39 protein-coding genes, 3 tRNA genes and 1 pseudogene are annotated in these 50,309 nt (G+C 74.4%); 29 read left to right on the forward strand and 14 right to left on the reverse strand.

What is annotated here, in order from left to right; genetic code table 11:
* The 3 genes and pseudogenes from A2U95_RS32790 to A2U95_RS20255 all read left to right on the forward strand — a co-directional run.
* Nucleotides 1-698, forward strand: a 698-nt coding sequence (locus tag A2U95_RS32790; RefSeq protein ID WP_476756104.1) for a phosphoketolase family protein, incomplete at its 5' end; no start/stop codon positions are given.
* A 149-nt stretch (nt 699-847) separates the two neighbouring features.
* A pseudogene (locus A2U95_RS20250) lies at nt 848-1,464 on the forward strand (hypothetical protein).
* A 727-nt stretch (nt 1,465-2,191) separates the two neighbouring features.
* Nucleotides 2,192-3,184, forward strand: a complete 993-nt coding sequence (locus tag A2U95_RS20255; protein WP_166024523.1) for an Acg family FMN-binding oxidoreductase — start codon at nt 2,192-2,194, stop codon at nt 3,182-3,184.
* Nucleotides 3,185-3,304: 120 nt separating this feature from the next.
* On the opposite strand, the gene adhE is transcribed toward A2U95_RS20255, so the two are convergent.
* Entirely contained in the window at nt 3,305-5,962 is a 2,658-nt protein-coding gene (gene adhE, locus A2U95_RS20260; RefSeq protein ID WP_166024525.1) for a bifunctional acetaldehyde-CoA/alcohol dehydrogenase, read from the reverse strand.
* A 306-nt stretch (nt 5,963-6,268) separates the two neighbouring features.
* Nucleotides 6,269-6,652, reverse strand: coding sequence for a hypothetical protein (locus A2U95_RS20265; RefSeq protein ID WP_166024527.1), 384 nt, complete (start codon nt 6,650-6,652; stop codon nt 6,269-6,271).
* Between the two features lie 629 nt (nt 6,653-7,281).
* Between A2U95_RS20265 and pflB the strand changes: the two genes are divergently transcribed.
* On the forward strand, nt 7,282-9,540 hold the full coding sequence (gene pflB / locus A2U95_RS20270) for a formate C-acetyltransferase (RefSeq protein WP_166024530.1): 2,259 nt from the start codon (nt 7,282-7,284) through the stop codon (nt 9,538-9,540).
* The gene (gene pflA, locus A2U95_RS20275) at nt 9,537-10,286 is read left to right on the forward strand and encodes a pyruvate formate-lyase-activating protein (RefSeq protein WP_166024532.1); all 750 of its coding nucleotides are present in this window, start codon (nt 9,537-9,539) and stop codon (nt 10,284-10,286) included. The genes pflB and pflA overlap by 4 nt, the downstream gene beginning before the upstream one ends.
* A 53-nt stretch (nt 10,287-10,339) precedes the next feature.
* Here the strand turns inward: pflA and A2U95_RS20280 are convergent, their stop codons facing one another.
* The 3 genes from A2U95_RS20280 to A2U95_RS32800 are packed head-to-tail and all read right to left on the reverse strand — an operon-like array spanning nt 10,340 to nt 13,886.
* Nucleotides 10,340-11,698: an MFS transporter gene (locus A2U95_RS20280; RefSeq protein WP_240957385.1), complete on the reverse strand. Its 1,359-nt coding sequence runs from the start codon at nt 11,696-11,698 to the stop codon at nt 10,340-10,342.
* Complete coding sequence (locus tag A2U95_RS32795) at nt 11,695-12,540, reverse strand: SDR family NAD(P)-dependent oxidoreductase (protein ID WP_166024534.1); 846 nt, start codon at nt 12,538-12,540, stop codon at nt 11,695-11,697. The genes A2U95_RS20280 and A2U95_RS32795 overlap by 4 nt, the downstream gene beginning before the upstream one ends.
* The gene (locus tag A2U95_RS32800; RefSeq protein WP_166024536.1) at nt 12,537-13,886 is read right to left on the reverse strand and encodes a flavin-containing monooxygenase; all 1,350 of its coding nucleotides are present in this window, start codon (nt 13,884-13,886) and stop codon (nt 12,537-12,539) included. Before A2U95_RS32800 ends, A2U95_RS32795 begins: the two co-directional genes overlap by 4 nt.
* 130 nt (nt 13,887-14,016) lie before the next feature.
* Here A2U95_RS32800 and A2U95_RS20295 point away from each other — a divergent pair, with 130 nt between their 5' ends.
* Nucleotides 14,017-14,679 carry a TetR/AcrR family transcriptional regulator gene (locus tag A2U95_RS20295; RefSeq protein WP_166024538.1) on the forward strand — a complete coding sequence of 221 codons (663 nt, stop codon included), beginning with the start codon at nt 14,017-14,019 and terminating at the stop codon, nt 14,677-14,679.
* A gap of 93 nt (nt 14,680-14,772) precedes the next feature.
* Here A2U95_RS20295 and A2U95_RS20300 read toward each other — a convergent pair whose 3' ends face one another.
* Nucleotides 14,773-16,605: a glycoside hydrolase family 15 protein gene (locus tag A2U95_RS20300; protein WP_166024539.1), complete on the reverse strand. Its 1,833-nt coding sequence runs from the start codon at nt 16,603-16,605 to the stop codon at nt 14,773-14,775.
* 172 nt (nt 16,606-16,777) lie between these two features.
* Nucleotides 16,778-18,061, reverse strand: a complete 1,284-nt coding sequence (locus A2U95_RS20305; protein WP_166024541.1) for an APC family permease — start codon at nt 18,059-18,061, stop codon at nt 16,778-16,780.
* Nucleotides 18,062-18,131: 70 nt separating this feature from the next.
* Between A2U95_RS20305 and A2U95_RS20310 the strand changes: the two genes are divergently transcribed.
* The 3 genes from A2U95_RS20310 (at nt 18,132) to A2U95_RS20320 (ending at nt 19,777) form a co-directional block, all read left to right on the forward strand.
* On the forward strand, nt 18,132-19,187 hold the full coding sequence (locus A2U95_RS20310) for a GlxA family transcriptional regulator (RefSeq protein ID WP_166024543.1): 1,056 nt from the start codon (nt 18,132-18,134) through the stop codon (nt 19,185-19,187).
* 195 nt (nt 19,188-19,382) lie between these two features.
* A complete protein-coding gene (locus A2U95_RS20315) occupies nt 19,383-19,577 on the forward strand; it encodes a hypothetical protein (RefSeq protein ID WP_166024545.1) in 195 nt (64 codons plus the stop codon).
* 29 nt (nt 19,578-19,606) lie between these two features.
* Complete coding sequence (locus A2U95_RS20320) at nt 19,607-19,777, forward strand: hypothetical protein (protein WP_166024546.1); 171 nt, start codon at nt 19,607-19,609, stop codon at nt 19,775-19,777.
* Between the two features lie 141 nt (nt 19,778-19,918).
* Here the strand turns inward: A2U95_RS20320 and A2U95_RS20325 are convergent, their stop codons facing one another.
* Nucleotides 19,919-20,758, reverse strand: a complete 840-nt coding sequence (locus A2U95_RS20325; RefSeq protein ID WP_166024548.1) for an SDR family NAD(P)-dependent oxidoreductase — start codon at nt 20,756-20,758, stop codon at nt 19,919-19,921.
* Between the two features lie 249 nt (nt 20,759-21,007).
* On the opposite strand from A2U95_RS20325, the gene A2U95_RS20330 reads away from it, so the two are divergent.
* The 9 genes from A2U95_RS20330 (at nt 21,008) to A2U95_RS20370 (ending at nt 28,605) form a co-directional block, all read left to right on the forward strand.
* On the forward strand, nt 21,008-22,042 hold the full coding sequence (locus A2U95_RS20330; protein WP_166024550.1) for a DNA topoisomerase IB: 1,035 nt from the start codon (nt 21,008-21,010) through the stop codon (nt 22,040-22,042).
* 631 nt (nt 22,043-22,673) lie between these two features.
* On the forward strand, nt 22,674-23,165 hold the full coding sequence (locus A2U95_RS20335) for a hypothetical protein (protein WP_166024551.1): 492 nt from the start codon (nt 22,674-22,676) through the stop codon (nt 23,163-23,165).
* Between the two features lie 101 nt (nt 23,166-23,266).
* Nucleotides 23,267-23,758: a roadblock/LC7 domain-containing protein gene (locus tag A2U95_RS20340; RefSeq protein WP_166024553.1), complete on the forward strand. Its 492-nt coding sequence runs from the start codon at nt 23,267-23,269 to the stop codon at nt 23,756-23,758.
* Nucleotides 23,755-24,132, forward strand: a complete 378-nt coding sequence (locus A2U95_RS20345; protein WP_166024555.1) for a DUF742 domain-containing protein — start codon at nt 23,755-23,757, stop codon at nt 24,130-24,132. Before A2U95_RS20340 ends, A2U95_RS20345 begins: the two co-directional genes overlap by 4 nt.
* Before the next feature lie 183 nt (nt 24,133-24,315).
* Complete coding sequence (gene tdh / locus A2U95_RS20350; RefSeq protein ID WP_166024557.1) at nt 24,316-25,344, forward strand: L-threonine 3-dehydrogenase; 1,029 nt, start codon at nt 24,316-24,318, stop codon at nt 25,342-25,344.
* A gap of 48 nt (nt 25,345-25,392) precedes the next feature.
* On the forward strand, nt 25,393-26,586 hold the full coding sequence (locus A2U95_RS20355; RefSeq protein ID WP_166024559.1) for a glycine C-acetyltransferase: 1,194 nt from the start codon (nt 25,393-25,395) through the stop codon (nt 26,584-26,586).
* A gap of 206 nt (nt 26,587-26,792) precedes the next feature.
* The gene (locus tag A2U95_RS20360) at nt 26,793-27,704 is read left to right on the forward strand and encodes a LysR family transcriptional regulator (RefSeq protein WP_166024561.1); all 912 of its coding nucleotides are present in this window, start codon (nt 26,793-26,795) and stop codon (nt 27,702-27,704) included.
* A gap of 49 nt (nt 27,705-27,753) precedes the next feature.
* Entirely contained in the window at nt 27,754-28,113 is a 360-nt protein-coding gene (locus A2U95_RS20365) for an MmcQ/YjbR family DNA-binding protein (RefSeq protein ID WP_166024563.1), read from the forward strand.
* A gap of 418 nt (nt 28,114-28,531) precedes the next feature.
* Nucleotides 28,532-28,605, forward strand: a tRNA-Pro gene (locus tag A2U95_RS20370).
* An 87-nt stretch (nt 28,606-28,692) separates the two neighbouring features.
* Here A2U95_RS20370 and A2U95_RS20375 read toward each other — a convergent pair.
* Nucleotides 28,693-28,926 carry a hypothetical protein gene (locus A2U95_RS20375; RefSeq protein WP_166020163.1) on the reverse strand — a complete coding sequence of 78 codons (234 nt, stop codon included), beginning with the start codon at nt 28,924-28,926 and terminating at the stop codon, nt 28,693-28,695.
* Between the two features lie 123 nt (nt 28,927-29,049).
* Nucleotides 29,050-29,577, reverse strand: a complete 528-nt coding sequence (locus tag A2U95_RS20380) for an NUDIX hydrolase family protein (RefSeq protein ID WP_166025423.1) — start codon at nt 29,575-29,577, stop codon at nt 29,050-29,052.
* 633 nt (nt 29,578-30,210) lie between these two features.
* Here A2U95_RS20380 and lhgO point away from each other — a divergent pair.
* Entirely contained in the window at nt 30,211-31,428 is a 1,218-nt protein-coding gene (gene lhgO, locus A2U95_RS20385; RefSeq protein ID WP_166024566.1) for an L-2-hydroxyglutarate oxidase, read from the forward strand.
* Between the two features lie 25 nt (nt 31,429-31,453).
* Here the strand turns inward: lhgO and A2U95_RS20390 are convergent, their stop codons facing one another.
* Entirely contained in the window at nt 31,454-32,449 is a 996-nt protein-coding gene (locus tag A2U95_RS20390) for an ABC transporter substrate-binding protein (protein ID WP_166024568.1), read from the reverse strand.
* Nucleotides 32,450-32,596: 147 nt separating this feature from the next.
* On the opposite strand from A2U95_RS20390, the gene A2U95_RS20395 reads away from it, so the two are divergent.
* The gene (locus A2U95_RS20395) at nt 32,597-33,370 is read left to right on the forward strand and encodes a sulfite exporter TauE/SafE family protein (RefSeq protein WP_166024570.1); all 774 of its coding nucleotides are present in this window, start codon (nt 32,597-32,599) and stop codon (nt 33,368-33,370) included.
* A gap of 68 nt (nt 33,371-33,438) precedes the next feature.
* On the forward strand, nt 33,439-33,954 hold the full coding sequence (locus A2U95_RS20400) for a DinB family protein (RefSeq protein ID WP_166024572.1): 516 nt from the start codon (nt 33,439-33,441) through the stop codon (nt 33,952-33,954).
* A 53-nt stretch (nt 33,955-34,007) separates the two neighbouring features.
* On the opposite strand, the gene A2U95_RS20405 is transcribed toward A2U95_RS20400, so the two are convergent.
* The gene (locus tag A2U95_RS20405; protein WP_166025425.1) at nt 34,008-34,541 is read right to left on the reverse strand and encodes a DUF309 domain-containing protein; all 534 of its coding nucleotides are present in this window, start codon (nt 34,539-34,541) and stop codon (nt 34,008-34,010) included.
* Between the two features lie 120 nt (nt 34,542-34,661).
* Between A2U95_RS20405 and A2U95_RS20410 the strand changes: the two genes are divergently transcribed.
* The 4 genes from A2U95_RS20410 (at nt 34,662) to A2U95_RS20425 (ending at nt 42,418) form a co-directional block, all read left to right on the forward strand.
* Nucleotides 34,662-34,735: transfer RNA gene (locus A2U95_RS20410), tRNA-Pro, on the forward strand.
* Between the two features lie 547 nt (nt 34,736-35,282).
* The gene (locus A2U95_RS20415) at nt 35,283-38,627 is read left to right on the forward strand and encodes a DUF4132 domain-containing protein (RefSeq protein WP_240957386.1); all 3,345 of its coding nucleotides are present in this window, start codon (nt 35,283-35,285) and stop codon (nt 38,625-38,627) included.
* 223 nt (nt 38,628-38,850) lie between these two features.
* Entirely contained in the window at nt 38,851-39,390 is a 540-nt protein-coding gene (locus A2U95_RS20420) for a hypothetical protein (protein ID WP_166024574.1), read from the forward strand.
* Between the two features lie 112 nt (nt 39,391-39,502).
* Nucleotides 39,503-42,418 carry a glycoside hydrolase family 48 protein gene (locus A2U95_RS20425; protein ID WP_166024576.1) on the forward strand — a complete coding sequence of 972 codons (2,916 nt, stop codon included), beginning with the start codon at nt 39,503-39,505 and terminating at the stop codon, nt 42,416-42,418.
* A gap of 67 nt (nt 42,419-42,485) precedes the next feature.
* On the opposite strand, the gene A2U95_RS20430 is transcribed toward A2U95_RS20425, so the two are convergent.
* Nucleotides 42,486-43,631, reverse strand: a complete 1,146-nt coding sequence (locus A2U95_RS20430) for an RNA polymerase sigma factor (protein ID WP_166025429.1) — start codon at nt 43,629-43,631, stop codon at nt 42,486-42,488.
* An 8-nt stretch (nt 43,632-43,639) separates the two neighbouring features.
* Nucleotides 43,640-44,047, reverse strand: a complete 408-nt coding sequence (locus tag A2U95_RS20435; RefSeq protein WP_166024578.1) for a YciI family protein — start codon at nt 44,045-44,047, stop codon at nt 43,640-43,642.
* Between the two features lie 287 nt (nt 44,048-44,334).
* Here A2U95_RS20435 and A2U95_RS20440 point away from each other — a divergent pair, with 287 nt between their 5' ends.
* From A2U95_RS20440 to A2U95_RS20455, 4 genes are all read left to right on the forward strand, one after another.
* Entirely contained in the window at nt 44,335-45,231 is an 897-nt protein-coding gene (locus A2U95_RS20440) for a universal stress protein (protein ID WP_166024580.1), read from the forward strand.
* Nucleotides 45,232-45,288: 57 nt separating this feature from the next.
* On the forward strand, nt 45,289-47,664 hold the full coding sequence (locus tag A2U95_RS20445) for a phosphoketolase family protein (protein ID WP_166024583.1): 2,376 nt from the start codon (nt 45,289-45,291) through the stop codon (nt 47,662-47,664).
* Between the two features lie 38 nt (nt 47,665-47,702).
* The gene (locus tag A2U95_RS20450; protein WP_166024585.1) at nt 47,703-50,087 is read left to right on the forward strand and encodes a glycoside hydrolase family 65 protein; all 2,385 of its coding nucleotides are present in this window, start codon (nt 47,703-47,705) and stop codon (nt 50,085-50,087) included.
* 150 nt (nt 50,088-50,237) lie between these two features.
* Nucleotides 50,238-50,309 (forward strand) — tRNA-Pro (locus tag A2U95_RS20455).

Genomic DNA, 50,309 nt, shown 5'->3' on the forward strand with positions numbered 1-50,309 from the left:
CGCCGGACGCCAACACCCTGCTGTCGGTGGCCGACCACGCGCTGCGCAGCAAGGACTACGTCAACGTCATCGTCGCGGGCAAGCAGCCCTGCTTCGACTGGCTGACGATGGAGCAGGCCAAGGTCCACTGTGCGCGCGGCGCCGGGATCTGGGAATGGGCCGGTACGGACAGCGGCGAGAGGGAGCCGGACGTGGTGCTCGCGGCCGCCGGAGATGTACCCACACAGGAGGTCTTGGCTGCCGCTCAGCTGCTGCGCACCCATCTGCCGGAACTGGCGGTGCGGGTGGTCAACGTCGTCGACATCGCCCGGCTCATGCCGAGTGAGGAACACCCTCACGGTATGACCGACTTCGAGTACGACGGCCTGTTCACCCCCGACCGGCCGGTGATCTTCGCGTACCACGGCTACCCGTGGCTGATCCACCGCCTGGCCTATCGCCGCACCGGCCACAAGCACCTGCACGTGCGTGGCTACAAGGAGATCGGGACCACGACCACGCCGTTCGACATGGTCGTCCGCAACGACCTCGACCGCTACCGCCTGGTCATGGACGTCATCGACCGTGTGCCCGGCCTCGCGGTGCGTGCTGCGGCTGTACGGCAGCGGATGGAGGATGCCCGCCTGCGCCACCACGAGTGGATCCGCATCCACGGCACCGACCTGCCTGAAGTCGCCGACTGGTCCTGGGACGGCTGACCGATGCCAACAGACTTCGGACAGGGGGTCGTTCGCGCCGCTGTCCGGGGCCTTGCAACCCCTCCGGCGGGCGCCGACGGCGCGGGATATTGAAGCCGCAACGAGCAGGACAACACCTCAGGCGCCGCTCCCTCGGAGGGATGGGCATCATGGCAGTTCATGAGCATCCGCACCGCCATCTCGGATTCCGCTTCCCGTCGCGGCGCAGGGCCAGACGGCTCCCACCTCCGCGGATGAGGCGGCCGCCGCCGCGACCGCGACCAGCGCGTACGTGTTCGCCGGGCTCCACCTGCTGGCCGGGTTCATCTTCCTGCGGGCGTTCCTGGACAAGACGTTCGGCTTCGGCTACGCCACGCAGTCCGGCGAGGGCTGGATCGACGGCGGCTCGCCGACCAAGGGCTTCCTCAGCAGTGTCGCCGTTGGGCCGATGGAGTCCACCTTCCACGAGTGGGCGGGCACCGCTTGGGCGGACTGGCTGTTCATGCTCGGCCTGGGCGGCATCGGCCTCGCCCTGATCGCGGGCGTCGGCCTGCGGCTCACCGCCGCTGCCGGCACCGCGATGATGGCGCTGATGTGGATCACGGAGTGGCCGCCGGCCAAGCACCTGTCCGACGGGTCGGCGAGCATGTCGACCAACCCGTTCGCCGACTACCGCCTCATCTACGCCGTCGTCCTGATCGCCCTCGCGGGTGCCGGTGCCACCTGGGGCCTGGGCCGGGCCTGGGCGCAGCTGCCCTTCGTCAGCCGCAACCGCTGGCTGCTCTGAGTCCCACACGCTCGTCGGACCAGGGCGCCTCCGTTCGTGGGCGGGGCGCCCCGGTCCGTTCGTGTCCGCTCCGGCCCGGTGAAACACTCGGCCCGACCGGGCCCAGCGGCCCGGCAAGCGCGTGACGGATGGCGCGCCCCGGGTACGCCGGCAGTCCCTCCTCGCGGGCACCCGCGAGCGACGAGCCCCAACAGTGGACAGTTCACCTGCACAGGTGAGGAAGAGACCGGCGGTGACAGCAACGATGGCAGCTGGACCCCGGGCGACGACCCAGGTATGCCGCGTAGCGAGGGACGGTCGGCCACGGCCTGGGCTCGGCCCTGCCCGTCGGCCTCCAGGCGGCCAGGACACCGGTGAGCCCCGCCGGACCGCGCCGAGAACGGCATCCGGCGTCCTCCGTTGTTTGGCGGGAACCCCTGGCGCTGGGGCGTCCGCCCCGCCCCGTGCCGGGCGCTCGGACGGCCGGGCACGGCACGGGAGACGGATGTGCCACGGCGTCGTCGTTCCCTCAAGGCGCCCCCGGAGCTCCTGCCGCGGGAGCGGCCTGGCATGCCGTTCGAGCGAGGACGTCCGGTCCCGCCGCAACTCCCGCCCGGGCAGTGGCAACCATCCCGTGAGCTGGGCCGATGGTCCCGCAGCGGTGCCCGGTCGCCCCTGTCGGACGAGGACCTCACGGGCAGACACTGAAGTCCGAGGGACTCCCGACACCGAAAGCGGGGAACCGCTCATGCCCGTCACCGGCACACCCATCAGTCACTCCTCCGCCTACCTGGTCCGCGCGGCCGTGACCGCGCCGTCGCTCCACAACACCCAGCCCTGGCGCTTCGTCGCGGACGGCGACAGGGATCTCGAACTGCACGCGGACACCCGTCGCTGCCTGCCGCTCGCCGACCCCCGCGGGCGGGAACTGCTGCTCGGCTGCGGGGCGGCCCTGTTCAACGTGCGGCTGGCCATGCTCCACCTCGGCTTCCGGCCCCTTGTGCGTGTTTTCCCCGACCTGCGGCAGCCCGCTCACCTCGCCACGGTCGCCTGGGGCGCCTACACCCGGCCCACAGCGGAGGAACAGCGCCTGTTCGACGCCTTGGGGCTGCGGCACACCGCGCACGGCCCGTTCCTGCCGGAGCCGTTGCCCGCCGGCCTCGTCGCCGCGTTGCGTGAGCAGGCCGACTGTGAAGGCGCCCGGCTGCACGTCGTGGGGGACGCTGTGGACCGCCGCCTGGTGGCCGCGCTGGTACGTGCGGGGGAGGACGCCCACCGGGCCGACGAACGGTTCGCCGCCGAACAGGCGGGATGGGCCTGGCAGCCCGTGCGGCCGAGGCGTGACGGGGTGCCGGCCGACGCCGGCGTGCGTCACCCCGACGCGACCGCTCTCGCCGGTCGCGACTACGCCAGTCTGGCCGGCGCGAGCCCTCGGCATCCCCGGCCCTGGTCAGCGCGGACGGGTGAGGTGGTCCTGCTGGCCACCGATCGGGACGACCCGTCCACCTGGCTGACGGCCGGACAGGCCCTTCAGCGGATGCTGCTGCACGCGGCAGGACTCGGCGTGATGGCGGCCTTCCACACCCAGCCCTTGGAGGTGCCGGAACTGCGGGAACGCGTCCGGCGGACGCTCACCGCCGGGCAGTACCCGCAGGTCATCCTCCGCCTGGGACACCCGCCGTACGTGCGTTCCACGCCGCGCCGGGGCCTGGCCGAGGTCCTCGGCGGTGCCCGCGTGTGAGGGACCCGGCCCTGAAGGCGGCGCAACGCACACGGAGGCCGGGCGGAACCGCGAAGGTTCTGCCCGGCCTCCGTGCGGGCCGGGCCGGGCCGGCAGCAGCCGGCCCGGCCCGACGCGCCGTCAGCCGTAGTAGGCGGTCCGCATGATCGCCTGCATGTCGTCCAGCATCGGCATGCGCGGGTTGGCGGGCGCGCACTGGTCCTCGTAGGCGTTGAGGGCCTGCTGGGGCAGAGCCGCCAGGAACGTCTCCTCGTCGACCCCGAGCGACCTGAACGTCGGTTCGATGCCGACGGCGTCGCGCAGCTGCTGCACGGCCGCGACGAGGGACTCCACGCCCTCGGCCGGGGTGGCGGCGGGCAGACCCAGCGTGCGGGCGATGTCCTGGAACCGCTCGGGCGCCCGGTAGCTCTCGTACTTCGGCCACCCGGTGAGCTTCGCCGGTACCGTGCCGTTGTAGCGGATCACGTGCGGAAGCAGCACCGCGTTGGTGCGGCCGTGCGCGATGTGGAAGGTGGCGCCCAGCGTGTGGGACATGGCGTGCACGATGCCGAGGAAGGCGTTGCCGAAGGCCATGCCCGCGATGGTGCCGGCGTTGTGCATCTTCTCCCGGGCCTCCGGCGCCCCGTCGCGGTCGTTCACCGCCGCCTCGATGTTGCCGAAGATCAGCCGGATCGCGTGCAGGGCGAGCCCGTCGGTGAAGTCGTTGGCGTAGACGGAGACGTACGCCTCGATCGCGTGGGTGAGGGCGTCGAAGCCGCTGTCGGCGGCGAGCGCCGGCGGCAGCGCCGCGGTGAGCAGCGGGTCGACGATGGCGACGCTCGGGGTGAGCGCGTAGTCGGCCAGCGGGTACTTCTTGCCGGTGGCCGGGTCGGAGATGACGGCGAACGGGGTGACCTCCGCGCCGGTGCCCGAGGTGGTCGGCACGCACACCAGCCGGGCCAGCCGGCCCAGCTCCGGGAAGCGGAAGGCGCGCTTGCGGATGTCGGAGAACTTCTGCCGCATGTCCGCGAAGTCGACGTCCACACCGGCCGCGTGCTGCTCGTACAGCAGCCACATCACCTTCGCGGCGTCCATCGGGGAACCGCCGCCCAGCGCGATGATCGTGTCCGGGCGGAAGTCGCCCATCAGGCGGGCGCCCTCGCGCACCGAGTCGATGCTGGGCTCCGGCTGCACGTTGTCGATGATCTGCACCACCACCGGCTCCCTGCGCCGCTGCAGTACCCGGCTGATCCGGTCGACGAAGCCGAGCCGGGTCATCGTCGCGTCGGTGACCACCGTGACGCGGTGGACGTCCGGCATCGAGGCCAGGTAGCGGATGGACTGCGGCTCGAAGTAGATCTTCGGCGGCACCTTGAACCACTGCAGGTTGTTGCGGCGGGCGGAGACCCGCTTGATGTTGAGCAGCTGTGCGGCCGAGACGTTGTTCGACACGGAGGTGCTGCCCCAGGATCCGCAGCCCAGCGTGAGGGAGGGCAGCAGGCCGTTGTAGATGCCGCCGATGGCGCCCTGCGAGGACGGCGAGTTGACGATGACGCGGACCGTTTTCATCCGCCGTCCGTACGCCTCGGCGACCGCGCGGTCCTCGGTGTGGATGACGGCGCTGTGGCCCTGGCCGTGGAAGGCGACCATGTCGGCGGCGAGGGCGAAGCCGTGGCGCTCGTCCTCGGCCCGCAGCACAGCGAGCACCGGGCACAGCTTCTCCCGGGTCAGCGGCTCGTCGGGGCCGACCCGTGCGGCCTCGACCAGGATGAGCGAGGTGCCCTCCGGCACGCTGAAACCGGCCTGTTCGGCGATCCAGGCGGGGCTCTGCCCGACCGCGGCGGCGTTCACCTTCGGCTCGCAGCCGCCGCCCGGGGCACGGCCCGCCGGGAAGAGGAACGCCTCCAGCTTCGCCTTCTCCTCGGCGGTCGCCAGGTGGGCGTGCAGGGTGCGGAACTCGGCGAGCGCCGCGTCGTAGATGTCCGCGTCGAGGATCACGGCCTGCTCGGAGGCGCAGATCATGCCGTTGTCGAACGACTTCGACAGGACCAGGTCGTTGACCGCCCGGGACAGCTTGGCGCTGCGGTGCACGTAGGCCGGGACGTTGCCCGCGCCCACGCCGAGGGCCGGCTTGCCCGCCGAGTAGGCGGCCTTCACCATGGCGTTGCCGCCGGTCGCGAGGATCAGCGCGACACCGGGGTGCTTCATCAGGACGCCGGTCGCCTCGACGGACGGCTCCTCGATCCACTGCACGCAGTGCTCCGGCGCCCCCGCCGCGACGGCCGCGTCGCGGACCACGCGCGCCGCCTCGGCGCTGCACCGCTGGGCGGCGGGGTGGAAGGCGAACACCACCGGGTTGCGGGTCTTGAGCGCCATCAGCGCCTTGAAGAGGGTGGTGGAGGTCGGGTTGGTGACCGGGGTGACCGCGGCCACCACGCCCACCGGCTCCGCGATCTCGACCATGTCCTCGACGTCGTCACGGGCGATGACGCCGACGGTCCTCATCGGGCCCATGCTGTGCGCGACGTGCTCGCAGGCGAACATGTTCTTGGCGGCCTTGTCCTCGAACAGCCCGCGCCCCGTCTCCTCGACGGCCAGCCGGGCCAGCGCCGTGTGCTGGTCCAGGGCGGCGACCGACGCCTTCCTGACGATGTGGTCGACCTGCTCCTGGGTGAGGGACTCGTAGTCGGCGAGAGCCTTGAGACCGTTCTCGACGAGTCGGCCGACGGCGACCGCGGCGTCCGACGGCACCGCCTCGGTGCCGGCCGTCGCCCTGCTCGGCGCGTGCTGTCGGGTCATGGTGGTCCGCCTCCGTGATCGGGCCGCCGGTACGTCCGGCGGGTCGGGGGAGCGGCGCCGTGGGGGCCGCTTCCGTCAACCACTGTGGTGCGTCGGGGAGTCCGGGACCCGGTGCCGGAAGGCCCCGAGCGGGCCCGTACGTCCCTGCCCGGCCCGGGACCCTCGGCCCTCCCGGAACGGGGGCGACAGGAACGGGGCGACAGGGACGGGGCGACAGGAACGGGCACGGGCCGGGGAGCGGGACCACCGGCCCCGCTCCCCGGCCCGTGCCGGCCCGGCCCCCCGCCGCGGGGCGCCGGGTCCGCCTCAGCGCTCCGGACCTCCGCGCCACGGCGGCGGGGCGGAGGCCCGGCGGGCCCGCTCGCCGCGGTGCGCCACGCGTTCCGCGCGGGCGCGCAGGCGGTCGTGGAGGCGGTCGGCGAGCTCCCGGGCGGTCGCCTCGCGGGCGTGGACGACGACGAGGTCCTCGCCCACCTGGAGATCGGCACCCGCCCACCAGGGCAGTTCGACGTGGTGCGCCGACGCCTTGACGACGCGCACCTCGCCGCTCGCCTCCGGAAGACCGGGCCGGTCCAGGGCGGCCGCCACCTTCTCCCGGACGTAGGCGAGGGACGCCTCGTCCACGGCTCCGTCGGCACGCACCAGCACGGCGTCGGTCAGGTGACGGACACCGGTGTCCTTGGCGGTCATGTGCTCCACTCCCTTGTGGTCGTCGAGGTGGTGACCGGAGCGTGCCGCCGCCGGCGGCTCACGGGCCAGGGCCCGTCCGGCCCCCGGCGGAGGCCGAAGGGACCCGTTCCACGGCCACCCGGCCCCTCGGACGACGTACCGGGAGCCGGCGACGGCCCTGGAGGGGACGCGTCACGCAGCACGACATCGCCGTGGGGCCGGCGGACCGGCCGCGGTGGGCACCGCCTCGGCCACCGCCCGGGCCCCGTCGCCCGCGCCGCCCTCCACCACGTTCCCCGCCCCGTCGCCGCCGTCCCCCACGCCTGGCCCGGTTCCGCCGCCTCGTGCGGCCCGGCCGCGCCGGTCGCATCGGCGGCACCCGCACCACACCTGCCGGTGACGCCCGGCCGTCCGGCGGCGTCGGCACCCGGCCGGGACCCGCGGCGCCCACCGTGCCGGTGGGACTTCCGCCGGCCCCCGCGCGGTCCGGCCGCCCGTGCCGTCCCGCCGCCGGGAGGGGGGGCCGAACGTCCCGGTGGGGCAGGGCCGCAGGGGCCACGGCGGTGCCCTGTCCGGCACTCTCCCGGCACCGCCCCGCGGGACGACCATCGGGGTACGGCAGAGGGCCGGACACGACGAGAGGACCCGTGATGACCGCGACGGTGACGACCGACGCCCGCAGCGCCGACGCCTGGCGCGAGTTCGCCGGCAGCGGCTGGCGCGAACGCATCGACGTGCGCGACTTCGTCCAGGCCAACTACACCCCCTACGAGGGCGACGCCTCCTTCCTGACCGGACCGACGGACCGCACGCGCGCGGTGTGGGAGAAGGTCGGCGCCCTGTTCCCCGAGGAGCGCCGCAAGGGAATCCTCGACGTGGACGCCGCCACCCCCTCCACCATCACCTCGCACGCCCCCGGCTGGATCGACCGCGAACTCGAGTTGATCGTCGGGCTCCAGACCGACGCCCCCCTCAAGCGGGCGATCATGCCCAACGGCGGCCTGCGCATGGTCGAGAACGGCCTGCGCGCCTACGGCCACGAACCCGACCCGCTCGTCACCAAGATCTTCGGCACCTACCGCAAGACCCACAACGACGGCGTGTTCGACGCCTACACCCCGACGATGCGCACGGCCCGCAGGGTCGGCATCATCACCGGACTCCCGGACTCCTACGGCCGCGGCCGGATCATCGGCGACTACCGGCGCGTCGCCCTCTACGGCACCGACCGCCTGATCGAGGCCAAGCAGGCCGAACGCGCCCTGCTGGACGCGCGGCCCTCCACCGCGGACGTCATCCGCGACCGCGAGGAACTCGCCGAGCAGACCAAGGCGTTGAGGGAACTCGCCGAGATGGCCGCGACCTACGGATGCGACGTCTCCCGGCCTGCCGCCACCGCCCGGGAAGCCGTGCAATGGCTGTACCTGGGCTACCTGGCCGCGGTGAAGGAGCAGAACGGCGCCGCCATGTCGCTCGGCCGGACGTCCACCTTCCTGGACGTCTACCTCCAGCGCGACCTCGACGAGGGAGTGATCGACGAGTCCCGCGCCCAGGAACTGATCGACGACTTCGTGATCAAGCTGCGCATCGTCCGCTTCCTGCGCACCCCCGAGTACGACGCCCTCTTCTCCGGCGACCCGACCTGGGTGACGGAGTCCATCGGCGGCATCGGCCTGGACGGCCGCCCCCTGGTCACCCGCACCTCGTTCCGCTTCCTGCGGACCCTCTACAACCTCGGGCCCGCTCCCGAGCCGAACCTGACCGTCCTCTGGTCGCCCCGGCTGCCGTACGGCTTCAAGCGGTACTGCGCCCAGGTCTCCGTCGACACCAGCGCCGTCCAGTACGAGTCCGACGATCTGCTCCGTCCCCGCAGCGGGGACGACACCGCCATCGCCTGCTGCGTCTCCGCCATGGCGGTGGGCCGGCAGATGCAGTTCTTCGGCGCACGCGTCAACCTCGCCAAGGCACTGCTGTACGCGATCAACGGCGGCCGGGACGAGGTGACCGGCGAGCAGGTCGGCCCTGTGACGCCCCCGCTGACGGGCGAGTACCTGGAGTACGAGGAGCTGTCGGCGGCCTACGACCGCGTCCTGGACTGGCTGGCCGGGACGTACGTCGACGCCCTCAACGTCATCCATTACATGCACGACAAGTACGCCTACGAGCGTCTGGAGATGGCTCTGCACGACCACCCCGTGCACCGGTTCATGGCCTGCGGCATCGCCGGCCTCTCGGTCGCCGCCGACAGCCTCTCCGCCGTCAGGCACGCGCGGGTGAAGGTGCTGCGCGACGCGACGGGGCTCGCCGTCGACTTCCGCACCGAGGGGGAGTTCCCCGCGTACGGCAACAACGACGACCGCGCCGACGCCATCGCCGCCGCCCTGGTGGAGTCCTTCATGGCCAAGGTGCGCAGGCACCCCACCTACCGCGACGCCGAGCACACCCAGTCCGTCCTGACCATCACCTCCAACGTGGTCTACGGCAAGCACACCGGCAACACCCCCGACGGCCGCCGCGCCGGCGAGCCGTTCGCGCCGGGCGCCAACCCCATGAACGGACGCGACCGGCACGGCGTCGTCGCCTCGGCCCTCTCGGTGGCGAAACTGCCCTACGAGCACGCCCGGGACGGCATCTCGCTGACCACCACCATCACCCCCGAGGGCCTCGGCCACGCACCGCACGAACGCGCCGGGCACCTGGTCGGCATCCTCGACGGCTACATGGCGGCCGGCGGATTCCACATGAACGTCAACGTCCTGGACCGGGCGACCCTGGAGGACGCCATGGAGCACCCGGAGAAGTACCCGGAGCTGACCATCCGGGTCTCGGGCTACGCCGTGAACTTCGTCCGGCTCACCCGTGAGCAGCAGCTCGACGTGATCAGCCGCACCTTCCACGGTGCGCTGTGACCGCCGGGCCGACGGGGCCGGTCACCGGCCGGGTCCACTCCTGGGACCTGTCCACCGGCGTGGACGGTCCCGGGACCCGGTTCGTCCTGTTCACCAGCGGCTGCCCGCTGCGCTGCCTGTACTGCGCCAATCCCGACACCTGGCGGATGCGGGACGGACAGGAGCGCACCGTCGACGAGGTGATGGAGGAGATCGGCAGGTACCGGCCCTTCCTCACCACGGCAGGCGGCGGGGTCACCCTCACCGGCGGCGAGCCGCTGCTCCAGCCCGGGTTCACCGGTGCGGTGCTGCGCCGCTGCAAGGAGGCCGGACTGCACACCGCGCTGGACACCTCCGGCCTCCTCGGCGCACGCGCCACGGACGAGGTCCTCGCCGACACCGATCTGGTCCTGCTGGACGTCAAGTCCTTCGACGTGGGCGCCTACCGCCGGCTGACCGGCGGCTCCCTCGCGCCCACCCTCTCCTTCGCCACCCGCCTGAACCGGCTCGGAGTGCGGACGTGGATCCGGTACGTCCTGGTGCCCGGCTGGACCGACGACCCGGACGCCGTGGACGGCCTGGCCGAGTTCGTCTCCGGCCTCGACACGGTGGACCGCGTCGACGTCCTGCCCTTCCACAAGCTCGGCGCGGCCAAGTACGAGGCGCTGGGCGTCCCGTTCGCCCTGAAGGACACCCCGCCCCCGGACCCCGCCCTCACCGAGCGGGTCCGCGGACGCTTCCGCGCGCACGGGACGCCGGCCTACTGAGCGCCCGCGCCCGCGCCCGCGCCCGCGCCCGCGCCCGCGCCCGCGGGCGCGGTTCAGGAGACGCGGTCGAGGGTGTACCGCCGCTGGAACCCCAGGGCGGCGGCCATCAGCGCGGCCGGCACGACGGTGAAGCCGAGGAGCAGCGCGGTCAGCGCCGAGCCGGGCTGGTCGACGCTCTCACCGGCGGTGCTGGAGACGAAACCGCCCAGCGCCAGGACGGCCGAGTACAGGTACGGGCCGACGGCGGTGCCGGTCGCCTCGGCCGCGGTCCACACCCCGGTGTACGCACCCGCCTTCGCGGTTCCCGACGCCTCCGCCGCCGCGACGACGTCGGGCACCATCGAGAAAGCGAACAGCTGCAGGCCGGCGAACGCGACGCCCATCACCGCCACGACCACGGCGGTGACGGCCACGCCGAACGCCCCGCCGGACACGGCGCCGGGCAGGAGGGCCAAGGAACCCGCCGCGAAGGCCGCCTGGGACAGCAGCAGCCCGCGCTGCTTGCCGATCCGCCGGGACCAGGCCGTCCACAGCGGGCCGGCGAAGAGCGCCGGGGCGAGGAACAGCCCCATGAGGAGCGCGGTGAGCCCGGTGTCCCCGAGGGCGTACTCCGTGAAGTAGGGCAGCGCGGCGAGGAACAGGTGCGTGGTCGTTCCGGTGAACAGGTAGGACAGCGCCAGCGCGCGGTAGTTCCGGTCCCGCCAGGCCAGCCGCATGCCGGACAGGGTGGAGTGGCCGCCCGTCCCGGCGGGCGCGCGGACCCCGCACCCGTCGGCGAGCCGGCGCACCCCGGACAGCGCGACGACCGAGGTGACGACCATGACCGCCGCGAGCAGGAGCGCCATCCGGGTGTAGTCGCCCCGGCCTCCCGCGGCGGTCAGGGCGGGCGCGGCGACGCCGGCGCCCAGCAGCCCCACGGTCAGGCAGAGCATGCGGAACATGAAGATCCGTGTGCGCTCGTGGTAGCCGACCAGGAGGTCGGAGGCCGTGGTGAGGTACGGCACCTGGAAACCGGCGAAGAGCAGGTTGCCCACCACGAACCAGCAGCCCACCCAGGCGGCCGCGGCCCCGCCGGTGAGGGCGGACGGCACGCCGAACATCGCCACCATGGCGGCCCCGAGCAGCACGCCGGTGCGCATCATCCGGCGGCGGTGGCCGAACCGGACCGCCTCCCGGTCCGAGCGCGAACCGAGGAACGGATGGACGACGACGTCCACGACCTTGGGCAGCAGCAGGGTCAGGCCGGCCAGGAAGGCCGGCACGCCCAGGACGTCGGTGAGGAAGTAGAGCAGCAGCAGCCCGGGCACGGTGACCCAGACGCCCATGCCCAGGGAGCCGCTGGCGTAGGCCGCCAGCGGACCCCGGCCCGCCCGCGTCCCGGCCGTGGCGGCCGGCGCGGCCGGGGCGCTCACGAGCCGCTCCCGTGCCGCTCGACCACGCCGGCCGCGAGCGCGGCCCCGTCGAAGGCGCCGGCCCTGACCCGGGCGGTGAAGGTGCGCGCCACGATCCGGTCGGTGACGGAGGGCAGGTGGCGGGCCAGGAAGAACTCCACCGCGCCCTTGCGGGTGGTGGTCACGTCCCGTCGCGGGCGCCTGGCCAGCGCGGCCAGTTCGACGGCGTCGACCACGCCCTCGAGCGGCTCGTACACGCTCATGCCCTCCAGTGACAGCCCGGCCTCCTTCGTGGAGTCGTGGATGGGACTGCGCACCGCGGACGGGTACACGCAGGTGACCGAGACGTGGGTGCCGAGTTCCAGGCGCAGCGCGTCGGCGTAGGCGGCCACGGCCCGCTTGGAGGCCCCGTACGCCGCGGCGAGCGGCAGCTGCAGAACCGCCATCCTGGAGGTCACCATCACCACCCGGCCGCGCGCGGCCACCAGGGAGTCGACGCAGGCGGCCGTCACCCGCCAGGTGCCGAGGAGGTTGATCTCCAGCTGGCGCCGGACCTCGCTCCCGGGGGGAAGCTCGGCGGGCGCGGGGCCACCGACCCCGGCGTTGTTCACCAGGACGTCGAGCCCGCCCAGGCGGGAGAGGGCGTCCGCGGCGGCGGACCGCACGCCGTCGTCGTCGGTGACGTCGCAGCGGATCACGTCGAACGGCTCGTCGCCGGAGGGCCGCACGTCGAGGCCGACCACGTGCGCCCCGGCCCGCGTCAGCCGCTCGCCGAGGGCGCGTCCGATGGTGCCCGAGGCGCCGGTGACGAGGAAGCGCCGCCCGCGGGGGTCGTGGCGCCGGTCGAGGAAGGGGACGGTCATGCGCGGGCCTCCGTCGCGGGGGTGTGGACGGCGGCGCCGCGGGCCGCCCGGCGGACACCCGCCCGGATCTCCCGGGGCAGGGCGGCGACGTACCGGTCGAAGTCGACGCGCATCATCGGCCGTTTGTCCCCCCACCGCCGCACGGCCGCGGCGTGGGCGCGGCGGACCGCCGCCCGCTGCTCGGCCGGTGACGGCAGGGCGTAACGGCCGCCGAGGTGGGCGGCGAGGAGCTTGGCCTGCGCCTCCACGACCGGCAGCGCGGCGCCGGTGGACTGCATGAGCCCCACGAAGGCCAGCGTCGGGTCCTCGAGGTGGAAGACGCGCCGGTACAGCGGCATCGCCTCGGGATCGTCGCCGGTCCATTCGCGGTCCAGGAACGGGATGCTCACCCGGTAGCCGGTGGCCCACACGATCACGTCGACGTCCTCGGCGGTCCCGTCGGTGAACACCACCCGGCCGCCGTCGAGCCGCTCGACTCCGGGACGGGCGACGACCTCCCCGTGGGTGAGGCGGTGCAGGATCGTGTCGCTGACGGTGGGGTGGTTCTGGAAGAGGCCGCCGGCCGGTCGGGGCAGCCCGTACTTCTCGGGGGCGCCCACCGCCAGCCGCAGCACGGACTGCGCGACCGTCTGGCGGATGCGCCACGGCAGCACCGCGAGCGCCTTGCCGGTCAGGTCGGAGGGGCGGCCGAAGAGGTACTTGGGGACGATGTGCGTGCCGTGACGGGCCGACAGCAGCACCGGTCCGGCGCTGACGTACGAGGCGTCGACGGCGATGTCCATGGCGGAGTTGCCCATCCCCACGACGAGTACCCGCCTGCCGGCGAACGGGCCGGGGTCGCGGTAGTCGTGGGCGTGCGTCTGCAGGCCGTCGAAGCGGCCCGGGTAGGCCGGGGAGGGCCATCGGGGGTCCCAGTTGTGGCCGTTGGCCACCACCACGGCGTCGTACTCCTCCGTCACGGTGGCGTCGCCGGACCGCGCCTCGACCGTCCAGGCCGGGCCCGGGCGGCGTACGGCGGTGACGGTGGAGCCGAACCGGATGCGCCCGGTGACGCCGAAGGCGTCGGAGTACCGCGCGAGGTAGCCGGCGACCCGGGCGGCCGACGGGTAGTCCGGCCACCGGGCCGGCATGGGGAAGTCGGCGAACTCGGTGCGGCCCTTGCTGGTGTTGAGGTGCAGGCTGTCGTACGCCGGGGACAGCCCGCCGGCGTTGTCCCGGGCCCACAGGCCCCCGGGGCGGTCGCCCCGCTCCAGGACGGTGACCTCCAGGCCCTCGTCCAGCAGCGCCTTGGCGGAGGCCAGTCCCGCCGCCCCCGCACCGATCACCGCCACCCTCGTCGAGCCCATGCCCGGTCCTCCTCACTAGGGGCGGTCATTCAATCGAATGATGGAGAGCGCGACAAGCCCCTCCGACCTCCTCCTTCCGGCCCCGGCACCTGATTGGAGCCGGTCGGCCGCCTCGGGTAGCCTCGGCCGCATGAGCGCCCAGCCGGACGACGGTTCCAGCCGCGAACGCATCCTGGCGGCGGCCACCCGGCTGTTCGCCGAGCGCGGTTACGACGCCACCAGCACCCGTGCCATCGGGGAGGCCGTCGGGCTCAACATCGCGACGGTCGCCTACCACGTGGGCGGGAAGGCGGAGCTCTACCGCGCGGTGATGCGCCGGGCGCACCTGGCCCAGCGGGAGGTGGTCGTCGCCGCCCTGCGGGAACTGCGCGCGTGCGGCCCCTCGGCGGCGGAGACCCGGGCCGCGCTGCTCGGCTTCGTCGACGCCTACCTGACCTTCTGCATGAACCACCCCGAGGTCCCCGCGCTGTGGATGCGCCGGTGGCTGTCGGAGGGGGCCGACCTGACCGAGATCGAGGCGGAGTTCGCCGGCCCGCTGATCAGCGAGGTCGCCGTCTCGGTGCGCGAGGTGCTGGACCGGGCCGGCCTCGGCCCGGGCGTCGACGTCGAGATGCTGGTCTTCACGATCGTGTGGACCGCGCACTCCTTCGGCCAGGCGGGCGTCATCGACCCGACGGGGCGCCGGCTCGGTCCGCGTGACCTGGCCGTGCTCGACCGGTTCCGCCGGCACCTGCACGACCTCGTGACCAGCGTGACGGGCCGCGGCCCGGGCGGTGGCGAACAGGAGCGGTGAGGGGCGCCGGCGGGCGGGCCGGACCGTCCCGGAAGCCGTCCGGGAGCACGGGGCGGCTTCCCCGGGCGCCCGCCGGGCCGTCACGGTCCCGCCTCACCGCCCGCCGGTCCTGGCCCGGGCCCGGGCGAGGTTCACTCCGCTGGCAATGACCCCGATGTGGCTGAACGCCTGCGGGAAGTTGCCCATGAACTCCCCCGTGGACGGATGGATCTGCTCCGGGAGGAGTCCCGTCGAACCGGCCCGCGCGCACAGCGACGCGTACAGTTCCTCCGCCTCGTCGAGCCGGCCCTGGCCGGCCAGGTTGTCGACCAGCCAGAAGCTGCACAGCAGGAACGCCCCTTCCTCGCCGGGGAGTCCGTCGGGGGACTCGTCGTGCAGGTAGCGGTGGAGCAGCCCGTCGCCCGCCGACAGGCGGTCGGCCACGGCGGCCGTCGTCGCCACCATCCGTGGGTGGTCGACCGGGACGACGCCGCGGAGCGGCAGGGCGAGCAGGCAGGCGTCGAGGGCACCCCCTCCGGAGAGCCGCACGCTCAGGGTCCGCGCGTCCTCGTCCCAGGACCCGTTCAGGATCAGGTCGCGCAGTTCACCGGCGCAGGCGCGCCACCGGTCGACGCGTCCGGGCAGCCCGTGCCGCTCGGCGATCCGCACCGCCCGGTCCAGCGCCACGTGGCACAGCCCCGCCGAGTAGGTGAAGGCGCCGCCCTCGTTCCGCACCTCCCAGATGCCCTGGTCCGGCCGGCGCCAGGCGGTGGCCGCCCGGTCCGCGAGACCGGCCAGGCGGGACCACAGGGCGGGCTGGATCTCGCCCCCCGCCAGCAGCCACTGGTCGGCGCAGTCCAGGATCTCGCCGTAGACGTCGTGCTGGCGCTGGCCGGTCGCGCCGTTGCCCCAGCGCACGGGCGCCGAGCCCTGGTAGCCCTCCAGCCCGGGGTCCACCACCTCGTCCGGCACCGGGGAACCGTCGGGGGTGTACATGATGCGGGGCCGTCCGCTCTGCTCGAACGCGTCGAGGACCCAGCCGAGGAACGCGTCCGCCTCGCCCGGGAAGCCGATGCGCCGCAGCGCGAACACCGCGAAGGCCGCGTCCCGGATCCAGGTGTAGCGGTAGTCCCAGTTCCGGATGCCGCCGATGGGAGCGGGCAGGGAGGAGGAGGGCGCGGCGACGAGCGAACCGTCGGCCCAGTCGTCGCACATCTTCAGGGTGATCGCGGCCCGCCTGACCAAGGACTCCTCAGGGCCGTCGTAGGTGCACCGGGCCATCCAGCGACGCCACGCCTCACCCGTCGCGGAGAGCACGGCGTCGGCGTCGAAGCGGTGGTGGCGGTGGAAGCGCCCCCAGGACAGGACCAGGTCGAGGCGGTCGCCCTGCCGCAGGTCGTAGCTGTTGCGGAGGCCATCGAGGGGGCGGTCGCCGCGCAGGTGGAGCCGCAGCCCGGGCTGCCGGTGCGGCCGCACCTCGACCCCGCCGAACAGGGAACGCGCCTGCGCACCGCCCCTGGGCTCCAGGTCCGCCCGCAGCCGCACCCGGCCGGACAGCACCCGCGCCGAGCGCACGAGCTCGGCGCGCCCGGCGGGAGCGTCGTCGGTGAGGTCGGCGCCCGGGCGCAGCGTGAGGGCGTCGGTGAGGCGGACGACCCCGTCGGGGGTCCGCAGGTCGGTGACGAGCACCCCCGTGTCGGACGCGTACCACTGCCGGGCCTCGGTCAGACCGTCGGGCGCGACGGTGAAGTGCCCCCCGCGGCCGCGGTCCAGGATCCCGCAGAACAACGGCTCCGAGTCGAACCGGGGCAGGCACATCCAGGGGATGGAGCCGTCGAGCCCCACCAGCGCCGCGGTCGTGCCGTCGCCGATGAGCCCGAGGTCCTCCAGCGGCAGGTACCCGTTCCGCCTGCGGACCGGCCGGAACGGTGGATCGGGGTCGTACATGGAGGCGCGCTCCCCCCGGGACGTGGATGTGACGGTCGGCCCTCGTCCACACGGTGGCAGAGGGGCGCGGAGGGCGCGAGGCGGTCACGGGGGAGACTGCTGCGGGCGGGTGAAGCCGTCGCGGACCGCCCCGGTCCGCCGGTCCCGTGCCGGACGGGGCGCGGGAGACCGCTCAGGTCGCCGTGACGAGCGCCGGGTCGGTCCGGGCGCGTCGGCGGCGGGTCACGCGGACGGAGAGGAGGGCCGCGCAGGCCACCAGCAGGGGCCAGGCCAGGTGGGGGCCGGAGAGGACCAGCAGGGCGAGGACCGCCACCAGGGCGGACCAGGCGGAGCGGCGGCCCCAACTGCCGCGGGGGAGCAGGCGGACGGCGGCGGCCACGCCGATGGCGTACACCACGGAGAAGGAGGCCGCGGAGAACATGACCGCCGGCTGCGCGCCCGTTCCCGTGACGGCGACGGCGACCAGGGTGAGCAGGGCCAGGGCGGAGACGACCAGCAGGCTGCGGCGCGGGGTCTCGCCGGCCGTGCTGCCCCGGGCGAACCAGCGGGGCAGCGCGCCGTCCCGGCCGAGGGCGGCGCCGAGCTTGGCGGCGCCCGCGTAGTAGGTGTTCATGGTGCCGAAGGTGAGCAGCAGCGCGGCCACCGCGGCCAGCGGCCGTGAGCCCTCGCCCAGCCCGCGGGCCATGAGGTCGCCGAGCGGCGCTCCGGAGCGGGCCGCGCCGGCGCCGAGCACGGTGATGACGGCGAAGGCGGCCGCCAGGTAGACGACGCCGACGACGACGACGGCGGCCGCGGTGGAGCGCGGCAGGTCACGCTCGGGACGGCGGAACTCGCCCGCGAGGTGGGCGACCGCCTCCCAGCCCGCGAAGCAGAACACCAGCAGGGCCGCCGCCGGGCCGACGGCCGACCAGCCGTGCGGCGCGAACGGGCGCAGGTTGGCGGTGTCGGCGTGCGGGAGGGAGAACAGCACGGCGGCGGCGAGCAGGGCGAGCAGCAGGGCGAACAGGATCACCTGGAGCCGGACGCCGGTGGCGTTGACCGCCGTGACGACCGCCATCAGGGCGACGGCGGTGACGACGGTCGTGGCCGTTCCGCCGCCGAGCGCGGAGGAGACGTAGGAGCCGCCGAAGAGGGCGGCGGCCGTGGCGCCCGGCGGTATCGATAGGTAGAAGCACCATCCGGCGACCGTGGCGGCCCGCTCACCGAAGGCCAGCCGGGCGTAGGTGGACACCCCGCCGGCGTCGGCGTGGCGCGCCCCGAGGGCGGCGAAGGCGGCGGCCAGCGGCACGGAGAGGACCACCAGGGCGGTCCAGGCCAGCAGGGAGGCGGGGCCGGCGATGTCCGCGGCGAGCGCGGGGAGGGCGATCACACCGGTGCCGAGCACGGCGCCCACGGAGAGGGCGGTGCCCTGCGCCGCGGTGAGCCGCCCGGCGGGGGAGGAGTCGGTCCGAGACATGGGTCCAGCCTCCGGGCCGCCGCACCGCTTCACCAGTGGCGGAAAAGACCCCATGCGCTATGTTCCTGCCATGAAGAACGGCACGAGCTCCTCCCGGCCCGCGGCGGGCCGGCGCCACGTGGTGGCGGTGGCGGTGACGGACGGCGCGGCCACCTTCGAACTCGCGGTCCCCTGCGAGGTGTTCGGGATCGACCGCAGCGACCTCGTCGACCCCTGGTACGAGCTGCGGCTCTGCGCCGCCGAGCCGGGGCCGCTGCGCACCCCGTCCGGTCTCACCCTGAGCACCCCGTACGGGCTCGACGACCTCGTGGAGGCGGACACCGTCGTGGTCGCCGCCTGCTCCCGCCGCGTCCAGCTCGACCCGCCTCCCGGCCTCCTCGCCGCGCTGCGTACCGCGCACGCGCGGGGGCGGCGGATCGTCTCGCTGTGCAGCGGCGCCTACCTGCTCGCCGCCGCCGGGCTGCTCGACGGGCGCCGCGCCACCACCCACTGGATGAGCGCGGTGGACTTCGCGCACCGCTTCCCCCGCGTCGCCTACGACCCGTCCGTCCTCTACACCGAGGACGGCACGCTGCTGACCTCGGCCGGCACCGGTGCCGTCATCGACACCTGCCTGCACCTGGTGCGCCACGACCACGGTTCGGCCGTGGCCAACGAGGTCGCCCGGAGGATGGTGGTGCCCCCGCACCGGGAGGGCGGCCAGAGGCAGTACGCCGCACCGCTCCCGCCGCGCGCCCGCCGCGAGGAGGGCCTCGGCCCGGTGCTGGACTGGGCGCGCCGGCGGCTCCACGAACCGCTGACGGTGGCCGGACTGGCCCGCGAGGCGCACCTCAGCGAGCGCACCTTCGCGCGCCGCTTCCGGGACACGCTGGGCACCACACCGCTGCAGTGGATCCTGCAGGAACGGGTGCGACTGGCGCAGGAACTGCTGGAGACCACCGACGACCCCGTGGAGTCGGTGGCCCGCCGGACCGGCTTCGGCAACGCGGCCAACCTGCGGCGCCACTTCGGCCGGCTGACCACGGTCTCCCCGCGGACGTACCGCCACGTGTTCCGGCACCGGTCCGCCGGACAGGACGCCGGCGCCTCGTCGCGCCCGGCGGCCTCGGCGGACCGCGGGCGGTGAGGCGGCCGGCGAGCGCGGCGGCGCCGGCCTGCGGCGTCGGCCGGTGACGGCGTCCGTGGCGGCCCGGGCGGGTCGTTCCCGCCGCCCGGCGAGCCCGCGGGGGTGAATGTTCCTTCCGCAGGTTTCGGACCCGGCCCCTGCGCTACCCGTGTGACCGACGAGCGTTTCGGCGAGCAGACGCAGCGAGGAGGACCGATGTCGAATCCGCAGCAGCCCGAGATACGGCGCAGCGACAAGGGGGCGAGCACTCCGCAGGACAGCCAGTCCCGCAAGGCGGCGCAGCCCGGCCAGGAGGGCGGCGGCCACGCCCACGGCACGGACCGTGGGAACAAGGGCGGCGGCAAGGGCGGCGGTACGCCCCCCGAGCAGCAGCCGGACCACCCGGTCTGAGCCCGCCCGCGGACATACGAGGAGTCACCGTGACCGTTCCCGAGGAGAACCGCCCCAAGACGACGTCCACGGACGACGTCATCGAGACGCCTGACGAAAGCACGTCCGACGCGCGGGACGCCGGCGCCACCGGGCGCACCATGCGGGAGGCGATGGAGGAAGCCGGACTCGGCCCGGACGACGTGCGCGACGAGACCTGACGCCGGCGGTCCCCGTCCGTACGCGGGCGGAAGCCGTCACCGGCGGAAGCGCCCGTGCCCGCCGGGCACGGGCGCTTCCGTGTGCGCGCGCACCGTCACGCCGGAGCCCTCGACGTCGACGGGGGCCCCGGCGTGATCGCGCTACTCCCGCGTCGGCTCAGTGGTCCGGTAGCGATGCGCCATGCGGGGACCGGAACCGTTGCGCACCTCGAGCTCCGCGGCTGCCAGCCGGGACACCGCTTCCGCGTCGGCGAGGCCGGGCACGCACACCACTTCGCCCGCCTCCAGTCCGGCGAGGGAGGCCGTGACCACGTCGGCCGGCGGCATGCCGCCCTCGTCGTGGATCCGGGCCTCGCCGCCGACCGGGGCGTCCCCGGCGCCCAGGTGGAACTCGGTCGCGGTGAGCCCGGGACAGACGACCTGGACGCGTAGGGGCGTGCCGGCGAGTTCGGCGGCCAGGGTCCTGGTGAAGACCACCGTGTACGCCTTGGTGCCCGCGTAGACGGCCCGCTCGGGGAGGGGGCCGGGCGGCAGAGCGCCGGCGTACGCCAGCAGCGAGGCCACGTTGACGACGGCGCCCCGGCCGCGCTCCAGCATGCCGGGGACCGCCGCGCGGGTGAGCGCCGTGAGGGCCACGACGTTCACCTCCAGCACCTTGCCCAGGAGTGCCGGAGCGACCTGGGCGAACGGTCCGTAGCCGTTGATGCCGGCGTTGTTCACGAGCAGGTCCACGTCACCGCCGGAGGCCCGCTCCGCCACCCGGGCCAGATCCGCCGGCCGGGCGAGGTCCGCCGCCAGCGTTTCGACCGCCCTCCCGGTCCCCTCACGCAGCTGTCCCGCGAGGGCGTCGAGCCGCTCGGCGCGCCGGGCGACCAGCACCAGGTCCCAGCCGCGTCCGGCCAGCTGGACGGCGTACTCCCTGCCGATCCCCGAGGAAGCCCCGGTCACCAGGGCCGTCCCGGATGCCTCGTGCGATGCCATGCGCCCGATCCCTTCCGCCGCCGGGCCGGACCGCTCGACGGGCGGTCTCCGCGGCCGTTCCGCGATCACCCGCCGGGTGTCCGACGCCCCGCGGGCGAAACGCCCCGGAACCGGCACCGACGCGGCGCCTTCTTCTCCGAGGCGGCACGAACCGGAATCCGGGTAAACGGGAGGCCATGCCGACCCCCTCCCACGGGCAGCGCGGGAGGAGGCCGGCTCGTCCCACCGGGTGAGGAGCAGGAGGACCGGATGCGTCTGTCCCACAGTCGTCCCACGGATCCGGGGTACCGCCGTCGGCGACACGGGCGCGGCTTCCGGTACCTCGACGCCCAGGGGGATCCGGTGCGCGATCCCGCGGAGCTGGACCGGATCCGGGCGCTGGCCGTACCGCCGGCCTGGCGCGACGTGTGGATCTGCGCCCGGGCCAACGGGCACCTGCAAGCCGTGGGCACCGACGCCGCCGGACGCCGCCAGTACCTGTACCACCCCCGGTTCCGCGCCCAGCAGGAGCAGGCCAAGCACGAACACGTGCTCGATGTCGCCGAGGTCCTCCCGGCGGTGCGGGAGGCCGTCGAGGGGCACCTGGGCGACCGGGGACTGACCCGGCAGCGCGTCCTGGCCACCGCCGTACGCCTGCTCGACCTGGGGTTCTTCCGCATCGGCAGCGACCGTTACGCCGAACTCAACAACAGTTACGGCCTGACGACGCTGCTCATCGAGCACTCCCGCTGCCGGGCCGGCGCGGTCCTGTTCACCTACACCGGCAAGCACGGCAGGGAAATCGTCCGGACGACCGCGGATCCCGCCGTCTGCCGCAGCCTCAACGCGCTGCGGCGGCGGCGGGGCGGCGGCGACCGGCTCCTGGCGTACTGGGAGGGGCGCCGATGGCACGACGTGAGCGGTGAGGAGGTCAACGCGTACCTCAAGGAGCTGGCCGGCCTCGAGATCACCGCGAAGGACTTCCGCACCTGGCACGCCACGGTCATGGCCGCCGTGGCCCTGGCCGTCTCCCGCTCCGTCACGCGCAGCGAGACCGCCCGGCGCCGGGCCGTCGCCCGGGCGGTGCGCGAGGTGGCCGGGTACCTCGGCAACACGCCCGCGGTCTGCCGCGCCTCCTACATCAATCCACGGGTGATCGAGTTGTACGAGGAAGGCGTGACCATCGCCTCCGTGCTGCCCCGCCTCGGCGACGGGGGCGCGCCCGGCATCCCCGCCACCCACGGGCCCGCCGAACGGGCCGTGCTGCGCATGCTGCGCGACGGGCGTCCACCCGCGGCCGGGTAGGGCCGGCCCCGCGCGGCGTGCGGCCCGGGAGGCCTTCGGCCCGGTCGGGACGGGGTCCGGCGCCGCGCCTGCGGTCGCGGCGCGGCCGGACGGCCCCGCCCCGTCGTGGGCCGGTGGCGCCCCCCAGGGGAGCCCGCACGGAACGGCCGGCGGCGGCACGGCGGTCGTGCCCGGGCCGCGGCCGGAAGGAGCCGGGAACGACGGGGCCGCGGCCGGCACGGCGGTCCGTGCGGAGGCGCGGCCCGCGCCCGAGGACCTTCCCGCCGCTTCGACGCCGACATCGACGCCGACGCCGACCGCGACGCCCTCCTCGCGAGCCGGGAGCGGCGCCGCACCGTCCGGCGGGACGGCCGACCCCACCCTGCTCCTCACCCCGCCCGCCGGGCCCTCGGCCGGCGGCGTGCTCCCCGGACCGGCTGTCCGGCACACGCCGCGGGACGCGCCCGAAGGAGAGACCCGGCGCCCGGCCGCGCCCCGAGCGGGTTCCCCGTGCGCGTCCGCCGCCCCCGAGGGCACGGCAGGGTACGCGCCCGGCGGTCCCGAGGCGGACCACCCGTACCGGCCGGTCCCCGGCGCCATGCCCGAGGCGTGGCGGCAGACGGACCGGGGAGCGGGGGAGACCGTGCCGCCGGTGCCGTCACCCAGCGCGGCCGAGCCCACCGCGGGCCCTCCGTACCGGGCACCGCTTCCGGTGCGGGAAGACACCGGGCCCCCGACGCCCGCGGGCGCGCTGCCCGGCTTCCCGCCCGCCTCCCGACCGCCCGCCTCCCGACCGCCGGCCCCCGGCCCGGCGGACTCCAGCGCCCCCGCCGTCCACCCCGGCGCACCGGGCGGGTCCGCCGCCGACGCGACCGCGTCCAGGCCCCGGCTGCCCCGCCGCCTGGCCCAGTCGCATCTGGCGCCGCAGCTGAGGTCCGGTCCCGCCCCACGCCCCGAACAGGCCCACGGCGAGGAGACCGGACACGACCCGCACCTGATGGCGGCCTTCCGCCGCGGCGTCGGGCTGGCCGAGGCGCGCGACGACGAGGACCGCCGCTTCGAGCGGCACCGCCCCGGCAACCGCCACGGCGAGGAGGGCCACCTCCCGGACCGGTACCGCGAGAACCCCGCCGACCGGGGATGAGCCGCGCCGGGACGACCCCGGCCCCCGGACCCGGCCATCCCCGCGCCACCCCTCATCCCCGCACCCACCCCCGTCCCCACACCCCTTGGAGTCGAACCACCATGGCGAGCGATACGCACACCGACCGGACGGCCACCGCGGCCGCGGCAGCCGACGAGGCCGGCCTCGACTGGCTGCTGGACGGCCTCGTCCGGCGCGTGCCGCACACCCGGAGTGCCGTGCTCCTGTCCTGCGACGGCCTGGTCCGGTCCGCGCACGGCCTGGACGCGGAGGGCGCCGACCACATGGCGGCGCTCGCCTCCGGCCTGTACTCCCTGGGCCGCAGCGCGGGCGTCGCCTTCGACGACGGCGGCGACGTCCGCCAGGTGGTCGTCGAACTCTCCTCCGCCCTGCTGTTCGTCACCACCGCCGGCTCCGGCACCTGCCTCGCCGTGCTGGCCGACCGGACCGCCGACGCGGCGGTGCTCGGCTACGAGATGGCGATGCTGGTCAAGAGCGTGCGCCCGTACCTGACGACGGCCCCCCGGCACGCCGCCGCGTACCCGCCCGCGCCGCAGGCCGCGGCGCCCGAGCCGGCGGTGACCCGGCGTTGATCACCGCGGCGGCCGACGACGGGCCCTGGCTCGACGAGCAGGCCGGCCGGCTGGTGCGGCCCTACACGGTCAGCAACGGCCGGACCCGGCCCACCGCCGACCTCGACCTGCTCACCCACGTCACGGCGGCCGGCCGCCCGGCGACCGGCCACCCCGGTCCCGAGCACGCCCGGGCGCTCGCCCTCGCCCGGGCGCCCGTGACCGTCGCCGAACTCGCCGCCCGGCTCCGGCTGCCGGTGGCCGTCACCAAGGTGGTGGTCTCCGACCTCGTCGAGGCCGGGCTGGTCCTCGCCGAGGCGCCGTCCTACCAGCACGCCCCCACCGACCCGGCCGTGCTGCGGCAGGTCCGCGACGAACTGCGGCGACGCCTGTGACGGCGCCCGCAGGCGGCCCAAGATCCCTGCCTGAAGGAATCCTGAGGTGGCGCTTAAGAAAACCTCGATGGACCCGGACACCCGGGATGCGGCATTTTCTCAGAGGTAACCCCACCTCTTCTCCCGTTCCGGGGCGGCCTCGCCGTGCCCGGGAACGGGAACGCACGCACAGGAGCCGCATCGGTGAAGGCGCTGGTCAAGGAGAAGGCGGAGCCGGGCCTCCGGCTCATGGACGTCCCGGAGCCCGTGATCGGCCCCGGCGACGTGCTGATCAAGGTGCTGCGCACCGGCATCTGCGGCACCGACCTGCACATCCGCGCCTGGGACGGCTGGGCCCAGCAGGCGATCAGCACCCCCCTGGTCGTGGGGCACGAGTTCGTCGGCGAGGTCGTCGAGACCGGCCGCGACGTCGGCGAGATCAAGCCCGGCGACCGGGTCAGCGGCGAGGGCCACCTGGTCTGCGGCAGGTGCCGCAACTGCCTGGCCGGCCGCCGCCACCTGTGCCGCGCCACCGTCGGCCTCGGCGTCGGCCGCGACGGCGCCTTCGCCGAGTACGTCGCGCTGCCCGCCACCAACGTCTGGGTGCACCGGGTCCCCGTCGACCTCGACGTCGCCGCGATCTTCGACCCGTTCGGCAACGCCGTGCACACCGCGCTGTCGTTCCCGCTGGTCAACGAGGACGTGCTGATCACCGGCGCCGGCCCGATCGGCCTGATGGCCGCCGCCGTCGCCAAGCACGCCGGCGCGCGCAACGTCGTCGTCACCGACGTCAGCGACGAACGCCTGGAACTCGCCCGCAAGATCGGCGCCGACCTCGCCCTCAACGTGGCGCGGACGACCATCGCCGACGGCCAGCGCGAGCTCGGTCTGCGCGAGGGCTTCGACATCGGCCTGGAGATGTCCGGCCAGGCCGCCGCGATGCGCGAGATGATCGCCAACATGACGCACGGCGGCCGGATCGCCATGCTCGGCCTGCCCTCCGAGGAGTTCCCGGTCGACTGGTCCCGCATCGTCACCTCGATGCTCACCGTCAAGGGCATCTACGGCCGCGAGATGTTCGAGACCTGGTACGCCATGTCCGTGCTCCTGGAGAACGGTCTCGACCTCGCCCCGGTGATCACCGGGCGCTACGACCACCGCGACTTCGAGGCGGCCTTCGCCGACGCCGCCAGCGGCAAGGGCGGCAAGGTCATCCTCGACTGGACCGCCTGACCCGCCGCCCGGCCCGTCCGCCGTCCGTAACCACATCTGGAGCCCCTGATGTTCGACTCCGTGCGCGACGACATCCGCGCCACCCTCGACGAGATCCGCGCCGCCGGCCTGCACAAGCCCGAGCGCGTCATCGACACCCCGCAGTCCGCCAAGGTCAACGTCACCGCCGGCGGCCGCCCGGGCGAGGTGCTCAACTTCTGCGCCAACAACTACCTGGGCCTCGCCGACCACCCCGAGATCGTCGCCGCCGGCCACGCGGCGCTGGACCGCTGGGGCTACGGCATGGCCTCGGTCCGCTTCATCTGCGGCACCCAGGAGGTGCACAAGGAACTCGAGGGCCGCCTCTCCGCGTTCCTCGGCCAGGAGGACACGATCCTCTACTCCTCCTGCTTCGACGCCAACGGCGGCGTCTTCGAGACGCTGCTCGGCGCCGAGGACGCGGTGATCTCCGACGCCCTCAACCACGCGTCGATCATCGACGGCATCCGCCTGTCGAAGGCCCAGCGCTTCCGCTACGCCAACCGCGACATGACCGACCTGGAGATCCAGCTCAAGGCGGCCTCCGGCGCCCGCCGCAAGCTGATCGTCACCGACGGCGTCTTCTCCATGGACGGCTACCTGGCGCCGCTCGACGAGATCTGCGACCTGGCCGAGCGGTACGACGCCATGGTGATGGTCGACGACTCGCACGCCGTGGGCTTCGTCGGCCCGAACGGGCGGGGCACGCCGGAACTCTTCGGCGTGATGGACAAGGTCGACATCGTCACCGGCACCCTCGGCAAGGCGCTGGGCGGCGCCTCGGGCGGCTACGTCGCCGCGCGCGCCGAGATCGTGGCCCTGCTGCGCCAGCGGTCGCGGCCCTACCTGTTCTCCAACACGCTGGCGCCGGTGATCGCCGCCGCCTCGCTCAAGGTCCTGGACCTGCTGGAGTCCGCCGGGGAGCTGCGGGCCCGGCTCGCCGAGAACACCGCCCTGTTCCGCGCCCGGATGACCGAGGAGGGCTTCGACGTCCTGCCGGGCGAGCACGCCATCGCCCCGGTGATGTTCGGTGACGCCTCGGTGGCGGGCCGGATGGCGGAGCTGCTGCTGGAGCGCGGCGTCTACGTGATCGGCTTCTCCTACCCGGTGGTCCCGCAGGGGCAGGCCCGGATCCGGGTGCAGCTCTCGGCGGCGCACTCCACCGAGGACGTCGAGACCGCGGTGTCCGCGTTCGTCTCGGCCCGCGCCGAACTGCGGGGCTGACGTCCCGCCGACCCGCCCCGGGCCGCACCGCCCGGGGCGGGCTGCCGAAGGCGCTCCGCCACGGCCGGACTGTCCGGGACACCCCCGCCGACGCCGCTCCGCCCGGGCGGAACGGCCGAAGGCGCGGCCGTGACGGGCGCCACCCCGGCGGGTGAACAGCGGCGGCACGGTGACCGGCACCCGCGGTGAGCTGAGACAATGGCCTGGTGATCGAGGCGCGGCGGCTGCACATCCTGCGGGCGGTGGCGGACCACCGGACGGTGACCGCCGCGGCGGCCGCGCTGTACCTCACCCCCTCCGCCGTGTCCCAGCAGCTCGCCGCGCTGGAGCAGGAGACCGGGCACCGCCTGGTCGACCGCGGCGCGCGGGGCGTGCGGCTCACACCGGCCGGGGAGATCCTGCTCACCCACACCAACGCCGTGCTGGAGCAGCTCGAGCGGGCCGAGGCGGAACTGGCCGCGTACGGCTCGGGCGAGGCCGGCACGGTCACCGTGGCGGCGTTCGCCACCGGCATCGGCCTGGTCGTGGCGCCCGCGCTGGCCGCCCTGACCCGCGACCGCCCCGGCATCCGGGTGAGGGTGCGCGACGCCGAGGGCGACGCCAGCCTGCCGATGGTGCTCGACCGCCAGGTCGACGTCGCGGTCGCCGTCGAGTACCGCGGCGCCCCCGCCGCGGGTGACCCGCGGCTCACCCACGTGCCGCTCTACGCCGAGCCGTTCGACGCGGTGGTGCCGACCACCCACCGGCTCGCCGTCGCGGACCGGGTGCCGCTGGCCGAACTGGCCAAGGACCCGTGGATCGGCCCCTACCCCGGCAACCCCTGCCACGACGTGGTGGTCCTCGCCTGCGAGAACGCCGGCTTCCAGCCGGACTTCGACCACTCCTCCGACGACTTCCGGGCCGTCGTCGCCCTCGCCTCCGCGGACGCCGGAGTCGCCCTGGTGCCGCGCTCCGCGCTGCGCGGAATGGACCTGACCGGCGTGACGGTACGGCCCGTCGACGGCGTGGCGCCCACCCGCCGGGTGTTCGCCGCGGTGCGCCGCGGATCCGAGCAGCACCCCCTGATCAGCCCCCTGCTGGGCGCGCTGGGCGAGGCCGCCGAGGCCCAGCGGGACTGAACCGCCGGACCCGCCCGGCGCTGTCGGTGCCCGCGCTTACCCTGCGGGCATGCCGGACGCCGAAGACGTACGCCGAATCGCCCTGTCCCTGCCGGACACCGCCGAGAAGACGGCCTGGAACATGCCCACCTTCCGGGTGGCGGGGAAGATGTTCGCCACCCTGCCGGAGGACGAGACCTCCTGCGCGGTGCGCTGCCCCAAGGAGGACCGGGACGAGCTGGTGCTCGCCGAGCCCGGGAAGTTCTGGGTCGCCGACCACGAGGCCTCCTTCGCCTGGATCCGGGTCAGGCTCGCCGCCCTGGACGACGAGGGCGAGCTGCGCGACATCCTCGCCGATTCCTGGCGCCAGGCGGCCCCCGCCCGGCTGTGTGAGGCCCACCCGCGGATCGGAGTGCCCGGAGGGGAATGAACGCGCCCCGGGCCGCGGTTGCCCGGGTTGTCGGCGGGAGGTGACATGCTCCTGTCGTCGCGGGCGGGGTTCCGGGCGGGAGGGGGGCCGGGAACCCCGCCACGCGCGCGTCGCCTTCGCCCGCCTCCCGGCCGGGCCCGCGGCGGGGCGCGGCCGTCCTGGTGGTCCCCGCCGCGCTGCTCCCCGTACCCGCCCTCCGCGGCCTTCCCCGCGCCGACGGCCCCGCCCCGCGGCCCCGGGACCGCCGCGCCGTCGCCCGACGTCCGGGCGGGCCGAGGAGGCCGGTCCGGTGGTTCGGGTCCCGTGGCCGCGGCACCCGCCGGCGGACGCGTCGGAAACCCGGGCGCGACCACCGCGCGGAGTACGGTATGGTTGCCATGCACGTTCGGCCGGGGGAAACCCCAGGTCAGACGGCAAACGGGACGTGGCGCAGCTTGGTAGCGCACTTGACTGGGGGTCAAGGGGTCGCAGGTTCAAATCCTGTCGTCCCGACAGAACTGTCGGACATCTTCCGCACCCGCACCTGAGGGGCGCTCTCCGGAGCGCCCCTCAGGTCGTTTCCCCGCCCCGGGGGCGGGGTCAGGACTTCTCGGCGTCCTCGCCGGCCTGGTCGTCCTCCACACCCTGCAGAGGCTCACCCGCACCGGTGCCGCCGCCGCTGTAGCCCTCCGTGGCGCTCGCGGTGCCGGGCACGACGCGTTCCTGGGCCTCCTGCTCCAGCCCGGAGTGCGCGCCGGGGCCGCGGTCGGGCGTTTCCGCCTCCCGCTCCTCGGCCTCGTCGCGCTGTTCGTCGGGGCTCTCGGGTCCGGCCATGTTCGCTCCCATCCTCCGTGCTCACGTCCTCGGCGCCGAGGGACCGCCCGGCTCGCGGCCGGGCGGGTCCGGCGCAGCGGGCGGGTACCCGCCGCGCCGGACCGCTAACGAGGAACAGCGAGGTCAGGAGGGACAGCCGATATGGGCCAGGGCCTGCTTCAGGAGGACGCCGTGGCCGCCCGGCATCTCGTTCTGCACCAGCGGCGAGGCGGCCTCCTGAGGACTGAACCAGACCAGGTCCAGCGCGTCCTGCCGGGGTCGGCAGTCGCCGGCCACCGGAACGACGTAGGCGAGCGAGACCGCGTGCTGGCGGGGGTCGTGGAACGGCGTGACGCCCTGCGTGGGGAAGTACTCGGCGACGGTGAACGGCTGCAGCGAGGCGGGCACCCGGGGCAGCGCCACCGGGCCGAGGTCCTTCTCCAGGTGGCGCAGGAGCGCGTCCCGGACCCTCTCGTGATGGAGGACGCGGCCGGAGACCAGGGAGCGGGTCACCGTTCCGTCCGGGCCGATCCGCAGCAGCAGTCCGACGCCGGTCACCTCACCGCTGTCGTCGACACGGACCGGTACCGCCTCGACGTAGAGGATCGGCATCCGGGCGCGGGCGAGTTCGAGTTCGTCGGTGGTCAGCCAACCGGGCGTGGTTTCGGTCATGTCAGACACGCTGGCGATCATACTTTCCCCGGTCCGCCCAGGGGCAGGGCTCAGCCGAGGACCCTCGCACGAGGGACGCGACGTCCGCGGGGGATCCCCCGGCCGCTTCCTCCACGGCGGGACGGCGCCGGCGCGGCGGCCGGACCCACGTCGCCCCGCCGGCCGGGCGACCCGGGCCCCGGCCTCGCGGACCACGGTCCGGTCGGCCGGCCCCCGAAGGAACCACCTCGCCGAGGAACGACCGGCCCGGAGCGGCCGCACCACCCGGCCCGGGGAACCCGCCGGCCGCCCGCGCCCGGAAGCCCGCGCCCGGGCCTCCGCGCCCGGACCCCTCGTCAGTGAGGGTCCCGGACGCGGGCGTCACCGCCGGACGGCCCACGGCGCCGAACCGGCGGGACGGAAAACCGGTTGCCCACCCGGCGACCCGGGAGGATCCTGGGTCCCGTCGCCGCCGGCACGGTGCCTCGTGCCGGCGCGACCTTCTCCTTCCGCCGTGCCCGCCCGCCTTTGCGTGGCCGCCGCGGTTTTCGGATGATCCTTCCCGCCCGCCCCGTGACCGGGCAGGATCTTCCCCGGCCCCCGAGGACGCCCCCACCGGGCCGTCGCCCACCGGGCCCCGAGAAAGGAGAGCCGATGTCAGAGGAAACGATCGGCGTCGTCGGCGCCGGCATCGTCGGCCTCGCCACCGCCCGTGAGATCGCCGTGCGCCGCCCCGGGACCCGCGTCGTGGTGCTGGACAAGGAGCGGGAGGTCGCCGTCCACCAGACCGGCCACAACTCCGGAGTGGTGCACGCCGGGATCTACTACCGCCCCGGCAGCCTCAAGGCCACCCTCTGCACCCGCGGCGTCGCCCTGCTCCGCGAGTACTGCCGGGACCGCGGCCTGCCCTACGACGAGTGCGGAAAACTGGTCGTCGCCGTCACCCCGGACGAGGTCCCGCGCCTGGAGGCCCTCCACGCCAACGCCCTGCGGAACCGGGTGCCCGGCGTCCGGCGGATCGCCCGGGAGGAGATCCACGAGGTCGAGCCGCACGCCGCCGGACTCGCCGCCGTCCACTCCCCGCACACCGCCATCACCGACTACACCGCGATCGCCCGGTCCTTCGCACGGGACGTCGAGGCGGCCGGCGGCGAAATCCGCCTCGGCTTCCCCGTCGGGCGGATCCGCAGGGCGGCCGACGGAAGCGTGGAGGTCATCTCCCGGGACGGGAAGTCCCTGATCCACGCCGACCGGCTGGTGCTCTGCGCCGGACTCCAGAGCGACCGCGTGGCACGGCTCGCCGGAGACGGGGCCGACCCGCGGATCGTGCCCTTCCGGGGCGAGTACATGACGGTCCGGCCGGAGAAGGCCGGCCTGGTGCGCGGCCTGGTGTACCCGGTGCCCGACCCCCGCTACCCCTTCCTCGGCGTGCACTTCACCCGGAGGGTCGACGGCAGCGTGGAGGTCGGCCCCAACGCCGTCCTCGCCTTCGCCCGCGAGGGCTACCGGCTCACCGACGTCGACCCGCGCGAACTCGCCCGCGTCGCCGCCTTCCCCGGCGTCTGGCGCCTGGCCCGGCAGCACTGGCGCACCGGCGCCAGGGAGATGCGCGGATCGCTGTCCGTCAGCGCCTACATGAAGGCCGCCGAGGCGTACGTCCCCGGCATCGGCGCGCGTGACGTGACGCGGGCCGGAGCGGGCGTGCGCGCCCAGGCACTGGGCCGCGACGGCTCCCTGGTCGACGACTTCGTCGTCCACCACCTCGGCCCCGTCACCGCCGTGCGCAACGCGCCCTCGCCCGCCGCGACCTCGTCCATGGCCATCGCCGAGCACATCGCCGAAGCCGTCCTGGAGCGCAGCCCGTCCGGCTGAGCGGCGGCCGTCCGGCCCCGCCCCGTCAGCCGGACGGGGCGGCCACGGCCTCCCGCACGTCGTTCAGCACCGTCCGCGCCGCGATGGGTCCGCCCGGGCCCTCCCAGGCCGACCCGTCCACCACCGCCACCCGGTGCTCCTCGTCCGCCTTCGCCAGGGGAGCGAGCACCGGCCGCGTCCGCGCCGCGCCGAAGGTCCGCACCGCCTCGCCCCGCCCGGCGCCGCGCACCCCGAAGAACACCCAGTCCCCGTCCGTCCCGCTGCCCGGCGCCCGGCGCAGGCCCAACGACTCCAGGATGGAACGGACATGGTCGCCGTCCGCCGGCCGCGCCAGTCCGCCGTCCGCCCAGCGCACCACGCCCACCGACCGTCCGGTCCCGGCCAGCTCCGGCTCCACCGCCCGTGCCGTCTCGGCGAGCTCCGTGCCGTACCGGCCCAGCACCTGCTGGGCCGCCGACGCCATGTTCAGGGCCTCCGCCGTCGCGGTGAAGGCCTCCTTCCAGCCGTGCCGGCCGGTCGAGGTCACCACCGTGGGCGCCACGGCCTGCAGCGCGGCCAGGTCGTCCACCGCGCGCGTCGACCCGTCCACCAGGATCAGGTCCGGCTCGAGCGCCGCGAGCCGCCCGTACCGGACCCGCCCCTCCTCGGCCACCACCCGTGCGGGCACCGCCCGGTCGGCCAGGTACGGCGGCGTCCGGTCGCCGTCCGCGGCGAAGACCGCCGTCCCGTACGGCTCCACACCGAGGGCGAGCGCGGCGTCCAGGGTCGGGCGGCTGAGCGTCACCACGCGCCGCGGGCTCAGCGGCACCTCCACCGACCGCCCCCGCGCGTCCACGATCCGGCGCGTGCCCACCGGCCCCGCCGTCTCGGCGTCCTCCGCGCCGTCCGCGGGGCCGAGGTCCTCACCCGTGCAGCTCGTGAGCAGCAACGCTCCCGAGACCGAGACGGCCACGGACAGGAGAACGGCCCGGCGCACGGCGGCCCGGCGGGCCGACCGGTGACGGATCGACGGCATCGGCATGCAGGCGCTCCTCGCGAAGAATGTGACCGAACGTTACCGGGAGCCGGGTGTCCGCTTCGAGACGGGGGACACCGACGGCACGCCCCGCCGCGTACCCCGAGGGGGACGGAGCGGCGAAGATCCCCCACCCGTAGCATCGGTCCCCGCATGGACACGATGACTCTGTGGAACATCACCCCCTGGGGCTTCGCCGCGCTGGCTGCCGCGACCCTCCTCGTGGGCTTCTCCAAGACCGCCGTCAGCGGCGCCAACACCGTCAGCCTCGCGGTCTTCGCGGCGGTGCTCCCGGCCCGGGAATCGGTCGGCGTCCTGCTGCCGTTGCTGATCGCGGGCGACGTGCTCGCGGTGCTCACCTACCGGCGGCACGCCCACTGGCCCACCCTCTGGAAGCTCTTCCCCGCGGTCGGGGCGGGAGTCGTCCTCGGGACCTTCTTCCTGATGTGGGCCGACGACGGGGCGGTGCGGATCTCCATCGGCCTCACGCTGCTGCTGATGACCGGCATCACGCTCCGCAGGACCCGCGGCGCGGACCGCCAGGACGACCCGGACGCGGTGGTCACCCGCGCCGGACGGATCAAGGCCCGCTCCTACGGCGTGCTGGGCGGCTTCACCACCATGGTCGCCAACGCGGGCGGCCCGGTGATGGCGATGTACCTGCTCTCCGCGGGCTTCCGGAAGTTCGGCTTCCTGGGCACCTCGGCGTTCTTCTTCCTGATCGTCAACGTCGCCAAGGTCCCGTTCAGCGTGGGGCTGGGCCTGATCGACACCCGCGCGCTGCTCCTGGACGCCGCCCTCGTGCTGTTCGTCGTCCCCGGCGCCCTGCTGGGCAGGTGGGCGATCGACCGGATCGACCAGCGGCTCTTCGACCGGCTGGTGATCGCCGCCACCGTGCTGGGAGCGCTGCAACTGCTGCTGCGGTGACGGACGTCCACCCCGTCGTGCGGTATTTCGGTGGACTCCGCCCGTGCCGCACGGGAGGCTGTCGGGCGATGACGACACGAACCGACACCCCCACGGCCTGGGACGAGCGCACCCAGCTGACCACCTTCCTCGACTACGCCCGGGCCACCGCCCGCGCCAAGTGCGAGGGCCTGACCGAGGAGAACGCCGGCAAGGCCCCGCTGCCGGGGTCCCCGCTGATGACGGTGAAGGGGCTGATCTCCCACCTGCGATGGGTCGAGCACTGGTGGCTCGACGTGGTCTTCCTCGACCGTGAGCTGGAGGGCCCGCTGACCGACGCCACCGACGAGGACCCCGACCCGGAGATGCGGCTCGCGGTGGAGGTCCCGCTGGCCCGGCTGCTCGCGGAGTACGAGGAGCAGAACGCGCGGCACCGCGAACTCGTCGCCGCGCACGACCTGGACACCCGGGCCCGCAGGTCGCTGAGTAACGGCGACCACGCCGACCTGCGGTGGATCCTGCTCCACCTGATCGAGGAGACCTCACGGCACAACGGCCACCTGGACGTGGTGCGGGAGCTGGTCGACGGCACCACCGGGGTCTGAGGACCCGCACACCGGCCGGGCCGCACCCCCGCGGGGCGCGCCCCGGCCGGCCCTCAGGCGCCGCGCAGCCGTGGGGCCGAGGCCCGGGGATCCAGCGGCCCCGGGGCCCGGTCGACCTCGGCCGCGAGCGCGCGCGCCCAGGACACCACCGACGCCAGGTCCATGCCGTGGGCCCCGTCCCGTCCCGTCGCGCCGCACCAGGCCTCGACGTGCCCGGCCCCGCGCCGCAGCAGCCGGGCCCCGCCGGTGAGGTTGCCGCGTGCCGCGTGGGTGAGGCCCACCGCCGTCTGGGCCAGGCCCCGCCACAGGTCGCGTTCCTCCCCGGGGCCGGACTTCCAGGCGTCCTCGAACACCTCGTGCGCGTGGAACGGCCGTCCGGCGTCCAGCAACGCCTGCGCCTCGGCCACCGTCTCCGCGGGCGAGCGCACCACCCCCTCGGGCTGGCGGTCCACCCCCTCCGCGCCGTACGGCAGCGGCCGCCCCAGCCCGTCCCTCGGCCGGGCGTTGCGCGCCCGCCCCTCGCCGTCCCGGTCCCGCCCGTCCCCGAGGCCCGCCCCGGCCACGCCGTCGCCGGCCGCACTGTCCATGGATGCGCTGCTCATCGGACCATTGTCCCGCCGTCCCCCCGGGACCCCGTCGATCAGGCCTCCGACGTGCGGTAAAGTACTCCTCACGTGATCACGCGGCCCGGCCGCGGGAGAACGCATCGGGACGTGGCGCAGCTTGGTAGCGCACTTGACTGGGGGTCAAGGGGTCGCAGGTTCAAATCCTGTCGTCCCGACTGAAGAAGTCGCAGGTCAGGGCCGGTATCGGATTCATCCGATACCGGCCCTCGGCCGTTCCTGGGGACCGGGGGGAGGGGCGTCCCCGGCCGGGGCCGGCGGACCGCGATGCACGGGCCCGGCAGCGGGCGTGGTGCGCGGAGCACGCCGAGCCACGCGGACGGCGCCGCCACGGCCGCCGGACGGCGCCGCCCGGCGGCCGTGGCGGCGCAGGTGCTCGTGGAGCCCTGGCCGTACGACGGCCTGCTCGACCTCGCGGCACCTCATGCCGACCACCCCGACCGCCCCCGACGCCCCTGGGGGCGAGGGGGCGCGGGTGCACACGTCCTGCCGTCCCGGCTTTCCGGAACCGACGGCGTCGTGACGGCGCGGGAGCACGGTCCGGGGGCCGTACCGGAGCATCCGGTACGGCCCCAGGGCGTTGTGCCCGGCGACCTCCAGGGCCTCGTCCGGTCCTCCCCGGCCGGCTGTCGGTGGCACGGTCTAGCGTGATCCACGAACGAATGATCGAGCCGGCCGACAGCGGCCGGTGGGGGAGGGCGTGCGGTGACCGTGAGCGAGCAACTGGCCGCCGAGGACCTGTTCGAGATGCCCGTCGCCTGGCGCCGGGCGGTCCCGGCCGCGCTCCGGCGGGGCGAGGTCCGGGCCGTGCGCCCGGCGGCCGAGGCGTCGCAGCGGATCGCGCGGCAACTGGCCGACGAGGCGAGGTGGATCGAGCAGGTGCTCGACGCTCCCCGGAGCGACCCCGCCCTGGCCGCGGCCACCCGGGCCCACCTGGCCGGACGGCACAGCCCGCTCGGCGCCGCCGCCCTCACCCGGATCGCCTTCCACCACCAGCTGCAGGCACTCTTCGTCGACTCCTGGGTCGTCGAGCACGGACTGCCGTTCGCCGCCCGGACGCTGGTGGAGATGACCACCGTCGATGTCCACTACATGCAGGCCGGCCACGTGCGCAGCGAGCCCGAACTGCGCCGCAGCGGACCCGACGCCCCGAACACCCACTGGCTGCGCGGCGACATGACGGACCGGATCCGCCGGCTGATCGCCGCCGCCGACGAGGAGACCTACCGGCGGACCGTGGAGGAACTCTCCTCCTGCCGTGACACCCCCGCACGCCGCGTCCTGACCGCCTACCTGGCGCCGGGGGAGCGCGCCTGGATCGACGCATGCTGTGTCGCCCCGCTGCCCGCCGACGCCGAACTCCGGCTGATGCTGCTCTCCCTGGTGTACCGCCCCGACCAGCTCGACTGCTTCGAGGGCGAGGCCGGACTGCACTGGAACGCCTGGACGACGCCGCTGGTCGCCGCGCTCGCCGACCGCGTCGGACCGGCCTTCGCGCCGCTGCTGACCGAGCGGTTCGAGGGATGGCACGACGCGGAACGCCACCGCACGACAGCCGGCTGGCTCCTCGAACTGCCCACCGACGAGGCGTTCGCGCCGCTGCTTCGGCACGCCGGCGACCGCGTCGTGCGCCCCGCGCTCCTCGAGGCCATGCGGCGCTACCCCCTGCGCGCCCTGCGCCTGCTGTCCGCCGCGGTGGCCGCCGAGGAGGGCGATGCCGCCCTGCTCCAGCAGTTGCTGACCTCCCACGTCGTCTCCCACGCCGGCCTCGTCCGGGAGGCGCTGCCCGGCCTCGCGGAGGACAGCGCCGCCGTGGTGGCCCCGCTGCTGGAGGGCCTGCCGGACCGCGTCGCGGACGCTCCGGCCGAGGCACTGCCCGACGCGCTGGTCTCCCCGCCCTGGCTGGGCGAGCGCAAGCCCTCCGAACCCCGGGTGGCCACGCCGGGCGCTGTCCCCGCGCCGGAACTCCACTGGCTGGACGGGGAGCAGGAGGCGTGGGCGGCCGCCAACTCCCGGTACGCCGCCTGGTACGCCCGCTGGCGCTCCGACCACGACTGGAAGCGCGAGATCGAAGAGCTCCGCAGGGGCGAGTCCCCGCAGCGGGTCGGGGACGCCCACCTCTTCACGGTCTGCCCCGAGGACGTGGTCCGGCCCCTGCTGTCCGCCTTCGACCCCGAGGACCTCTGGGACGGTGACGTCTGCCTGAAGCCCGTGGCCGCCCGTCACGGCCTGCACGCCCTGCCCATGCTGCTGCGCCTGGCAGCCCGGCAGCCCGCCACCCTCGGACCGCTCCTCCTGCCCTACCGCAGCGTCGAGGTGGCCCGCCGGATGGCGGACTGGCTGACCCGGCTCAAGTCCACGGCCGCCGTCGCCCGCACCTGGCTGCGGCGGCACGGCGAGGCCGCCGCCCCGCTGCTGGCGCCCGACGCGGTCGGCCCCGCGGGCAAGGCCCGCACCGCCGCCGAGCACGCGCTGCGCCTGCTCGGCGGGCAGCTCGGCACCGAAGCCGTGGTGGGCCGTGTCCTCGCCGTGCACGGCGAGGACACGGCCGGCATCGTCGAGGAGGCACTCGCCGCCGACCCGCTGGTGAACGCCCTCCCGGCCAGGATGCCCGCCCCCTGCGCCTGGGCCGATCCCGCGCTGCTCCCGCAGATCCTGCTGGCCGACGGCAGCGGCGCGCTGCCCGCAGAGGCCGTCCGGCACGTCGTCACCATGCTGCAGCTCTCGAAGCCCGGCGACCTCTACCCCGGCGTTCCCGTCCTCCAGGAGCGCTGCGAGGCCCGCTCCCTCGCCGAGTTCGCCTGGGCCCTCTTCGAGGCCTGGCGGTTCAACGGCATGCCCGCCAAGGACACCTGGCCCCTGCACACGCTCGGCGTGTTCGGGGATGACGACACCGTGCGCCGCCTCACCCCCGTCATCCGCGCCTGGCCCGGCGAGAGCGCCCACCACCGCGCCGTCGAAGGCCTCGGCGTGCTCGCCGCCGTCGGCACCGACGTCGCCCTGACGCACCTGCACGGTATCGCCCAGCGCGTGCCCTTCAAGGCGCTCAAGAAGCGCGCCCAGGAGAAGATCGAGGAGGTCGCCGAGGGCCTCGGGCTCACCGGCGAACAGCTCGCCGACCGCCTCGTTCCCGACCTCGGGCTCTCCGCCGACGGCAGCACCGTCATCGACTACGGCCCGCGCCGCTTCACCGTCGGCTTCGACGAACAGCTGCGCCCCTACGTCCTCGACGGCGACGGCAAGCGGCGCAAGGCGCTGCCCGCGCCCGGGGTGAAGGACGACCCGGAGCTCGCGGCCGCCGAGCGCAAGCGGTTCACGACCCTCAAGAAGGAGGTCCGCACCCTCGCCTCCGACCAGGTGCGCCGCCTGGAGGCCGCCATGGTCTCCGGCCGTTCCTGGACCGCCGCCGAGTTCCGTGAACTGCTCGTCGCCCACCCGCTGATGTGGCACCTGGTGCGCCGCCTGGTCTGGCTCGGCGACCACGACGGGGCCACCACCTCCTTCCGCGTCGCCGAGGACCGCACCTTCGCCGACGTCCACGACGACGGGTGGACCCTCCCCGACGACGCCGCCGTCCGCCTGGCCCACCCCCTGCACCTGGGCGCCGGGCTGGCGCGGTGGGCCGAGCTGTTCGCCGACTACGAGATCCTCCAGCCGTTCCCGCAGCTCGGCCGGCCCGTGCACACCCTCACCGAGGAGGAGGCCGGCGGCCACCGGCTGACCCGCTTCGAGGGCGTCACCGTGCCGGTCGGCAAGGTGCTCGGTCTCACCAAGCGCGGCTGGGAGCGGGGCACCCCCCAGGACAACGGCGTGGAGCGCTGGATCTCCAAGCGCCTCCCCGGAGACCGCTACCTGGTCGTCCAGCTCGAGGAGGGCATCGCCGTCGGCATGACCGACCAGTTCCCCGACCAGCCGCTCGGCGAGGTCTGGCTGGACGACGGCCCCGGCGACTACCGCCGGTTCGACCCCCACCCGCTGCGCCTGGGCGACCTCGACGCCGTCACCGCCTCCGAACTCCTCGCCGACCTCACCCAGCTCATCGAGAAGTGACGCCCGGCCATGACGACAGGGACCACAGGGACCACAGGGACCACAGGGACCACAGGGACCACCGACACGGCCGGATCCGCCTCCGCCCCGGCCGGACCGCGGCTCCAGCGGCCACCCGCCGAGGTGCGGTACGCCGACGAACTGGCCGCGCTGCGCGAGCAGGACACCGGACCGCGTCCTGGTGCCCGACCTCGCGGCGGGGGAGGGGGACGGAGCCCTGCCCGTGGCGCCCGCCCCTCCGCCGGACCCGCTGACCGCCGCGGCCGACGAGGCGCTGACGGCACTCGCCCGGGCCGCCCGGCGAGGTCTGCGCAACCTCACCGGTGCTGTCCCGGCGGATCTGGACCGGGCGTGCGCCGGCCTGCGGCGCGCCGGCCTGCGGGCCGCCGCCGACGCCCTCGCCGCCCTGCGGGACGCCCTGCGCGCCGAGGGCCCGGCCGCGGCCGTCTCCGCCTGGGCCGACGCGACGATCCGCCTCGCCGTCACCAGGGAACTCCACCAGCGCTCCCCGGCACCCGGCAGCGAGACGGGGCCGCGCCGGCAGGCACGCCCGCTCAGGGGGGCCGAGTACGGAGTCCCCGGGGGCCCCGTCACCGTCATGATCCTCCTCCTCGTCGGCCCAGCCGGTGGGAGCGGCGTCCCCGGCGCCGGCCCGGTGTCCGCGAGGGCCCCGGCCGCCCGGCCGGCGGTGCGGGTTCACGTCCTGATCACCGCGATCCCGCGGCGGCTCCGGTGCTTTCGAAGGACGAACGCGAGGGGTTGACAGTGTGCAGACACCGTGCGAACTATGGGAGCGCTCCCAAAGATATCGGCGCCACCTCTTCACCTTCCCGTTCCCCACGAGCCGAGAGGCCGACCGGAAAGGACCCCGCCGCATGCGCCTCGTCAGGAGACCCCGACCCCGCCTGCGCGGCCCAGCCGTCGCGCTGGCCGCCACACTGGCGTTACCCCTGACCATGACCAACCTGTCCGCACCCGCCCACGCGGCCGCGGTGCAGTGCAGCGTCGACTACAGGACCAACGACTGGGGCTCCGGCTTCACCGCCGAGCTCACCCTGACCAACCGGGGCACCGAAGCCCTCGACGGGTGGAGGCTGACCTACGACTACGCCGGCAACCAGCGCCTGAGCAACGGCTGGAACGGCGTCTGGTCGCAGTCCGGCAAGACCGTCACCGTCACCAACACCAGCTGGAACAGGACGCTCGCGGCCGGCGCCGCGACCACCGCCGGCGCCCAGTTCAGCTACAGCGGGACCAACGCCGCACCGACCTCCTTCGCCGTCAACGGCACCACCTGCACCGGCGCCCACCAGCCCCCGGTCGCCGTGCTGACCAGCCCCGAGCCGGGCGCCACCTACAGCGTCGGCACCGAGGTCCCGCTCGCGGCCACCGCGGCCGCGGCCGACCGGGCGACCATCAGCAAGGTCGAGTTCTACAGCGACACCGCGCTGCTGGGCACCGACACCACCGCCCCGTTCGAACTGAGGACCAGCAGCCTGGCGGCCGGCGACCACTCGCTCTACGCCCGCGCCTACGACTCGCAGGGCGCCACCGGCGAGTCCTCCCCGGTCGGCATCCGGATCGTCTCCGGACCGTCCGTCACCGCCAACCCCGGCCAGCTGGGCATCCAGCAGGGCGAGTCCGGCACCTACGAGGTCAGCCTCTCCAAGCAGCCCTCGGCGAACGTCACGGTCACGACCGCCCGCGAGTCCGGCAACACCGGCCTCTCCGTCACCGGCGGCGCCAGCCTCACCTTCACCCCGCAGAACTGGAACGTCCCCCAGCGGGTGACCGTCACCGCCGCGGCCTCCGGATCCGGCTCCGCCGTCTTCGCCTCCTCGGCGGCCGGCCACTCCGCCGCCAAGGTCACGGTGACCCAGCTGGACGCGGGCGGCGACTACGACGCCCGCTTCCTGGAGCTGTACGGCAAGATCACCGACCCGGCCAACGGCTACTTCTCGCCCGAGGGCATCCCCTACCACTCGGTGGAGACGCTCATCGTGGAGGCGCCGGACCACGGCCACGAGACCACGTCGGAGGCGTACAGCTACCTGATCTGGCTCCAGGCCCAGTACGGCCGGGTCACCGGTGACTGGACCCGCTTCAACAAGGCGTGGGAGACCATGGAGAAATTCATGATCCCCACCAAGGCGGACCAGCCCACCAACTCCTTCTACAACGCCTCCAAGCCGGCCACCTACGCGCCCGAGCACGACCTGCCCTCGCAGTACCCGGCGAGGCTGGACCCGTCGGCCGCCTCGGGCGCCGACCCCATCGCCGCCGAGCTGAAGAGCGCCTACGGCACGGACGACATCTACGGCATGCACTGGATCCAGGACGTCGACAACGTCTACGGATTCGGCAACGAGCCCGGCAAGTGCAACGCCGGACCCTCCGCCACCGGGCCGTCCTACATCAACACCTTCCAGCGCGGTCCGCAGGAGTCGGTCTGGGAGACCGTCACCCACCCGACCTGCGACAACTTCGCCTACGGCGGCAGGAACGGCTACCTCGACCTGTTCACCGGCGACTCCTCCTACGCCAAGCAGTGGAAGTTCACCAACGCCCCCGACGCCGACGCCCGCGCCGTGCAGGCGGCCTACTGGGCCGACATCTGGGCCAAGGAGCAGGGCAAGGGGTCCGAGGTCTCCGCGACCGTCGGCAAGGCCGCGAAGATGGGCGACTACCTGAGGTACGCGCTGTTCGACAAGTACTTCAAGAAGGTCGGCAACTGCGTCGGGCCGGCCGCCTGCCCCGCGGGCAGCGGCAAGAACAGCGCCCACTACCTGCTGAGCTGGTACTACGCCTGGGGCGGGGCCACCGACTCCTCGGCCGGCTGGTCCTGGCGCATCGGCTCCAGCCACGCGCACGGCGGCTACCAGAACCCGATGGCGGCCTACGCGCTCAGCAACCACGCCCCGCTGGCCCCCAAGTCCTCGACCGGCAAGTCCGACTGGTCCACCAGCCTGACCCGGCAGGTCGAGTTCTACCGCTGGCTCCAGTCCAGCGAGGGAGCCATCGCGGGCGGCGCCACCAACAGCTGGCAGGGCCGCTACGCCCAGCCGCCGGCCGGGACGCCCACCTTCTACGGCATGTACTACGACGAGAAGCCGGTCTACCACGACCCGCCGTCCAACCAGTGGTTCGGCTTCCAGGCGTGGTCCATGGAGCGCGTCGCCGAGTACTACCAGCAGAGCGGCGACGCCAAGGCCGGCGCGGTCGTCAAGAAGTGGGTCGACTGGGCGCTCTCCAAGACGACCGTCAACCCCGACGGAACCTTCCGCTTCCCGTCCAACCTCCGCTGGAGCGGCGCGCCGGACACCTGGAACGCCGCCTCGCCCGGTGCCAACTCCAACCTCCACGTCGAGGTCGTCGACTACACCAACGACGTCGGTGTGGCGGGCGCGTACGCCAAGGTCCTGACCTACTACGCCGCGGAGTCCGGCGACGCCAAGGCCAAGGCCACCGCCAAGGCCCTGCTCGACGGCATGTGGGAGCACCACCAGGACGGGCTGGGCATCGCCGTCGAGGAGACCCGCGCGGACTACAACCGCTTCGACGACCCGGTCTACGTGCCCTCCGGCTGGACCGGCACCATGCCCAACGGGGACACCGTCAACTCGTCCTCGACCTTCGCCTCGATCCGCAGCTTCTACCAGGACGACCCCGCCTGGTCGAAGATCGAGGCCTACCTGGAGGGCGGCTCCGCGCCGGCCTTCACGTACCACCGGTTCTGGGCGCAGGCGGACATCGCCACCGCGCTCGGCGCCTACGCCGAACTGCTCGAGTAGCAGGGCGCAACCGGTGGGAGGCCGCCCCGGGGCGATCCGTCCGCCCCGGGGCGGCCGCCCGTCCGCCTCAGCGGCCGCGAGCGGCGTTGAGGCGGGCGGCCCGGCGCGTCAGGTGGTCGCGTTCGGCCACGGAGTGCGCCTTGCGGGCCGCCTCGGCGTACAGCCGGGCCGCCGTGGCCAGGTCGCCGTCGCGCTCGTGGAGGTACGCGGCCGCCGCGGTGTGGCGGGGGAGCGCGGGGTCGACGGCGGTGAGGGCCGCCAGACCGGCGCGCGGCCCGTCGGCCTCCCCGACGGCCACCGCGCGGTTGAGCCGCACCACGGGGTTGTCGGTCAGCCGCGCGAGCTCGTCGTACCACTCGACGATCTGCACCCAGTCGGTCTCCTCCGCGGTGGGCGCGTCGGCGTGCAGCGCCGCGACGGCGGCCTGGGCCTGGAACTCGCCCAGCCGGTCGCGGGCGAGCGCCGCCTGCAGGATCCCGATGCCCTCGGCGACCGCCGCGGTGTCCCAGCGGCTGCGGTCCTGCTCGGCCAGCGGCACCAGGCTGCCGTCCGGAGCCGTCCGGGAGGCCCGCCGGGCGTGGTGGAGCAGCATGAGCGCCAGCAGGCCCGACACCTCCGGGTGGTCCACGACGGCCGCGAGCCGCCGGGTGAGCCGGACGGCCTCGGCGGCCAGGTCCACGTCGCCGGAGTAGCCCTCGTTGAAGACCAGGTAGAGGACGCGCAGCACGGTGGCGACGTCACCGGGCCGGTCGAGGCGCACCCCGGAGACCGTGCGCTTCGCCCGGCTGATGCGCTGCGCCATCGTCGCCTCCGGCACGAGGTACGCCCGGGCGATCTGGCGGGTGGTGAGCCCGCCGACGGCGCGCAGCGTGAGCGCGACCGCCGACGACGGTGTCAGCGAGGGGTGGGCGCACAGGAAGTAGAGCCACAGGGTGTCGTCCACGTCCGGCACGGGCCCGGGCGCCGGCTCCTCCCCGGCCAGGTCCTCCCGGCGGCGGCGGGAGGCGTCCGCGCGCCAGGCGTCGAGGTACCGGTTCCAGGCCACGGCGACCAGCCAGCCCCTGGCGTCCCGCGGAGGGTCGGCCGGCCACCTGCGGACCGCCTCCAGCAACGCCTCCTGGACCGCGTCCTCGGCCGCCGCGAAATCGGCTCCGCGGCGGACGAGGACGGCCAGCACGCCCGGCACGAGACTCCGTACCGACGCCTCGTCCAGGGGCGCGGTCATTCGGTGACGGTCGGCGGGGCGCTCAGGAAGGGGCGCACCTCGAGCCACTCGTGGATCGGCTTCCCGCCCGCCCCGGGCGCGGCCGACAGCTCACCGGCCAGCTCCAGGGCCCGGTCGTAGCTGTCGACGTCGATCACCATCCAGCCGGCGATGAGGTCCTTCGTCTCCGCGAACGGGCCGTCGGTGACCGGCGGACGCCCCTCGCCGTCGTACCGGACGAACGTCCCCTCGGGAGCGAGGGCCTGCCCGTCCACGAACTCGCCGGTCTCCTCCAGCCGGGCCGCGAAGTCGTTCATGTACGCGATGTGCGCCGAGACCTCCTCCGGCGTCCATCGGTCCATGGGCACGTCGTTCACCGCCGCCGGAGCGCCCCGGTAGTGCTTGAGAAGCAGGTACTTCGCCATGGTGTCTCTCCCAGGTTCCGACGTGGCCCTCGTGGCCACCTCACCCCGGGGACGGAGCCGGCCGCGGATTCTCGACATCGTCCCGGCAACATTCTTCCGGGTTTTCCGGTCGCGTCGACCGGATGGCGGAAAACGCAGGTCGCAGGGGGTGGCCGGCGGCCCTCCGGGCCGGACCGGGCCGGTCCGGCCCGCCGCCAGCCGTTCGGGTCAGTCCGGGGAGCCATGGGGCGGGGCGGACGGGAGACTCGGGGAGGAGACTGCCCGCCGCCCGCCCCGGAGGTCGCACCATGGTCCGCACCGTCGTCGCCGGACTCGACGGATCGCCCGAGAGCCGTGCCGCGGTGGACTGGGCCGCCCGCGAGGCCAGGATGCGGGGAGTGCCGCTGAGGATCGTGCACGTCCACGAGCCGACGCCGTCACGGCTGGCGCAGGCTCCGTTCCTCGCCGAGGAGACCCGGCAGGACTGGAGCCGGGAGGTCCCGCCGCAGGTCGCCGACGCGGTGCGCCGCGAGCAGCCCGGGCTGGAGGTCACGGTCGCGGGCGTGGAGGGCCGCGCCCCCGTGGTGCTCGCCGAGCAGGCCGGACCGGACGGCCTGCTGGTCCTCGGCTCCCGCGGGCTCGGCGGGCTCAGCGGCTTCATTGCGGGCTCCGTCGGCCTCGGCGTCATCGCCCACGCGGAGTTCCCGGTCGTCCTGGTGCGCGCGGGCGAGTCCGCCGCCGACGAACACCGCGACGACCCGGCCGGCGGCCCCCCGCGCTACCGGCCGGTCGCGGTCGGCGTCGACCCCGACGACACGCCCGACCCGGTCCTCGAATTCGCCTTCGAGGAGGCGGCGCGCCGCTCCGCCCCGCTGCGGGCCGTCCAGGGCTACAGCCTGCCCGCCTTCTACGAGTGGGCCGGAACCGTCGAGGGCGAGGCGTTCGGGCAGATGCGGCGACAGCAGGGCGAACTGCTGGAGCGCGCACTCGCCCCCTGGCGCGCCGCGTACCCGCAGGTGGAGGTGGTCCAGGAGTCCGAGCCCGGCAAGGGCTCCGTGCTGCTCGCCGACGCGTCGCGCGACGCCTCCCTGGTCGTCGTCGGCCACCGGACCCGCAGGCACGCCTTCGGGCTCCGCATCGGGGCCGTCGCCCATGCCGTCCTGCACCACGCCGTGGCCCCGGTGGCCGTGGTCCCTCATCCTTGACGGGGTGCCCGCCGTCCACGCAACCCGGTTCCGACCGACGACCGAGGGAGTCGCCCGATGACCACGGCCCCGTACAAGGACGTCCTGCCCGACGACGAGGTGCGCACCCTGCTCGCGCACTGGCGGGCGGCCAACTACCTCTCGGCGGGGCAGATCTACCTGCTCGCCAACCCCCTGCTGACCGAGCCGCTGCGCCCCGAGCACGTCAAACCCCGGCTGCTGGGCCACTGGGGCACCTCCCCGGGCCTCAACCTGGTCTACACCCACATGAACCGGGTGATCCGCAAGCGTGACCTGGAGGCGCTGGTGATCTGGGGGCCGGGGCACGGCGGACCCTCGGTGGTCGCCAACTCCTGGCTGGAGGGCAGCTACAGCGAGACCTACCCCGACATCTCCATGGACACCGAGGGCATGGAGAGGCTGTTCCGGCAGTTCTCCTTCCCCGGCGGGGTGCCCAGCCACGTCGCACCCGAGACCCCCGGTTCCATCCACGAGGGCGGTGAGCTCGGCTACTCGCTCGCCCACGCCTACGGGGCCGCCTTCGACAACCCGCACCTGCTCGTCACCTGCGTCGTCGGTGACGGGGAGGCGGAGACCGGCCCCCTCGCCACCTCGTGGCACTCCAACAAGTTCCTCGACCCCGTCAACGACGGCGCGGTGCTGCCGATCCTCCACCTCAACGGCTACAAGATCGCCAACCCCACGGTCCTCTCCCGCCTCCCCGAGCGCGAACTGGACGAGCTGCTGCGCGGCTACGGCCACGACCCCGTCCACGTCACCGGGTCCGACCCCGAGCAGGTCCACCGCGACATGGCGGCCGCCCTCGACCAGGTCCTCGACCGCATCGCGCTGATCCAGCGCACCGCCCGCGAGGAGGGCGTCACCGACCGCCCCCGCTGGCCCATGATCGTGCTGCGCACCCCCAAGGGATGGACCGGACCCGCCGAGGTCGACGGCGTCCCCGTCGAGAACACCTGGCGCGCCCACCAGGTCCCCCTGGCCGGCGTCCGCGACAACCCCGACCACCTGGCGCTCCTGGAACAGTGGCTGCGCTCCTACCGGCCCGAGGAACTCTTCGACGACACCGGAGCCCCCGTCGCCGACGTGCTGGCCTGCGTGCCCGGGGGCGCCCGGCGGCTCGGCTCCAGCCCGCACGCCAACGGCGGGCTGCTCACCCGCCGGCTGCCCGTCCCGCCCCTCGACGACTTCGCGGTCCCCGTCGAGCGGCCCGGCGCCGGCACCCACGAACCCACCAGGGTGCTCGGCGCCCTCCTCGAACAGGTCATGAAGAACACCGCCTCACGGCGCGACTTCCGGCTGGTCGGCCCCGACGAGACCGACTCCAACCGGCTCTCCGCCGTCTTCGGCGCCACCGGCAAGGCATGGCAGGGCGAGACCCTCCCCGTCGACGTCAACCTCGACCGGCACGGCCGCGTCCTGGAAGTCCTCTCCGAGCACCTCTGCCAGGGCTGGCTGGAGGGCTACAACCTCACCGGCCGGCACGGCCTGTTCTCCTGCTACGAGGCCTTCGTCCACATCGTCGACTCGATGGTCAACCAGCACATCAAGTGGCTGAAGACCTCCCGCGCCCTCTCCTGGCGCGCGCCCGTCCCCTCCCTGAACTACCTGCTGACCTCGCACGTCTGGCGGCAGGACCACAACGGCTTCTCCCACCAGGACCCCGGATTCGTCGACCACGTCCTCAACAAGAGCCCCGAGGTGGTCCGCGTCTACCTGCCGCCGGACGCCAACACCCTGCTGTCGGTGGCCGACCACGCGCTGCGCAGCAAGGACTACGTCAACGTCATCGTCGCCGGCAAGCAGCCCTGCTTCGACTGGCTCTCCATGGACGAGGCCAAGGCGCACTGCGCCCGCGGCGCCGGCATCTGGGAATGGGCCGGCAGCGAACAGGGCCGCGAACCCGACGTGGTCCTCGCCTGCGCGGGCGACGTGCCCACCCAGGAGGTCCTGGCCGCCGCCAAACTGCTGCGGCGGCACCTGCCCGACCTCGCCGTCCGGGTCGTCAACGTCGTCGACATGACGCGGCTGCTGCCCAAGGAGGAACACCCGCACGGGCTCTCGGAGGCCGAGTTCCACGGCCTGTTCACCTCCGACAAGCCGGTCGTCTTCGCCTACCACGGCTACCCGTGGCTGATCCACCGGCTCGCCTACCGCCGTGCCGGCCACGCCCACCTGCACGTCCGCGGCTACAAGGAGGCCGGCACCACCACCACACCGTTCGACATGGTCGTCCAGAACGACCTCGACCGGTACCGCCTGGTGATGGACGTCATCGACCGGGTGCCCGGCCTCGCCGTGCGGGCCGCCGCCGTACGCCAGGCCATGGCGGACGCCAGGGCCCGCCACCACGCCCACATCCGCGCCACCGGCCAGGACATGCCGGAGGTCGCGGAATGGAGCTGGGACGACTGACCGGCCGCCCGCCGCACCACGAGTCCCGAGGAGACGCCATGGCCGAGTGGACCTGGGAGTACGAGGGCTACGACCCCGCGCAGGAGAAACTGCGCGAGTCCCTGTGCACGCTCGGCAACGGATACCTCGCCACCAGGGGCGCCGTTCCCGAGTGCGCGCGGGACCGGGTCCACTACCCCGGCACCTACGCGGCCGGCTGCTACAACCGGCTCGTCTCCGACATCGCGGGCCGGCACGTCGACAACGAGGACGTCGTCAACCTGCCCAACTGGCTGCCCCTGCGCTTCCGCACCGCCACCGGCCACTGGTTCACCCCCGACACCCACGTCACCGAGGAGTACCGGCAACGCCTCGACCTGCGCCGCGGCGTCCTGGAGCGCTCCATGCGCTACCTGGACGCCGACGGCCGCGCCGTCCGGGTGCGCCAGTTCCGCGTCGTCCACATGGCCGACCCGCACCTGGCCCTGCTGCGCACCGAACTCACCCCCGACGGCTGGTCCGGGGCGCTGGAGATCGAGTCCGCGCTCGACGCAGGCGTCACCAACGGCAACGTCGACCGCTACAGGGACCTCGCCTCCCAGCACCTCACCCACATCCAGCCCGGCGTCACCGAGGAGGGCGTGGCCTGGGTGCGGTGCCGGACCACCACCTCGGACATCCGCGTCGCCCTGGCCGCCCGCACGGAGGCCGACGCCCCCGCGGAGGTCCTCACCGAACAGACGGAGACCTCCGTCGCCCGGCTGATGCGCGTCTCCGTCGCCGACGGCCACACCGTCACCGTCGACAAGACCGTCGCCCTCCACACCTCGCGCGACCCCGCCATCAGCGACCCGGTGCACGCCGCCCTCGACCGCGTCGGCCGGGCCGGCGGGTTCGAGACGCTGCTGGAGTCCCACTTCACCGCCTGGGAACACCTGTGGCGCGGCGCCGAGATCGACGTCGCCGGAGAGGCCGGCCCGGTGCTGCGGTTCCACCTCTTCCACGTGCTCCAGGTCCTCTCCCCGCACACCGCCGAGCTCGACGTCGGCGTGCCCGCCCGCGGCCTGCACGGCGAGGCCTACCGCGGCCACGTCTTCTGGGACGAGCTGTTCGTCCTGCCCTTCCTCAACCTGCACTTCCCCGAGGTCTCCCGAGCCCTGCTCACCTACCGCCACCGCCGCCTGGAGCGCGCCCGGTTCAACGCCACCGACGCCGGCTACCGGGGCGCCCTGTACCCCTGGCAGAGCGGCAGCGACGGCCGCGAGGAGACCCAGCGGCTCCACCTCAACCCGCGCTCCGGACGCTGGCTGCCCGACCACAGCCACCTCCAGCACCACGTCGGCTCCGCCATCGCCTACAACGTCTGGCGCTACGCCGAGGCCACCGGCGACACCGGCTTCCTGCACGGCAAGGGCGCCGACATGCTCCTCCAGATCGCGCGGTTCTGGGCCGACTTCGCCACCTACGACAAGGACCTGGAGCGCTACCGCATCCGCGGCGTGGTCGGCCCCGACGAGTACCACGAGGGGTACCCCGGCGCCACCCGCCCCGGCCTCGACGACAACGCCTACACCAACGTCGCCGCCTCCTGGGTCATCGCCCGCGCCCTCGACCTCCTCGGCGAGCTCCCCGAACCCCTCCGCCGCGACATCACCGAACGCACCGGCGTCGACGACGCCGAACTCGAGCACTGGGACGACGTCTCCCGCCGGCTGCACGTGCCCTTCCACTCCGGGGTCATCAGCCAGTTCTCCGGCTACGGGGAGCTCGAGGAACTCGACTGGCACGGCTACCGCGCCAAGTACGGCGACATCCGGCGGCTCGACCGGATCCTGGAGGCGGAGGGCGACACCGTCAACCGCTACCAGGCCTCCAAACAGGCCGACGTCCTGATGCTCGGCTACCTCTTCACGCCGGGCGAGCTGCGCGCCCAGTTCCAGCGGCTCGGCCACGACCTCGACGACGAGACCTGGCAGCGCACCGTCGACCACTACCTGGCCCGCACCAGCCACGGCTCGACGCTCAGCAGCCTGGTCCACGGCTGGGTGCTCGCCCGCGCCCGGCGCGCCCGGGCGTGGGAGTTCGTCCAGGAGGCGCTGGCCGGGGACATCGCCGACGTCCAGGGCGGCACGACGGGGGAGGGCATCCACCTGGGCGCCATGGCCGGCACCCTCGACATGGTCCAGCGGTGCCTGCCGGGCCTGGGGACCCGGGCGGGCGCCCTCCGGTTCGACCCGGTGCCGCTGCCGCAGATGTCCGAGTACCGGTTCTCCCTGCGGTACCGGGGCCACTGGGGGGTCAGGGTCCGGCTGCGCCGGAACGAGCTGGAGATCTCCGTCGCCGCGGCCGCCCAGGAACCGGTCACGGTGCACCTGGGGGAGTGGACCGAGTCGCTGGCCCCCGGCGAGACCCGCACGGTCTCCCTGCGGCAGCCGGAGGCCTGACGCGCCGGGCCTGACGCGCCGGGCCCGACGCACCGGGCCTGACGCCCGGGCCGGCGGGAGCCGGAGACCCGTTACGACCACCCCCGCGCATACGGTAAGCTTGATCCGCACGATCACGCAGGGCGACCGCCCGGTGGCGTGAAGGTGCATCGGGACGTGGCGCAGCTTGGTAGCGCACTTGACTGGGGGTCAAGGGGTCGCAGGTTCAAATCCTGTCGTCCC

The sequence above is a fragment of the Streptomyces chilikensis genome (assembly GCF_001642695.1).
Taxonomy (GTDB): domain Bacteria; phylum Actinomycetota; class Actinomycetes; order Streptomycetales; family Streptomycetaceae; genus Streptomyces; species Streptomyces chilikensis.

Bases quoted from the DNA above. Each gene is read 5' to 3' on its own strand.
- A2U95_RS20255 (WP_166024523.1), top strand. From the start codon at position 2,192: ATGCCCGTCACCGGCACACCCATCAGTCACTCCTCCGCCTACCTGGTC.
- adhE (WP_166024525.1), bottom strand. From the start codon at position 5,962: ATGACCCGACAGCACGCGCCGAGCAGGGCGACGGCCGGCACCGAGGCG.
- A2U95_RS20265 (WP_166024527.1), bottom strand. From the start codon at position 6,652: ATGACCGCCAAGGACACCGGTGTCCGTCACCTGACCGACGCCGTGCTG.
- pflB (WP_166024530.1), top strand. From the start codon at position 7,282: ATGACCGCGACGGTGACGACCGACGCCCGCAGCGCCGACGCCTGGCGC.
- A2U95_RS32795 (WP_166024534.1), bottom strand. From the start codon at position 12,540: ATGACCGTCCCCTTCCTCGACCGGCGCCACGACCCCCGCGGGCGGCGC.
- A2U95_RS32800 (WP_166024536.1), bottom strand. From the start codon at position 13,886: ATGGGCTCGACGAGGGTGGCGGTGATCGGTGCGGGGGCGGCGGGACTG.
- A2U95_RS20295 (WP_166024538.1), top strand. From the start codon at position 14,017: ATGAGCGCCCAGCCGGACGACGGTTCCAGCCGCGAACGCATCCTGGCG.
- A2U95_RS20300 (WP_166024539.1), bottom strand. From the start codon at position 16,605: ATGTACGACCCCGATCCACCGTTCCGGCCGGTCCGCAGGCGGAACGGG.
- A2U95_RS20305 (WP_166024541.1), bottom strand. From the start codon at position 18,061: ATGTCTCGGACCGACTCCTCCCCCGCCGGGCGGCTCACCGCGGCGCAG.
- A2U95_RS20310 (WP_166024543.1), top strand. From the start codon at position 18,132: ATGAAGAACGGCACGAGCTCCTCCCGGCCCGCGGCGGGCCGGCGCCAC.
- A2U95_RS20315 (WP_166024545.1), top strand. From the start codon at position 19,383: ATGTCGAATCCGCAGCAGCCCGAGATACGGCGCAGCGACAAGGGGGCG.
- A2U95_RS20325 (WP_166024548.1), bottom strand. From the start codon at position 20,758: ATGGCATCGCACGAGGCATCCGGGACGGCCCTGGTGACCGGGGCTTCC.
- A2U95_RS20330 (WP_166024550.1), top strand. From the start codon at position 21,008: ATGCGTCTGTCCCACAGTCGTCCCACGGATCCGGGGTACCGCCGTCGG.
- A2U95_RS20340 (WP_166024553.1), top strand. From the start codon at position 23,267: ATGGCGAGCGATACGCACACCGACCGGACGGCCACCGCGGCCGCGGCA.
- A2U95_RS20355 (WP_166024559.1), top strand. From the start codon at position 25,393: ATGTTCGACTCCGTGCGCGACGACATCCGCGCCACCCTCGACGAGATC.
- A2U95_RS20365 (WP_166024563.1), top strand. From the start codon at position 27,754: ATGCCGGACGCCGAAGACGTACGCCGAATCGCCCTGTCCCTGCCGGAC.
- A2U95_RS20375 (WP_166020163.1), bottom strand. From the start codon at position 28,926: ATGGCCGGACCCGAGAGCCCCGACGAACAGCGCGACGAGGCCGAGGAG.
- A2U95_RS20380 (WP_166025423.1), bottom strand. From the start codon at position 29,577: ATGACCGAAACCACGCCCGGTTGGCTGACCACCGACGAACTCGAACTC.
- lhgO (WP_166024566.1), top strand. From the start codon at position 30,211: ATGTCAGAGGAAACGATCGGCGTCGTCGGCGCCGGCATCGTCGGCCTC.
- A2U95_RS20390 (WP_166024568.1), bottom strand. From the start codon at position 32,449: ATGCCGATGCCGTCGATCCGTCACCGGTCGGCCCGCCGGGCCGCCGTG.
- A2U95_RS20395 (WP_166024570.1), top strand. From the start codon at position 32,597: ATGGACACGATGACTCTGTGGAACATCACCCCCTGGGGCTTCGCCGCG.
- A2U95_RS20400 (WP_166024572.1), top strand. From the start codon at position 33,439: ATGACGACACGAACCGACACCCCCACGGCCTGGGACGAGCGCACCCAG.
- A2U95_RS20405 (WP_166025425.1), bottom strand. From the start codon at position 34,541: ATGGACAGTGCGGCCGGCGACGGCGTGGCCGGGGCGGGCCTCGGGGAC.
- A2U95_RS20425 (WP_166024576.1), top strand. From the start codon at position 39,503: ATGCGCCTCGTCAGGAGACCCCGACCCCGCCTGCGCGGCCCAGCCGTC.
- A2U95_RS20435 (WP_166024578.1), bottom strand. From the start codon at position 44,047: ATGGCGAAGTACCTGCTTCTCAAGCACTACCGGGGCGCTCCGGCGGCG.
- A2U95_RS20440 (WP_166024580.1), top strand. From the start codon at position 44,335: ATGGTCCGCACCGTCGTCGCCGGACTCGACGGATCGCCCGAGAGCCGT.
- A2U95_RS20445 (WP_166024583.1), top strand. From the start codon at position 45,289: ATGACCACGGCCCCGTACAAGGACGTCCTGCCCGACGACGAGGTGCGC.
- A2U95_RS20450 (WP_166024585.1), top strand. From the start codon at position 47,703: ATGGCCGAGTGGACCTGGGAGTACGAGGGCTACGACCCCGCGCAGGAG.